The 57,671-nt window shown below is 48.5% G+C and carries 42 protein-coding genes and 1 other annotated feature (1 of these 43 running past the window's edge); of the genes, 32 read left to right on the forward strand and 10 right to left on the reverse strand.

From position 1 onward, the window contains the following. Positions 1 to 67: 67 nt before the first annotated feature. The 6 genes from F4X88_11105 (at position 68) to F4X88_11130 (ending at position 5,387) form a co-directional block, all read left to right on the forward strand. Positions 68 to 952, forward strand: coding sequence for a DUF1553 domain-containing protein (locus tag F4X88_11105; GenBank protein ID MYA56836.1), 885 nt, complete (start codon positions 68 to 70; stop codon positions 950 to 952). 86 nt (positions 953 to 1,038) lie between these two features. Beyond that, positions 1,039 to 1,779, forward strand: coding sequence for a hypothetical protein (locus tag F4X88_11110; GenBank protein MYA56837.1), 741 nt, complete (start codon positions 1,039 to 1,041; stop codon positions 1,777 to 1,779). Between the two features lie 129 nt (positions 1,780 to 1,908). Continuing rightward, a complete protein-coding gene (locus F4X88_11115) occupies positions 1,909 to 2,205 on the forward strand; it encodes a hypothetical protein (GenBank protein MYA56838.1) in 297 nt (98 codons plus the stop codon). Between the two features lie 92 nt (positions 2,206 to 2,297). Continuing rightward, positions 2,298 to 3,152, forward strand: a complete 855-nt coding sequence (locus tag F4X88_11120) for a restriction endonuclease (GenBank protein ID MYA56839.1) — start codon at positions 2,298 to 2,300, stop codon at positions 3,150 to 3,152. Between the two features lie 185 nt (positions 3,153 to 3,337). Continuing rightward, complete coding sequence (locus tag F4X88_11125; GenBank protein MYA56840.1) at positions 3,338 to 4,060, forward strand: hypothetical protein; 723 nt, start codon at positions 3,338 to 3,340, stop codon at positions 4,058 to 4,060. Positions 4,061 to 4,217: 157 nt separating this feature from the next. Next, on the forward strand, positions 4,218 to 5,387 hold the full coding sequence (locus F4X88_11130; GenBank protein MYA56841.1) for an iron-containing alcohol dehydrogenase: 1,170 nt from the start codon (positions 4,218 to 4,220) through the stop codon (positions 5,385 to 5,387). Here F4X88_11130 and F4X88_11135 read toward each other — a convergent pair. Next, positions 5,384 to 7,627, reverse strand: coding sequence for a PQQ-binding-like beta-propeller repeat protein (locus tag F4X88_11135; GenBank protein MYA56842.1), 2,244 nt, complete (start codon positions 7,625 to 7,627; stop codon positions 5,384 to 5,386). The genes F4X88_11130 and F4X88_11135 overlap by 4 nt on opposite strands. A 203-nt stretch (positions 7,628 to 7,830) precedes the next feature. On the opposite strand from F4X88_11135, the gene F4X88_11140 reads away from it, so the two are divergent. From F4X88_11140 to F4X88_11225, 18 genes are all read left to right on the forward strand, one after another. After that, complete coding sequence (locus F4X88_11140; GenBank protein MYA56843.1) at positions 7,831 to 9,093, forward strand: serine hydroxymethyltransferase; 1,263 nt, start codon at positions 7,831 to 7,833, stop codon at positions 9,091 to 9,093. A 20-nt stretch (positions 9,094 to 9,113) separates the two neighbouring features. Beyond that, complete coding sequence (locus F4X88_11145) at positions 9,114 to 10,517, forward strand: bifunctional folylpolyglutamate synthase/dihydrofolate synthase (GenBank protein MYA56844.1); 1,404 nt, start codon at positions 9,114 to 9,116, stop codon at positions 10,515 to 10,517. 124 nt (positions 10,518 to 10,641) lie between these two features. Then, complete coding sequence (locus tag F4X88_11150) at positions 10,642 to 12,999, forward strand: sodium-translocating pyrophosphatase (GenBank protein ID MYA56845.1); 2,358 nt, start codon at positions 10,642 to 10,644, stop codon at positions 12,997 to 12,999. A 176-nt stretch (positions 13,000 to 13,175) separates the two neighbouring features. After that, positions 13,176 to 14,855, forward strand: coding sequence for a dihydroxy-acid dehydratase (gene ilvD, locus F4X88_11155; protein ID MYA56846.1), 1,680 nt, complete (start codon positions 13,176 to 13,178; stop codon positions 14,853 to 14,855). A gap of 132 nt (positions 14,856 to 14,987) precedes the next feature. After that, positions 14,988 to 15,386 (forward strand): cupin domain-containing protein, encoded by a 399-nt coding sequence (locus F4X88_11160; GenBank protein ID MYA56847.1) that lies wholly within the window; start codon positions 14,988 to 14,990, stop codon positions 15,384 to 15,386. A 64-nt stretch (positions 15,387 to 15,450) separates the two neighbouring features. Beyond that, positions 15,451 to 16,425 carry an enoyl-CoA hydratase/isomerase family protein gene (locus F4X88_11165; GenBank protein MYA56848.1) on the forward strand — a complete coding sequence of 325 codons (975 nt, stop codon included), beginning with the start codon at positions 15,451 to 15,453 and terminating at the stop codon, positions 16,423 to 16,425. Continuing rightward, on the forward strand, positions 16,425 to 17,621 hold the full coding sequence (locus F4X88_11170) for a thiolase family protein (GenBank protein MYA56849.1): 1,197 nt from the start codon (positions 16,425 to 16,427) through the stop codon (positions 17,619 to 17,621). The genes F4X88_11165 and F4X88_11170 overlap by 1 nt, the downstream gene beginning before the upstream one ends. A gap of 287 nt (positions 17,622 to 17,908) precedes the next feature. After that, entirely contained in the window at positions 17,909 to 18,922 is a 1,014-nt protein-coding gene (locus tag F4X88_11175) for a lactonase family protein (GenBank protein MYA56850.1), read from the forward strand. A gap of 10 nt (positions 18,923 to 18,932) precedes the next feature. Next, positions 18,933 to 19,547 (forward strand): dTMP kinase, encoded by a 615-nt coding sequence (locus F4X88_11180; GenBank protein ID MYA56851.1) that lies wholly within the window; start codon positions 18,933 to 18,935, stop codon positions 19,545 to 19,547. Between the two features lie 77 nt (positions 19,548 to 19,624). Next, positions 19,625 to 20,614, forward strand: coding sequence for a DNA polymerase III subunit delta' (gene holB / locus F4X88_11185; GenBank protein ID MYA56852.1), 990 nt, complete (start codon positions 19,625 to 19,627; stop codon positions 20,612 to 20,614). 83 nt (positions 20,615 to 20,697) lie between these two features. After that, entirely contained in the window at positions 20,698 to 22,668 is a 1,971-nt protein-coding gene (gene metG, locus F4X88_11190; GenBank protein MYA56853.1) for a methionine--tRNA ligase, read from the forward strand. A gap of 60 nt (positions 22,669 to 22,728) precedes the next feature. Then, positions 22,729 to 25,782, forward strand: a complete 3,054-nt coding sequence (locus F4X88_11195; GenBank protein ID MYA56854.1) for a hypothetical protein — start codon at positions 22,729 to 22,731, stop codon at positions 25,780 to 25,782. A gap of 308 nt (positions 25,783 to 26,090) precedes the next feature. Next, positions 26,091 to 26,696 carry a superoxide dismutase gene (locus F4X88_11200; GenBank protein MYA56855.1) on the forward strand — a complete coding sequence of 202 codons (606 nt, stop codon included), beginning with the start codon at positions 26,091 to 26,093 and terminating at the stop codon, positions 26,694 to 26,696. A gap of 369 nt (positions 26,697 to 27,065) precedes the next feature. Next, positions 27,066 to 27,361: a binding site (T-box leader), on the forward strand. Positions 27,362 to 27,530: 169 nt separating this feature from the next. Next, entirely contained in the window at positions 27,531 to 29,207 is a 1,677-nt protein-coding gene (gene ilvB, locus F4X88_11205; GenBank protein MYA56856.1) for a biosynthetic-type acetolactate synthase large subunit, read from the forward strand. Between the two features lie 45 nt (positions 29,208 to 29,252). Next, complete coding sequence (ilvN, locus tag F4X88_11210) at positions 29,253 to 29,753, forward strand: acetolactate synthase small subunit (GenBank protein ID MYA56857.1); 501 nt, start codon at positions 29,253 to 29,255, stop codon at positions 29,751 to 29,753. 211 nt (positions 29,754 to 29,964) lie between these two features. Beyond that, positions 29,965 to 30,957 (forward strand): ketol-acid reductoisomerase, encoded by a 993-nt coding sequence (gene ilvC / locus F4X88_11215; GenBank protein MYA56858.1) that lies wholly within the window; start codon positions 29,965 to 29,967, stop codon positions 30,955 to 30,957. Positions 30,958 to 30,968: 11 nt separating this feature from the next. Further along, positions 30,969 to 31,505: a GNAT family N-acetyltransferase gene (locus F4X88_11220; protein ID MYA56859.1), complete on the forward strand. Its 537-nt coding sequence runs from the start codon at positions 30,969 to 30,971 to the stop codon at positions 31,503 to 31,505. Positions 31,506 to 31,549: 44 nt separating this feature from the next. Next, a complete protein-coding gene (locus tag F4X88_11225) occupies positions 31,550 to 32,668 on the forward strand; it encodes a VCBS repeat-containing protein (GenBank protein MYA56860.1) in 1,119 nt (372 codons plus the stop codon). A 72-nt stretch (positions 32,669 to 32,740) separates the two neighbouring features. Here F4X88_11225 and F4X88_11230 read toward each other — a convergent pair whose 3' ends face one another. The 4 genes from F4X88_11230 to F4X88_11245 form a co-directional block, all read right to left on the reverse strand. Further along, positions 32,741 to 33,874: a hypothetical protein gene (locus tag F4X88_11230; protein MYA56861.1), complete on the reverse strand. Its 1,134-nt coding sequence runs from the start codon at positions 33,872 to 33,874 to the stop codon at positions 32,741 to 32,743. A gap of 263 nt (positions 33,875 to 34,137) precedes the next feature. Then, on the reverse strand, positions 34,138 to 34,944 hold the full coding sequence (locus F4X88_11235) for a phytanoyl-CoA dioxygenase family protein (GenBank protein ID MYA56862.1): 807 nt from the start codon (positions 34,942 to 34,944) through the stop codon (positions 34,138 to 34,140). A gap of 154 nt (positions 34,945 to 35,098) precedes the next feature. Then, a complete protein-coding gene (locus F4X88_11240; protein MYA56863.1) occupies positions 35,099 to 36,124 on the reverse strand; it encodes a dehydrogenase in 1,026 nt (341 codons plus the stop codon). 2 nt (positions 36,125 to 36,126) lie between these two features. Continuing rightward, positions 36,127 to 37,719, reverse strand: coding sequence for an ABC transporter substrate-binding protein (locus F4X88_11245; protein MYA56864.1), 1,593 nt, complete (start codon positions 37,717 to 37,719; stop codon positions 36,127 to 36,129). 234 nt (positions 37,720 to 37,953) lie between these two features. Between F4X88_11245 and F4X88_11250 the strand changes: the two genes are divergently transcribed. Next, positions 37,954 to 39,987, forward strand: a complete 2,034-nt coding sequence (locus F4X88_11250) for a tetratricopeptide repeat protein (GenBank protein ID MYA56865.1) — start codon at positions 37,954 to 37,956, stop codon at positions 39,985 to 39,987. Positions 39,988 to 40,023: 36 nt separating this feature from the next. Here F4X88_11250 and F4X88_11255 read toward each other — a convergent pair whose 3' ends face one another. After that, positions 40,024 to 43,701: a S8 family serine peptidase gene (locus F4X88_11255; GenBank protein MYA56866.1), complete on the reverse strand. Its 3,678-nt coding sequence runs from the start codon at positions 43,699 to 43,701 to the stop codon at positions 40,024 to 40,026. Between the two features lie 156 nt (positions 43,702 to 43,857). Between F4X88_11255 and F4X88_11260 the strand changes: the two genes are divergently transcribed. Together F4X88_11260 and mtnA are read left to right on the forward strand one after the other, a co-directional pair. After that, positions 43,858 to 45,495, forward strand: coding sequence for an acetolactate synthase large subunit (locus tag F4X88_11260; protein MYA56867.1), 1,638 nt, complete (start codon positions 43,858 to 43,860; stop codon positions 45,493 to 45,495). A 357-nt stretch (positions 45,496 to 45,852) separates the two neighbouring features. Beyond that, positions 45,853 to 46,893, forward strand: coding sequence for an S-methyl-5-thioribose-1-phosphate isomerase (gene mtnA, locus F4X88_11265; protein MYA56868.1), 1,041 nt, complete (start codon positions 45,853 to 45,855; stop codon positions 46,891 to 46,893). Positions 46,894 to 46,902: 9 nt separating this feature from the next. Here mtnA and F4X88_11270 read toward each other — a convergent pair whose 3' ends face one another. Continuing rightward, positions 46,903 to 48,192, reverse strand: coding sequence for an amidohydrolase family protein (locus tag F4X88_11270; GenBank protein ID MYA56869.1), 1,290 nt, complete (start codon positions 48,190 to 48,192; stop codon positions 46,903 to 46,905). Between the two features lie 284 nt (positions 48,193 to 48,476). Here F4X88_11270 and F4X88_11275 point away from each other — a divergent pair, with 284 nt between their 5' ends. Beyond that, positions 48,477 to 49,436: a hypothetical protein gene (locus tag F4X88_11275; protein MYA56870.1), complete on the forward strand. Its 960-nt coding sequence runs from the start codon at positions 48,477 to 48,479 to the stop codon at positions 49,434 to 49,436. Positions 49,437 to 49,443: 7 nt separating this feature from the next. Next, positions 49,444 to 50,013: a hypothetical protein gene (locus F4X88_11280; protein MYA56871.1), complete on the forward strand. Its 570-nt coding sequence runs from the start codon at positions 49,444 to 49,446 to the stop codon at positions 50,011 to 50,013. Between the two features lie 70 nt (positions 50,014 to 50,083). Here the strand turns inward: F4X88_11280 and F4X88_11285 are convergent, their stop codons facing one another. Then, positions 50,084 to 50,401 (reverse strand): DUF971 domain-containing protein, encoded by a 318-nt coding sequence (locus F4X88_11285; GenBank protein MYA56872.1) that lies wholly within the window; start codon positions 50,399 to 50,401, stop codon positions 50,084 to 50,086. A 126-nt stretch (positions 50,402 to 50,527) separates the two neighbouring features. After that, positions 50,528 to 50,785, reverse strand: coding sequence for a 4Fe-4S dicluster domain-containing protein (locus tag F4X88_11290; GenBank protein ID MYA56873.1), 258 nt, complete (start codon positions 50,783 to 50,785; stop codon positions 50,528 to 50,530). A 357-nt stretch (positions 50,786 to 51,142) separates the two neighbouring features. Here F4X88_11290 and recJ point away from each other — a divergent pair, with 357 nt between their 5' ends. Continuing rightward, entirely contained in the window at positions 51,143 to 53,767 is a 2,625-nt protein-coding gene (recJ, locus tag F4X88_11295; protein ID MYA56874.1) for a single-stranded-DNA-specific exonuclease RecJ, read from the forward strand. Beyond that, positions 53,727 to 55,934: a bifunctional (p)ppGpp synthetase/guanosine-3',5'-bis(diphosphate) 3'-pyrophosphohydrolase gene (locus F4X88_11300; GenBank protein MYA56875.1), complete on the forward strand. Its 2,208-nt coding sequence runs from the start codon at positions 53,727 to 53,729 to the stop codon at positions 55,932 to 55,934. The genes recJ and F4X88_11300 overlap by 41 nt, the downstream gene beginning before the upstream one ends. A 13-nt stretch (positions 55,935 to 55,947) precedes the next feature. Here the strand turns inward: F4X88_11300 and rpmB are convergent, their stop codons facing one another. Next, a complete protein-coding gene (rpmB, locus tag F4X88_11305; protein ID MYA56876.1) occupies positions 55,948 to 56,160 on the reverse strand; it encodes a 50S ribosomal protein L28 in 213 nt (70 codons plus the stop codon). 258 nt (positions 56,161 to 56,418) lie between these two features. Here rpmB and F4X88_11310 point away from each other — a divergent pair, with 258 nt between their 5' ends. After that, positions 56,419 to 57,671, forward strand: partial view of a glycosyltransferase family 4 protein gene (locus tag F4X88_11310; protein ID MYA56877.1) — the 5' portion only. It continues 37 nt past the right edge of the window; 1,253 of the gene's 1,290 nt are visible here — the first part of the coding sequence; its start codon is at positions 56,419 to 56,421; its stop codon lies off the right edge, out of view.

The following is a 57,671-nucleotide window of genomic DNA, read 5'->3' on the forward strand; positions in this document are numbered from 1 at the left end:
CAACGATTTACCCGTGCTTTTCTAAAGACTAAACTTTTATCAAACTCACGTTAAAGCAGAAAATACAATTTGGGTGGAACGCTTGGAAACACACGTCCGTCCGCACTTCTTAGATGGCACAGCATACAAAGGTTCACTCCTTAAAAAACGAGAAGCCCTCGCGCAGTGGATGACAGATAAATCAAACCCGTATTTCAGTCAAACAATCGTGAATCGCATCTGGAAGCACTTTATGGGTCGAGCGTTTGTCGAACCGGTCGATGGATTCGGAGAAGAAAATCCACCGACTCATCCTGAACTCTTGAAGTGGCTCGCAAAGGATTTCGTCATTCATGGTCACGACTTACAACATTTGATGCGGACCCTCCTGAATTCAGAGACGTATCAACGCACATCGCAAACCAATGAGAGTAACAAAGACGATCAACACTACTACTCCCATGCCTACGTGAAACCCTTAAGTGCTGAACAGTTTTTCTATTCTCTGCTGCAAGCCACCGGTTTCGAAAGGCTTCAACAGATCAGGATGGAAGGTATTAAAAAGGAAGGTGGCGAAGGTAGAAAGGGGATGCTGCGTAGACTTGAAGAGCGGAAACGTGAGCATCTCAAAAAATTCCTTTTTCTCCTCGATAATGGAGAGATGGAGGAAATTGAGGCGTTCAATGGGACGATCCCACAAGCACTTATGATGATTAATGGGGATCTGGTGAATGACAGTGCGAATCATGAAGAATACGGGAGTTTTGTGAATTATGTATTAGGAAAATGGCGCGAACCGATGGAACGGATGGAATATATTTATCTTAATGTCTTATCTCGGTTCCCAACGTCTAAAGAGAAAACCTTTTTTAGACGTTATTTAGAGCGGAGTCTTTATCGAAACAAGGACTTGGCTTACGAGGATCTGTATTGGGTGTTACTCAACTCAGCCGAGTTTTCGCTGAATCATTAGTTTGCATAGCCTAACAGTCCATACTACAGAAGAGCACATACCAGACGCACAGGCTAACAGCCTATGCTACAAGGAATACGAGTTAGATGCGTCAAGATGAGCTTCAATCCTTTTACCGTCGTAATTTGCCTCATATACAGACCCCTGGGGCAACACTCTTTGTGACATTCCAGCTTGCAGGATCCATACCACAACATGTATTAGCACAATGGAAAACGGAAAAATTACAATTTGATAGAGAAAAATCAAGACTTCTCAGGTTGCAAAATGATTCTAGGTCCGCGTCAACGCAACATAGACTTGTTGAAGAAAAGAATAAACGCTTGGAATGGAGGCGACAATGGTTCCGAAAATTTGAAAAAACTTTGGACGGAGCGGAAAGTGGACCTGTATGGCTCAAAGATGATCGGATCGCTAAAGAAATAGCGGAAAGTCTGCATTACCGAGATGGAAAGGTGTATTGCCTGGATGCCTATTGCATTATGTCAAATCATGTCCATGTTGTATTTACACCGCTCGCGAGGCAACCTTCCAGAACAGACATCGTTAATTCGGAAGAAAATACAGCACAAACGAGAAATCTGTGCTACAATACACTTTCCGTTATTATGCAGTCCCTTAAAGGGTATACGGCTCGCAAAGCTAATCAGCTATTAGGACGAAGTGGTGCATTCTGGCAGCCGGAAAGTTACGATCACATTGTGCGGGATGCAAGCGAATGGCAACGGATTATTACCTATGTTCTCAATAATCCCGTAAAGGCGGGTTTAGTGGATACATGGAAAAAATGGCGGTGGAGTTATTGCCGATGTAGCATAGGCTGTTAGCCTGTGTCATTGTCGCATAATCTGTTGTAGCATAGGCTGTTAGCCTGTACCTGTCTGCCTCCGTGTCGTATAACCTGTTCAGGTGTGCAACTTATAGTAGAAACTGTTTTTTTAGGGCGGAGAATTGAAATGGAAATCAAATTAGGGAAAATAAAGGTTGCCCCCCAAGATATCGCGTTATGCGACCCTGAGGAGCCCTTTGAGTGTGCGATTGCATGTGCATTGCATCGCTATGGTTATGTTGATCCAATCGTTAGCTTTAGATTTATAGAAATCCACGAGAACGAAACAGAATATTTTTGTAGCCAAGCTATAGCCGATTGGCAATTGGACCTCATGGAAGGCGACCCTGTCGATCCAATTACGCTGATATTTGATGAGGAGAATGAAAGCGTCTATCTTGAAAGCGAATGCCAACAGCAGTGAAGGGTAGACGGGTTTGATAAAGGACATTGTAGCATAGGCTGTTAGTCTGTGCATCTGAATCGTCCAAACTTTGGTAGGGAAGAAGGAATCGTATGAAAAGGGAAAAAAGAATGGCAGTAGATCCAACTACAGGAGAAAAATATGAAATAGAACTACCAAATTCTGAAGCAGTCAAACAGGAAATTCTTAAACTGGATTATCCAACTCACGGAATCACTAAAAAAGAAGCGACAGAAAAACTAGCAGAGAAATTTGGATTGTCCGATGAGCAAAAAGCAGCAAAGACGAAGAGAGGTGAGCGATATCTCGGATTTTTTCATTATGAGGTAGTTGGTCGCGAATTTGAAAGACTGTTAAGAGAGGAAAAATTGAAACAACCAGAAGGAAGAGGGAAAGCTTATGTTCTCTCTGGCGATATACCTCCACCACCCCCTTCTGATGGAGATATTGAAGAGATTTACCAAAAGATTAGAGAAAAAGTAGCTGAAGACTTACTTCAGCAAATTAAAGCAAATTCACCTGCTTTTTTTGAAAACCTCGTTATTGATCTTCTTGTTAAAATGGGCTATGGAGGTTCAAGAGAAGATGCCGAAACCGTCGGACGTAGTGGTGATGGTGGTATAGACGGTATTATTAATCAAGATAGACTTGGGCTTGATGTAGTCTATGTTCAGGCAAAACGATGGGAAAGCAATGTAGGTTCACCTCAAATTGCCAGTTTTGCAGGGGCATTGGCAGGAAAAGGAGCAAACAAGGGGATTTTCATCACAACATCAGATTTTACCAAGGATGCCAAAGCGTATGACGCTGCGGGTTTCAAAATTATTCTTATTGATGGTAAACGACTTGCCCAACTGATGATTGATCACAACGTAGGGGTTTCTACAATGAAAACTTATGAAATCAAGCGAGTCGATTCCGATTATTTTATTGAGGACGTTGGGTAATATTATATATGCACAGCCTAACAGGCTATGCTACAAAAGAAGACACCACGGAAGCACAAGCTGACAGTTTTCTATATTACAATTGCACAGCCTAACAGGCTATGCTACAGAAGAAGGTACAAGAAACGCATAGGCTAACGGTTTCCTATGCTATAGGGAAATACAACCAAAAGGAGAATTTTATTATGAACAGCCATAACCTGTTCATCACTATTTGTATATTTACGTTTGGCATTGCTACGCTTGCGATGTCACAGACCTATTTTGAAGATAATTTCGATGACCCGAAAGAATCTGAAAATAAATGGGTCGCCCTTTTCGGGGAATGGGAGCTCAAGGACGATGAATACCATCAGCTCCAAAATTCCCCTAACTGTATGAGTGTCGTCGCTGATGAATTTTGGGAGGACGACTGGAACGAGTACACCTTTGAGGTCCGAGGGAGCAAAACCAGCGGTGCCGAAGGCTTCCTGATTATGTTTCGGTGCCAAGGATTGATGCAAGCACGCGGACAGGCACTTGAGGATCATCCACCACGTATGGAGAAACTCAAGCCCTCGTTGGAGTACTGGTGGAACCTCGGTGGCTGGGGAAACACACGCTCACAGGTGGAATCGTGGGGAGGTAAAGGTGGTGCTAATAGCAATCATACTATCGATGACAAAGATTGGTATAACATCAAGATTGTCAACACACCCGATAGTTACACGCTCTTCCTCAACGATGAAGAGGTCGCAGAGGTGGCAGATGATACGGAAGGCGGTGTCGGACGCATCGGTTTAGCAACGTGGAGCACGGTTGCAAAGTATGACGATGTCGTGGTTTACGGACCTGATGGTCCCTCGTTACCCGTTGATGCCAAAAGCAAACTCGCGACGACGTGGGCACATCTTAAATCCGTTTTTTAATTAATTGCTCCTGGACTGCGCTCCACTACGTTACGCGCAGGTTTCTGGTGGAATCCACACGGATCGGGTTCACTGAAACCCTCTCGGAGTTAACCAGAGTCCGGCGTAATGAAATGGAGCAGTGTCCAGAGGACCTCAAGTAAAAAAACAACAATAAATGCTAAACTATTTTCTACCCCCGCACATCGAATTTGGTGACGGGGCAATCCAGAATTTAGGCGAACATGTCAAGGCGTTTGATGGGAAAAAACCGTTCTTAGTGAGCGATGCTGGTGTTATCAATGCGGGTATCCTTGCGAAAGCGACAGATGCTTTGGAAGCAAGCGGTTTGTCTTACGCTACGTATTCGGAGATCGAACCGAACCCGACGGACATTAGCGTTACACAAGGTGTAGATGTTTACAAAGCTGAGACGTGTGACGTCGTCATCGCTGTCGGCGGCGGAAGTGTAATGGATGCTGCCAAAGCCATTCGTCTCTTGACGACCCACACACCCCCTTTGGAACCCTATTACGCAGATGTGGGTGGGATCGAGCAAATCCGAGGCGATATGCCACCGCTAATATGCGTACCGACAACTGCTGGCACAGGCAGTGAGGTGTCCCAAGGCTCCATCATTACGGATACGTCCCTACAGACAACCGATCGATGGCGGAAGCGTGCAATCGTTACGCCTTTCAACATGTCAAACATCGCACTCCTTGATCCGGGAATAACCCTCGGCATGCCACCTGCGCTTACTGCCGCGACGGGTATGGATGCCATCACACACGGTATTGAGGCGTATGTAGCCACGAAATACCACCCTATTGCTGAGGGTGTTGCATTACAGGCACTCAGAATGCTGAGCGCGAACATCCAACAGGTTTATCACAAGGGTGAAGATGTAACCGCACGTGGGGAAATGCTTCTCGGATCCTGCATGGCAGCATTCTCGTTCCAGAAGGGACTCGGTGCGGTCCATTCGCTGGCACACCAACTCTCTACAGATGCCCCCATACCTCATGGTGTCGCGAACGCCATTCTCCTTCCGCCTGTCATGGAATTCAACTTTTCGCATGCGAGCGAGAAATATGCGGAAATCGCGCGTGCCTTAGGTATAGACACAAGTAACATGGATATTGACGAAGCCGGACATGCTGCGATCGATAAAATTAGAGCCTACAACACGGTGTTGAATATGCCTACAGGACTCGGAGAAGCCGGTTTGGATCGGGGAAAAATTCCGAAACTCGGCGCGGATGCGATGCTTGATCACTGCCATAAATTCAATCCGAGGGTGTGTAGGGAGGAGGATATGGTGGATTTGTTTGAGGCGGCGTTCTAAGGAATATCAATAGGCACAATCCAGCCCTTCGTCAGTGCTGGTTTATAAGCGTTATCGCGCAAGTAATCCGACGTTTGCCATAAACAGAGATGCTTACCATCCGGCATCCAAACGACCGAGGTCAACTTCATCGGCGTGCGAGCAATGGGAAATTTCTTACCACTCTCAAGATCATAAACCCAGACCTTCCAACGTATGCCCGCACAGTCCTCACGTTCCATATACGCTAACTGCTTACCCGTTGGCGACCACGCAGGTGATGTGTGTTTCAAAATCTGGCTCTGTGTGAAAGTGGCCACCGTCTCCGATAAGTGTAGCTGCTTATCGATCAGTTGTCCGGGACGGTTACTACCGGATAAGACATAAGCCAAATGCGTGCTATCCGCCGACCAGTCCAGTTGATGGACCTGTTGATGCTGTGTCAGGATCTCTTTTATACGTTGCCCTTCTATGTCTTGGATGCGGATACCAACATATTTTGCGTTGTTTACGCCGAAAGCAACACGGGTGCCATCGGGTGCCCAAGAGGGTGCGGACAGATAGGTATAGGTCCGCTGTCGACGTTCAATCGGGACGCGGGCAATAGCACTCAAACCGCTACTATCGCTGTTGATTCGGTAAATGATGTCTAATCCCCCAGATTGAGAAAAGTCGCGTCTTCTGAATACCAAACGGTTAGAGGTCGGTGAGAACGCAGGTCCATCTCCACGGACCAACTGTTTGATCCGTCCGAATTTCCAATCGACGGTATAAATAAAGCGTTCACCGTTTTCGTCAACCTCAAATGCAACAAGCCTACTGTCAAGCGACCAAGAGAGATACGGGTTGTAAAAGTTTCCGGTGTAGAACTTCCGTGCCCGTTCTCCCTTCCGATCCATAATCCACAGTTCATTTGCACGCCAGTATCTGCCCCCCAAATCCTCTCTTTTTAAAAATGCGATGAACTCCCCATCCGGACTCCAGCGTGGAAACTCGGCACCTTCAATCAATTGCACCCTATACGGATCTGTAATTGCGTTATCTCCCGGACGACAGAAAGTCGTATTGAACAGGATACTGTCTATCTCTTTGAACTCACCAAAGGCGAACTTATTCATCCACCCTCGGACACCGTTCGGCAGTTCGACCTCATACCATCCAGCCGAAACTTGCAGAATCGGCAAACGCACGCTGTCGTTGAGTTGTAACAACACGGCTGTTCCTTCTTTCGCTGTATAAACCGGTGCCGCGTCGTGTGTTACAACACCTTGCCGTCGAGTCTCCTGTTCATGGACGTTCTCTGTTGCGTTTGTAAAGGCGTAGACACTGCCATCACCAGATGCAGCGTAGAGAATACCATCAGAAATTGCGGGGGCAGCGTCCACAAAACTACCGAGTTGATACGTCCACGTTTCAGACTTGGATACCGCATCAAACGCGTGGAGTTTTCCATTACGAGCACCGATATAGACGACACCATTCGCTGTCACAGGATAACTCTCACTACCATTTGTCTGACCTCGCCACAAATCCGCGTTGTGTTCTGGAAAGATAGGACGGAACACCCCCTTCGCACATCCGTATTCGATACCCTGGATGCGAACTGTGCGTTCACGCATTGCTTCGAGCGTACCGGCCCTGGCGTTGAGGAGATAGATTTTAGAAGGAAACGCACCCACATAAACCTTGTTGTCCGAAACGATCGGCGGCGCGTCCATCCAACTTTTCGATTTGAACTCCCACAGCTTTTCACCCGTTTTTGCGTCCAAGGCGTAAACTTTGTTGTTCCTCGCGCTAAAGTAGACCCGATTCCCCAATACTGTCGCGGAATAGCGGATGGCATCCCCGGCATCAAAGACCCACCGGATACCCCACTGCTTCGCGTCCAATGCGTACAATTTACCGTCAGTCGATCCGATATATAAAATGCCGTTTGCAATTACGGGTGACGCGTGGAGTGGTCCACCGGTTTTGAATTTCCACAGCAGTTCCAGCGGCGGCGTAATGCTTTTGTCGGGACTCACCCCAGAAAAACCTACATCGTGCATGAAGGTATGCCAATCTTCAGCACGAGGCGGCGCGAGCGGTTCTGTTGCTTCAGGAGCGGCTGACTGTTGGACCGTCGGCTGCTGGGGCTGCTCTTTCTGTTGCGAATCACATCCCCACACAAGCAGTAACACGAGCACAATCCAGTATTTCTGCTGCCACAATCGCTTCATAATATACACAAACAAATGCCTTTCTACAAAATTCTGATGCATATCAGTTTAGCACGAACCTGAATACAATGCAACTGAAATGTTAGCAATCTTTTTCTTGATAAACGCCGTAAAAGGTATTAATTGGAAAACGAAATCCCCTTAAAAAATCACGAAAAATTTGAATTTGTGGCAAATCTGTGTTAAAATTTAACTTCTACAGGTAAGATACCATCTCATACTTTAATTGCAATCGGTAAACTTTGATGAATACATTAGAATCTAAATTAGGTGAAGTCGATCCACAGATCGTTGAAATCGCCGCTAAAGACTTAACACGCCAGCAAGACGCTCTCATGCTGATCCCGTCCGAGAATTATGCAAGCCGCGCCGTCATGGAAGCACAGAGCAGCATCCTCGCAAATAAATACGCTGAGGGTTACCCCGGTGAGCGTTACTATAACGGATGCCAATTTATGGACGATGTTGAATCACTCGCCATTGAACGCGCGAAAGCACTCTTCGGTGCCGAGCACATCAACGTCCAGCCGCACGCCGGTTCCCAAGCGAACATGGCAGTCTATCATGCTTTGCTGGAACCAGGCGACACGATTCTGGGTATGTCTCTCAGTCAAGGTGGACATCTCACGCATGGTGCCGGCGTCAATTTCTCGGGCACCCTTTACAATATCGTTGCTTATGGTGTTGACGCCGATACCGAGCGGATCGACATGGCAGAAATCGCACGTCTTGCCAAAGCGCACCGTCCGAAACTTATTGTCGTCGGTGCAACGGCTTATCCTCGGCACTTCGACTTTGCGGCGTGGCGGCAGGTCGCTGATTCCGTAGGTGCCTACCTGCTGGCAGATATAGCCCATATCGCCGGACTTATTGCGGGTGGTGTCCATCCGGATCCTGTTCCCTACAGTGATGTGATTACGACAACAACTCATAAGACCTTAAGGGGACCTCGCGGTGCGATGATTATGTGTAAAGCCGAATATGCAGACAAGATTGACCGGGCTGTGTTTCCGGGCTTACAAGGGGGTCCCTTCCTGCATACAATCGCTGCCAGAGCTGTTGCCTTCAAAGAAGCAAGCGAACCTGCCTTTAAGACATATCAGGCACAGATCGTTAAAAATGCTAAGGCACTCGCGGCACGGTTAATTGAAAACGGGTTCCGATTGGTGAGCGGTGGCACCGACAATCATCTGATGCTGATAGACCTTACTTCCAAATATGAGAAGCTTAGTGGACGGCAAGCCGCCGATCATTTGGAAGATGCCGGAATTATTGTGAATAAAAACACGATTCCTTACGACAAAAGGAAACCGAGAACCACGAGCGGTCTCCGTCTCGGGACACCGATGCTTACAACACGCGGTATGAAAGAGGATGAGATGGTTCTCGTCGCCGATTTCATCGCAGAAACGCTCGAAAATAGGCAGAAAGCCTCTATCAAACGGCAAATCCGAGGGAAAGTCAAGGCACTCTGCGCGCAATTCCCAATTTACGAATACCTAAAATAGTTGCCAGTTATCAGTAAACTATGAACTACAAAGCGGCACTCGCCTATATTGAAGGGTTTATTGACTATGAAAGGAGTCCTGATTTTTCACGGCAGGCACGGCTTTACAATTTAGACAGGATTTCCCTATTGCTGGCGCTGCTCGGCAATCCACACGATAGACTGCGGGTTGTCCATATCGCAGGGAGCAAAGGGAAAGGTTCCACTGCCGCACTCATAGCCTCAGTGCTTACGCATGCAGGCTACAAAACGGGTTTGTTTACATCTCCACATCTCATTACACCGCGGGAACGGTGTCGTATTGATGGGGTCCTCATCTCAGAAGCAGACGTTGCTTTCTATATTGAGAAACTCAAGCCTGCAATTGAGACTGTTTCTGCCTCTGCGTTCGGACGTGTCTCATTTTTTGAAATATATACTGCGCTTGCTTTTTCCTATTTCGCTGATAGCGGAACAGACTTTGCTGTTATCGAAGTCGGTTTAGGTGGTAGACTCGATGCAACGAACGTTGTTACGCCAGTCGCGACCGTTATTACACCGATCGGTTTAGAGCACACTGCAATATTGGGAGAAAGTTATGCTGAGATAGCAAGAGAGAAAGCCGAAATCATTAAACAGGAATGCCCGTTGGCACTTGCCCTGCAACACCCAGAAGCGCGAGCGGTATTTGAGGAAGTGGCAAACAAGCGTAAGGCACGGATTGTTGAACCCGAAGTCCTTGATGCGGTGTGTAAGCCGCGCCTTCAAAAAGCAGAACAAGATTCGTGCGTATCAGTCTCGCGTCTCATTCAAAATGCCGAGGGTTTACCGATAGCACAGGAATTTGACGTGGAAACGGATTTGGAGCGTTATCCGCAGCTTCGTATCCCGCTCCTTGGACACCATCAGTTTATAAATGCAACAACTGCTGTCGCAGCGATTGAGTGCCTAAAACAGGAAGGATACAAAGTTCCGAAAGTTAGTGTGTATGCCGGATTTAAGGACGTGGCGTGGCCAGGCCGGATTCAACGAATCAGGTCTTCGCCAATTGTTGTCGTTGATGGTGCGCATTCTCCCGCCTCAATGGAGGCACTTTGCCGCACGCTCCGTCAGAGTTTTCGTTACAATCGGGTGACCTTTATCGTTAGTTTGATGAAAGACAAAAATCTTATAGCAATTGGCACTGTTGTCTCACAGATGGCAGACGTCGTGATTGCCACACAAATTTCCGACAATCCGCGCGTGATGTCTGCTGAAGCGTTACAGAATTCTTGGGAGAATGTGTGCGAAAATATTACGGCGTGTCCAACGCTGGAAGCAGCAATCACAAAGGCTGTATCCGACACATCACCGACAGATTTAATCTGCGTTACAGGTTCGCTCTATCTCGTCGGTCAGGCACTTGAAATATTCGGACCTATTTCATCGAACCACAAGGAAAATTAAAAAAATTGGAATTCCGCTTTCTTAGCGAAAGATCGTAAGCCCGTAATGAAATGGAGGGCGACTCTACGGAAAGGAACTTCAATGCTCAAACCCATTTCATCGAATCGCAAGGAAAATTAAAAAAATGCGTGATATCGCTTACCAGCGACGGTGGCTAAATTGGAAGACATTTCTGACATCCCTGCCCATTCTAAATTTAGCCACCGTGGCTTTTGCCCAAACAGATGCCGCACCGAGTGTACCGCCGGTGTGGTGGATTGCCCCAATTGGTGCACTCATCGCCTTAGGTTTTGCCTACCACTTCTACCGCGCTGTGATGAAACAGGACGAGGGGAACGAAAGGATGCGCGACATCGCACAATCCGTGCGTGAAGGCGCCATGGCGTATCTCAGGCAACAATACAAAGTGGTGGGCATCGTTTTTGCTATACTCTGTCTCATCTTTATATTCATGGCTTTTGTCCTTAATGCCCAAAATAAAGTCGTACCCTTTGCCTTTCTCACGGGTGGCTTTTTCTCAGGCCTCTGCGGTTTCCTCGGCATGAAGACCGCAACTAACGCTTCTGCCCGCACGACAAGTGCCGCCATGGAGGGACTCAATGCAGGATTAAAGGTCTCATTCCGTGCGGGTGCAGTCATGGGATTAATAGTTGTTGGATTTGCCCTTCTTGATATCACTGGATGGTTCCTTATCCTCTATTACCTATTCCCCAAGATATTGCCCGGATTCTTAGAAGTAAACCCACTCCCACAGATTACTGTGATTATGCTGAGTTTCGGCATGGGTGCCTCAACGCAGGCACTCTTCGCCCGTGTTGGGGGTGGTATCTATACCAAAGCAGCGGATGTTGGCGCGGATCTGGTCGGAAAAGTTGAAACAGGACTTGCAGAAGACGACCCGCGGAACCCTGCGGCCATCGCAGATAACGTCGGTGATAACGTCGGCGATGTCGCAGGCATGGGGGCAGACCTTTACGAATCCTATGCAGGTTCCATCTTAGCGACAGCCGCCCTTGGGGTCGCTGCTGTTGCTGCCAAAGATCACAGTGACATTGCCCTCCAGCTGAAATATCTCTCAGCCCCCATGATTATTGCGGGCATCGGCGTAATTCTTTCCATTTTAGGTATCTACATGGTGCGGACGAAAGAAGGCGCGACGATGAAACAGTTGATGGGTTCTCTGAACTTGGGCATCAACGGAAGTGCCGTCGGCATCGCGGTTGTTTCACTTCCCGTCCTCATCTATTTGGGGCTTCCGAACATGTGGCAGATTTGGGGTGCAATTATCGCTGGGCTTGTAGCAGGTTTGATTATCGGGAAAGTCACCGAGATCTTTACCTCCCACGACTATTCACCGACCCGTGCCATTGCGAAACAGGCACAAACCGGACCTGCGACTGTAATTATTGAAGGTATTGCTGTCGGTATGGAATCAACAGCAATTCCGGTGGTAACCATTGTCGCCGCAGTCGCTGTTAGTTATTACCTCCCCGGTGGGGCAGCCGAACCGCTGATGGGGTTATACGGGGTCGGCATTGCCGCTGTTGGTATGCTGGCGACGCTCGGAATCACGCTCGCCACAGACGCTTATGGACCCATCGCAGACAACGCTGGCGGAAACGCCGAAATGGCTGAACTTGATAAAAGTGTCCGAGAACGCACCGATCAATTAGATGCCCTCGGCAACACAACAGCTGCAACCGGCAAAGGATTTGCCATCGGATCCGCAGCACTGACAGCACTCGCACTCTTGGCTGCCTACTTGGAAGAAATTCGATACGGATTAATCCACTTAGCACATAAGGACACACTCGTCATACCCGGTGAGGGCAGTGTTGATACACTCAAGGTTTCGGTCAGTCAATTTATGGATTACTACGATGTTACCCTGATGAACCCGCAAGTCCTCATCGGATTGTTCATCGGTGCGGTGATGGCGTTCTATTTCTGTGCCTTGACGATGAAAGCGGTTGGACGTGCCGCCGGCGCTATGGTAGAAGAGGTCCGCCGTCAATTTCGTGAGAAACCGGGTATCATGAAAGGCGAAGAAAAACCGGATTACGCGCGATGTGTCGAAATCTCGACGGTGGGTGCGCAACGAGAGATGATCTTTCCATCACTCATCGCTATTGTTGTCCCTGTCGCAGTCGGTTTGGTTTTTGATGTTGCGGGTGTATTAGGGTTGCTGGCAGGAGGCTTAGCGACCGGTTTTGTTCTCGCAATTATGATGGCAAACGCTGGCGGCGCGTGGGATAACGCCAAGAAGTTTATCGAAGAAGGCAAACACAAAGACGAATACGGTGAAAAAGGCTCAGAACCGCACAAAGCCACTGTTGTTGGTGATACCGTTGGGGATCCGTTCAAAGATACCTCTGGTCCCTCGCTTAACATTTTGATTAAGCTGATGTCTATGGTATCTGTCGTGTTCGCTGGTCTCATCGCGAAATATGGTGGCGTATTTAGCAGTTGGTTGGGTATATAGGGAAATAGTCAAAGTGCGAGGGCGTTCTGAGCATCGCTCCACGATAGTATCCAGCAAGGTCAGAAAATCTTTCAGTACCTAAAGCGGGTTGGAATTAACCAAAACCACTGCGTAATGAAATGGAGCAGTGCCCAGATTCAATAAATTAAAATCCTTTTGTAGGAGAACAGAGAAAAATGTCCAATACGTTGAAACCCCGAAGTTATGCGATTACTGACGGACCTGATCGCGCCGCCGCACGCACGATGCTCATGTTCGGCGATGGTGGATTATCCCCAGAAGATCTTGATAAACCGATTATCGGGGTTGCTAATACTTGGATCGAAATAGGTCCTTGTAACTTTCATCTGAGACGGCTCGCAGCCAAAGTCAAAGAAGGGATCCGCGAGGCGGGTGGAACACCCCTTGAATTCAATACTGTCAGTATCTCCGACGGTATTACTATGGGCACCGAGGGCATGAAAACCTCGCTTATCAGTCGGGAAATCATCGCCGACTCGATTGAGTTAGTGTCCATCGGTAACATGTTTGATGCTGTTGTTGCACTCTGTGGATGCGATAAGACCGTCCCCGGCACTGTCATGGCACTCGCACGGTTAGATATTCCGTCGCTCACACTTTACGGCGGATCGATCATGCCGGGCAAATTTCAGGGCCGTGATGTCACCATCCAAGATGTGTTCGAAGCCGTCGGGCAGCATGCTGAGGGTACAATAACCGTCGAAGAACTGGACGATCTGATTAGTAAAGGGTGTCCAGGTCCCGGTGCATGCGGAGGTCAATTTACCGCCAACACTATGGCAACAGCCGTTGAAATGTTAGGCATTGCTCCGCTGGGAAGCGGAAGTGTCCCTGCCGTCGCGGCGGACAAGGATCAAGAGGCATACAGAACCGGACAACTCGTTATGGACATGCTTGCCGCTGACCGGAGACCGAGTCAAATTATCACCCGCAAGTCGCTTGAGAATGCGATTACGTCTGTCGCCGCGACCGGTGGTTCCACCAACGGTGTCCTTCACCTGCTTGCTATCGCGCACGAGGCACAGATTCCGTTGACGCTTGAGGATTTTCACGCCATTAGTCAAAAGACGCCTGTATTGGCGGATCTGAAGCCGGGTGGACAATTCGTCGCGACCGATCTCTATGAGGCAGGTGGCATTCCGTTCTTGGCGAAGCGTTTGGCAGAGGCAGGCTTGCTCCACACCGATGAACTCACCGTCACAGGCAAATCCATCGGAGAAGAGGCAACTGCGGCGACCGAAACCGAGGGACAGCAGGTGGTCAGACCTGTCAATGCCCCCCTCAAACCGACGGGTGGGTTTGCCATTTTGAGGGGTAACCTCGCGCCAGATGGGTGTGTTATCAAGTTAGCCGGTCAGGATAAAACGCTCCATCGGGGTCCCGCCCGTATTTTTGATCGTGAAGAAGATACTTTTGCCGCTATCAAAGGTGGACAGATTCAGCCCGGGGATGTAGTGGTTATCCGTTACGAAGGACCCACAGGTGGTCCCGGTATGCGTGAGATGTTAGGTGTAACGGCAGCCATTGTCGGGGCAGGCTTGAGTGAAGATGTCGCTCTTTTAACCGACGGCAGGTTCTCTGGTGCGACACACGGGTTCATGATCTGTCATGTCGCCCCTGAAGCCGCAAGAGGTGGTCCCATCGCTATCCTCCAAGAGGGAGACGAAATCGTGATTGATGCTAAGGAACGACGACTCGATGTTAATCTCTCCGACACTGAAATCCAAGAGCGTTTTGAGCAGTGGACACCGCCTGAGCCGCGCTATGCTCGCGGGGTGATGGCGAAGTATGCCAATTCGGTTTCTTCTGCTTCCGAAGGTGCTGTGACGGGATAGAAACAGATTTATTTTATCTCTGCAAGGGCAGGTCTCTACACCTGCTCTTTTCTCTTTTATAGGACTCGATCCCCTGTCCGTTTCGCCTGAAAAAATGTTGTAAAATCTCCCCATATCTGTTAGAATATTTCCATGAATAAACAAAAACCCATTATCCTCAACCAAGCGGAACTTGACTGGGAAACTTGGGACGACCCAGACCTCGCTGCCAAGAGTCCAGTCCGTTGGAAAATTCTTATATCGGGTGAACGCGGACCCAGTAGCCAACTCTCTACCGGAATAGCAGAAATGACACCGGGTACCCTTCTCCCACTTCATCACCATGCCCCAGCGGAGACATACTACGTCATCAGCGGTCAGGGGTATGTAACAGTAGGCGATCAAGAGGCATCACTCAGTCCCGGTGCATCTGTCTTCATACCCGCTAATGCGAAGCATTCGCTCCGCTGCACGGGCACCGAGAACTTGGTTTTCCTATTCACCTTCGCAGCAGATCGGTTCGACGAAATTGTCTACCATTTCGATGCGTAACCTCCAGTTGGCAGGCAGTTTCGGAACTCCACTAAGGTAAATTATTGAGAGGTTAACGTTAAAAATGACAGATCCTAAACTTATCATCTCTAATGCAGATGCCAGTCTGATGGACATCGGTAATGGCATCGCCCGGCTTGAACTGCATAGCAAGTTGAACATCATAGGGGACGGAATGCTGGAGATGTTTGATGCTGCGTTGGATGAGGTAGAAACCAATTGGACAGGTATGATTGTCGCCACAGAAGCGAAGAATTTTTCGGTGGGACTCAACCTTATTCTCCTGTTGGAGCGCGCCAAGAGCAAAAATTGGGACGCTATTTCGGCAACACTCCGAAAACTACAAGCCGTCTGCACACGGCTTCGGACGGCATCAAAGCCGGTGGTGGCAGCGACAGCTGGTATGGCACTCGGTGGGGGATGCGAACTCGCATTCGGTGCTGATGCGGTGCAAGCCTTCACTGGGAGTCACCTCGGTCTCGTTGAACTCCGCGTGGGCCTAATTCCGGGTGGTGGTGGCACGAAAGAGATGGCATTTCGATGTCTGGCAGGGCAGTCTCCGACCACACCGATTCAGAATTTAGTTCCTCATGTGAATAGGACTTTTGATACGCTTCGTGAATCAAAGGTTTCACAGAACGCTGCGGATGCGGTGGAACTCGGCTACCTTCGTGGTACTGATGCCGTTTCATTAGATCAAGAGGCGCATTTTGAGGATGCCAAGCAACTTGTGATCTCATTGCACAAGGCAGATTATCGTCCACCTGATCCTCCGCAGATACTTGTACTTGGCGAAGAGGGAATCGCTCGCCTCAATCTACAAACACATCTCCTTCGGCAAGCGGGTACTATCGACGACTATACACAGTATCTTGCCAATAAATTGGCTTATGTCCTCTGTGGCGGCAACCTTTCAGTTCCACAATTCGTCACCGAACAATACCTGCTCGACTTGGAGCATGAAGTATTTCTCAGTCTTTGTGGACAGGAGGAAACCCATTCAAGAATAGAAGCGACGCTCCAGAGAGGTAAAAAGTAATGGCAACGACACCAGACGTGGTTATCGTATCTGCAGCACGAACAGCCGTAGGCAGAGCGGGGAGAGGGACACTCAAAAACACACGTCCAGATGAACTCGCTGCGGCTGCCCTTCGCGGTGTGATCGAGAGACTTCCACAGTTTGATCCCAATGCCGTAGACGATGTCATCATCGGATGTGCCACACATGAGGGACCGCAGGGGTACAACGTTGCCCGTATCGCCAGTTTACGCGCTGGCTTTCCGGTTTCCGTTCCGGCACTGACAATCAACCGATTCTGTGCATCGGGTTTAGAAACAATAGCGATGGGAGCGGAGCAGATTCTATCCGGGCGTGCCGAAGTCGTCGTTGCTGGGGGTGTGGAGAGTATGAGCCAAGTGCCCTTTGGGGTCAATCTTTCGCCGAACCCTGCACTCATAGAACACGCCCCTGATGCCTACCTCAGCATGGGATTGACTGCCGAAAACTTGGCGCGAAAGTATGATATATCTCGCGGCGCACAAGACGCTTATGCATACCAGAGCCATCACAAGGCGATCGCAGCGATTGATGCAGGTAAATTCAAAGAAGAGATTGTGCCACTGACAATAGAAGAGACGCACTTCGACTCGAAAAATACGTCCGACACTATCTGTTCTCTGTTTGATACGGATGAAGGCCCGCGCCGAGATACGTCTCCAGAAGCATTGACATCTCTGAAACCTGTTTTTCATGTAGATGGAACTGTGACAGCTGGTAATGCCTCTCAGATGAGCGATGGTGGTGCTGCTGTTGTTTTGATGTCCGAAGCGCGAGCAGAAACTGAAGGTTACACCCCCTTAGCCCATTTCGTCAGTTACGCGACAGCAGGTGTCTCTCCTGAAATCATGGGGATCGGACCGGTTCCTGCAATCCCAAAAGCCCTCGCGACTGCCGGATTAACTTTAGCCGATATAGATGTCATAGAGTTAAATGAAGCGTTTGCGGTGCAAGCCCTCGCTGTGATCCAAGAGGCGGAATTAACACCCGAAAAGGTGAACGTCAATGGTGGCGCAGTTGCCCTGGGACATCCCCTCGGTTGCACAGGTACCAAACTCACCGTCAGTTTGATTAACGAAATGCGGCGGCAAAATCACCGATATGGCATGGTAACGATGTGTGTCGGTGGAGGTATGGGTGCTGCTGGCATTTTTAGTCTTGCCTCGAGTAAGGAATAGTTATACCATTTCTAAGAGATTATATCGCATTGACAGATCGCCTCAAAGACTGCACAGGAGACTAACGGTTTCCTATGCTACAAAGATCTCGTTTATTGAAGCATTTTCAATCAGAAATGGTATTAGTTGTCGGTATCAGGATCGTTAGTTTTCAGTTACAAGAGATGTTTGAATTATCAGAACCCTCTTTCACTGACAATTGAACGGATCCCCGATTCCAGTCGCGAATTGACCAGAAATCTGCCTGAAACGAAGTGGAAGGCAGCCCAGGAGTAATTAATTAAAAAATGCAAACGCATGTCTATCTCTCCATAGCAGGAGAAAACAGAATCGCCATTTACACACTGGAGGTCTCCAGCGGCGACATTGAATTTCAGGAAAATATCGCTGTTAGCGGTTCTCCTGGTCCGTTAGCACGCTCACGCTGCGGTAACTATCTCTATGCTGGGCTGCGATCCAGCCGAGAAATCGCAAGTTTCCGTATCGATGAAAAGACCAAACATCTCACCCACCTACGAACAGTCCAACTGGATGCGGATACGTGTTATATTGCGACAGACAAAACTGGGAATTTCCTGCTTTCCGCCTATTACGGTGCTGGCAAGGTTACTGTGCATACCATCGGCAACGATAAGACCGTCCAAGGTGACCCCCTTCAAACCATCGAGACGGATATACACGCCCACTGCATCGAAACAGATGCCTCAAATCGGTTTGCGTTTGTGCCGCATACCGTGCCTCGAAATGCGATCTATCAGTTTCAATTCGATGAGAAAGCAGGCACCCTCACAGAAAATCCGGTGGGAAACCTCAATCCGGGTGCCCCAATCGGGCCACGGCACTTCTGCTTTCACCCGAACAAACCGATCCTTTATTTTTCAAACGAACAAGGGTCGAGCGTCTCCGCATACACCCTTGAAGAAGGAGAACACCCAGGAATCTTGATGGATTTACAGGAAGATTTGTCTACACTCCCCGCGGATTTTGATGGAGATAATACCTGTGCTCAGATACACATCGATCCACAGGGAACATTTCTCTATGTTTCCAATCGAGGGCATGACAGTATCGCAGAATTCGCAATCGACGAAGAGAGCGGGAAACTCAGTGTTGTCGGACATCGGTTAACCGAACCGACGCCGCGTGTTTTCAACATTGACGCAACCGGCACCCTTCTCTTTGTTGGTGGCCAAGGATCAGGTAAACTCGCTACCTACCGCATCCATCGAGAGAGTGGAGCGTTGGCACCACTTGGCAATTATACAGTCGGGGAAAGCCCGATGTGGGTGCTTTTTGTATAGAGAGAGGAAAATGGCACGACGCGGAATTTTTATTACATTTGAAGGTATAGAAGGGGCGGGTAAGACGACACAATCACAACGCTTGGCAACCGCGCTGGGACCGGATGTCGTACTCACCCGTGAACCCGGTGGCACCCACATTTCGGAACGGATACGCGACATCTTTCTAACCTCAGACGATATAACACCCATGACAGAACTGCTTCTCATTGCCGCCGCACGCACACAACACATAGATGAACGGATACGCCCAGCGTTAGACGCAAACCGCACTGTCATCTGTGATAGGTTTATTGATGCCACTGTGGCGTATCAAGGTTATCGCGGCGGCATTGACCTTTCGTTCATTCACCAATTAAATCACATCGCCACGGGTGGGTTGACACCTGATATCACCTTTATCCTCGACCTGTCCCCAGAAATCGGACTCTCGCGCCAACAGCACAGTGGAGCACATCGCGACCGTCTGGACAAAGAATCGTTGGAATCTCACCGAAAGGTTCGTGAGGGATACCTATCCGTCGCGAACGCGAACCCCCATCGCATCAAACTGATAGACGCTACACAGTCGCCAGATGCTATTCACGCCGAAGTCTTAGCCGAATATCAAGACTACGCATGGTAGGTGAGGTCTACGAACCGCACCTGTTCATATCGCAGAAATTAAAGGAGTCTGCCTGTCAGTATAGGAGCGATCTCTAAATCACGCCAGCTTTTCTTGTCTTGGAGGAAAAAGTGCAGAATCCGATTATTGGACACCAACAAATTATTGATCAACTTCAGCACACTGTAGCATCGGGACGAATTGCGGGTGCCTATCTTTTCGTGGGTCCAGCGGGAGTCGGTAAGGAGACGGTCGCTCACTATTTCGCGCAATTAATCTTTTGTCAACAAGAAACACAGCCTCCGACGGTGTGCGGCACATGCCTCGCCTGTCGAAAGGTAGATTCGGGGAATCATCCTGACCTACAATTCATTCGACCTGAGGGCAGCCTGTTGAAAATAGGACAGATTCGAGAGTTGCAAAGGCAGGTTATCTACGAGCCCCTCGAAGCAAGTCGGAAAATCTACATTTTGACAGACGTGGATCGGATGAACCCAGAAGCTGAAAACTGCTTACTCAAGACACTGGAAGAACCTCCCGCGGCATCCGTTTTAATTTTACTGACGTCAAACGTCCAAGCATTGCTGCCGACGACACGTTCCCGATGCCAAATTCTCCAGTTTCGTCCGATGCCCACACAAGAATTAGCAGAAATCTTAGTGGATAAGTTTTCAGTAGTGCCAAAGCAAGCAACAGCACTCGCAATTGCAGCGGGTGGATCCGTTGGCAAAGCACTCACGCAGCTTGAAAACGGTGATCCACTCACCGAAAAAGTACCGGAAATCCTCAGAGAGACGGATCGATTAGCCGCCTTCAGACTTGCCGAAGACTTTAAAAATAACCCTGAAACTTTAGGTGAGTTAGTCACCTGGTATAGAGATCTACTCTTCCTACAACAAGGCGCGCCCAGGGAATTCATAACGCACATTTATTCTGTTGAGGAACTCCGAACCATTGTTCCCTATTATTCCCGCCTACGTATACAACAAGCCATCCAAACCATTTTTGACACCAAATCCCTTCTTGAAAATACAAACACAAACGCGACTTTGGCTTTAGAGGTAATGTGTTTAAAACTACTCAAATGACGTTTTAGCGTAAAAGGTTTGTATCAGTTCACAGCGCGAACTTTTAGTTTGTGTGGCATGCCATCACATCCCCTATTTGAACAATGCCCTTGACAACCCGGCTGGCTTATGGTATACTTTTCGACAAAAAACAGGAGTCCCAAAAAGGAAATACAATGAGCGCATTTTACATCACCACACCTATCTACTACGTCAATGACGAACCGCATGCTGGACACGGTTATAGTACCATTGTCGCAGATACTTTGGCGCGCTACCATCGCCTCAAAGGTAATGAGGTGTTCTTTTTGACCGGTGTTGATGAACACGGCGCAAAGATACATAAAGCCGCTGAAAAGGCAGGACTTACCCCACAAGATTATTGCGATAAAATAGCACCTACATTTATCAAATTTTGGAAACGGCTGAATATCTCGCACGACATCTTCATGCGGACAACAAGCGATATGCACAAGCGCGGGGCGCAGAAATTCCTCACCGCTCTCTACGCCAATGGGGATGTCTACAAAGGGACTTATAAAGGATACTACTGCCTTCACTGCGAGCGGTTTATTCCAGAAAAAGAATTGACAGCCGAAAAGATCTGCCCGATTCATAAATTGCCCCTGGAGTGGCTTGAGGAAGATAACTATTTCTTTAGACTCTCCAAGTATCAAGATCGCTTACTTGCCCATTTCCGCGAGAATCCAGACTTTGTCTACCCCGCAGCTCGGCGTAATGAACTCCTGAGCGTCCTCGATTCCGGATTGGAAGATATAAGTATATCTCGTTCCTCCGTCTCGTGGGGCATTTCTTTACCGTTCGATCCTGAGCATATCGTCTATGTCTGGATTGAAGCGTTGATGAATTATATGACGGCACTCGGTTATGAAACCGATAGTGAGCAGTATCGCACTTTTTGGCCCGCTGACATCCACATGATGGGGAAGGACATCACCCGCTTCCATGCGCTGATCTGGCCCGCAATGTTGATGGCTGTTGATTTACCACTGCCCAAGCAGATCATCGCACACGGTTTTTTGACAAAAGATGGCGAAGCGTTGAGTAAAACGCGAGGTATTTTCGTTGATCTGGATGCAGACATAGCAAAATACGGATTGGATGCGTTCCGTTATTACCTCCTACGCGAATTCAGTTTCGGAAACGATGGCGATTACCGTCCTGCTCGTTTGCACGCCCGCTACACTGCAGATCTCGCGAATGATCTGGGTAACCTCCTCAATCGTGTTCTCGGTTTAGTGAACAAAAACTTTGAAGGAATTCCCGCACCGACAACACCCGGTGAATTTGATGATGAAATCACAGCGATGGCGCAGACAACAGTGAATACATTAGAGGAACACATAAAAGCGTTTGCGTTTGACGCGGCATTGGAAACCATCTGGGAATTTGTCCGGCGTATCAATCGGTATGTTCAACAAACGCAGGTCTGGACACTTGCGAGGTCCGCTGAGACGAAACCGAGAATGGGCACGATCCTCTACAATAGTTTAGAGGCACTGCGATTCATCTCTGTCCTGATCTCACCTTTTGTTCCAGACACGGCTGAGAAGATTCAGAAACAGATCGGTTTATCGGAATTTGATACCGTCGCAGTGTGGGGACGCTTACCTGTAGGGCTGACAGTCAGTAGAGGGGAACCCATTTTCCCGCGTGTCGATGTGAAAAAACAGAAACAGCCCCAGCGAAAAGAAACGGCACCCCCCAAACAGAAGAAGACGAAGGAAACCCCAAGTCTCATTTCCTTCGCTGATTTCCAAAAATTGGATCTACGGGTGGCGCGTATCCTCAGTGCCGAACCGATTGAGGGGGCTGACCGACTTCTCAAACTGCAGGTAGACCTCGGCACTGAAAAACGACAACTGGTCGCTGGAATTGCCGAGCACTATAAACCTGAAGCCCTGGTAGGTAAACAGGTGATCGTCGTCGCGAATTTAGAACCCGCGACAATTCGCGGTGTTGAATCACACGGCATGATTCTCGCGGGGAGCGGTGACGCTGTCGTTTTGGCAACCCTTGACACAGAAATGCCCCTCGGCACACAAGTCAGGTAGTCGTTACAGTGGAGGGGATTTCTGGAAAATATCCAAGCAAAACACCCCGATGCGAAACAGATGCAAGATATAGAAAACATTCTTAAAACCCACATTCAGAACAATAAGGCAAACACCTTCGTTATCATTGTCCCGACCGATTCCGCGCGTCTGAAGCGTCAGCGCGAATTGGTCGGTTATCATCCGAACCGAGCAGTTTCTAATTTGCCCGTGTATACCAGCAAGGATTTCATTCAAAGGTTATACAGTCAGACACAATCACCAAAACAACATATCCTATCAGGGATCCAACACCTTTGGCTTCACGAAATAGTAGATCCCGCCCCTGACAATATTGATACCTACCAATACAACACCTTTCGCCCAATCCAAAATACTACCATCCCCGATAGCACACTCTCCCTTATCTTTAATACAATAAATCACCTTAGAGATCAAGGAGAGACTGAACTAAACTTCGTAGAAGACGATCCCACCCAAGTAGAGCTTGCTCGTATTTATAACGATTATGAGGCGAGACTTGCAAATCAATGGATAGATGAAAAAGGAAAACACTATTACCTAGCAAACAATTTCAAAGAAGAGTGCATCAAACGCACATTTCCTAACGTTAAACTTGTTGTTGTTGAAGGTTTTACTTTAATTTCAAAAGCCGATATTAAACTATTGAAACACATTGCTGAAATATCTGATGTAGAGATGTGGTTTCGCACTGACTGTATTGAAGACAATAAAGCCCTTTATAAAAATATTATTAACCTCGTGTCACAATTTAAAGACACAGGTGCTAACATTGACACCGAGTATGAACGCAACCCCGATCGACATCAATATTTTGCTGAGAATCTGTTCAGAACGAATGTCGCCCTGGATCACAAAACGAATCTAACAGATAAGATTAAGGTTTTAGAACCAACAGATAGATCCGAAGAGGTAGAACAGATCGCTCATCTAATTCAGAAACGTGTCTTAAGGGCTGACTGTAAATTGAGTGAAATCTGTGTTGTGTTCTACAATATAGGTAATTACAAAAAACGAATTGCAGAAGTTTTCCCCACTTATGGTATTCCATATTCACTCGTCGAAAGTCTTCCATTGATGCAGTCAGAAGTTGTCAAAGAAATCTTTTCTTGTCTTTCGCCACGACAAATTCCTTTCGGCAACACTTATTTTTCCGATGTTAAGCCCAAACTATTTTTAGGGGATTTTCATCCTGACGCATTTAAGAAGAGCATTGATACCTTTCTCAAATCTGCGGAAGTTATTTCCAAAATTTTAAACCCAATGCTACTGAAAAATAGAAAAATTGTTGAAGGTGAGGTCAATGCCCTTCAGCAGTTCAAAAAAATAGTTAACGGACTTTGTGACATGTTAAAATCTGAAGAAAATAGGTCATATAAGTCCGAAGATTATATCAATAAACTCAAATATATCGCAAAGCATACGCACTATCAAAACAGTACACAGACAAATGAAGAAACCGTTAAGATCTTCCCACTTAGTGAACTCACAAATTTAGCATATAACAACGAACTCAGAAGTTTGGAGTTTGACACCGTCTTTTTGGGAGATTTTGTAGAAGGCAGTTTTCCAGAAAATTATCGTCCAGATCCGCTGCTCCCAGACCATCCTTATCGCAACGAAGACGAGGCGTTACATGACAGTCGATTCACGTTCTATCGAGTCCTCAAATCCTTTCGGAAACGCCTCTATCTGCTTACCCCAAAACGTGAAGGAGAAGCGAATCTAATCCCCTCCCCTTTTCTCGGTCAATTAAAGGCGATCGCCACTGTTGAGAAGATGGATGTTTCGAGTCCCTCTCGGGGGAGTGTAACCGGTTTTCTCAGTAGGTATGGCGATCATGTATGGACATCTCCCGAACCCTCCACTAAAGAATTCCCTGCTGAAATCGCAGAAATGCGTCCCTTAATAAACCACGTCGTTAAGGTTGAAAAAAGCCGCGAAAAGACTCATGATCATCTGGCTTACGAAGGGATTTTAACGGCTGACACACTTTTTCCTGCAAGCCAAAAGCGTTTGGAAAATCGGAGGAATCTGACCTATTCCGTCACGGAATTGGAAACCTATGCCAAATGTCCATTTCAGTATTTTGTCGATAAGGTTTTGAAATTCAGGAGTGAAGAGGACGAAATAGAGGACGAGTTATCTGGCCTTGAAAAGGGATCATTACTTCATGATGTTCTCTTTGAATTCTACAACAACCGCAGCCTCGAAAAAAGCCCACCTATCCAACAATGTGACGAGGACACCTTTAAAGACGCAAAAACACACCTAAATGAACTGATTGAGCACAAAGCCAACGAAAAGCGCAATGATCGGAAGGAGAAACTTATTGGTGAGAACAATCTCTTGTGGAGGATCGACATAGAGAAACTTCGCGTCGCCCTCCACAAATGGCTCGAAGCCGAACGAACCCACGATTTACCTGTCGTACCACGCTATTTTGAGGTTAGTTTTGGACAGAAACGCGAACCGAGAGATCCAGAACTTAGCTCCACTGAATCAGTTACTATCGGCGACGTGCGTATGACTGGTAAAATTGACCGCATTGATATAGGTAATGGCTCCTTTAATATTATTGACTATAAAACTGGGAGTACCACCGTTAGAATGCCGGAGATCCTTAGCGGGCGGAGTCTCCAACTCCCGATCTACCTTCAAATTGCCGCAGAATTACTGAATGGGCAGACAGGAACAGGATTAGGCCCCGCAGCAGGTCTTTATCATAAAATTAGATTGGATCAATGTAAAATTGAACTCGGTATCGGAACGGAATCCGAGAATGGAGTCGCCTACAGCAATTACAATGGTAAGGACTGGAAACCGGTTGGCTCGAGAAGTGGTCAACTGTTAGCGGATGAAACCTTCGATGATCGGCTTGCGCGCGTGCGTGGCTACGTTCAACACTACGTTGATAGTATTTCTAAAGGCACTTTTCCGATCATCACGCGCGTTGAGACATTCGTAGATTCCGAAGAAGAAGGCGACACACCAATTACGCCAAAAAATAAGACAGAACCTTGTAATTACTGCCGTTACAAGCGTGTGTGTCGTGTCGGTGCAATCTCTGAAACACCGCAATCGGATGACTGACACGCCTCTTTCCATCTTTCACCCTTCAAACGGAAACAGTAAACCTGTAACGGAGTGGAGGGGTTTTTGCTTGGTGTTTTTGCTTGGGTATTTCTGCGTATTTCTTCAATTCTACGGAAAGGCACATGAAAACTCCTAATCCATCTCACCGACCCGCAAGGAATAATTAAAAAACCTTTCAGAAAAAACTTGCACACTTCTGACAAATCTGTTATACTTTCTTAGATTTTTAGCACTTTGCTTGCATGCCCTCAGCACGCAGACTTGCAAGCGCGAGAAAAAAATAAAATAGGAGGCTATTTTTAAAAATGGCACATACATTACCAGCACTTCCTTACGCGCATGATGCTTTGGAACCTCATATTGATAAAGAAACGATGGAAATCCATCACGGCAAACACCATCAAGCCTATATCAACAATCTCAACACCGCCTTAGAGGGACTCGGTGATCTCGCTGATATGGATATTCACGACTTGCTTAGCAACCTCGATCAGGTGCCGGAAGACAAACGCCAAGCCGTCATCAACAACGGTGGTGGACACGCGAATCATTCACTCTTCTGGTCTACCATGAGTCCTAACGGGGGTGAACCCGGTGGAGAAATCGCAGCTGCGATCACCTCTACTTTCGGATCACTGGAGGCAGCAAAAGAACAATTTGTTACTGCCGCAACTACACGCTTCGGTTCTGGTTGGGCATGGCTCGTCCTCGGCGACAGCGGGTTGGAAATCTACTCCACCGCGAATCAGGACAGTCCGATCATGCAGGGACACACCCCGCTTCTCGGGCTCGATGTCTGGGAACACGCCTATTATCTGAAATACCAGAACTTGCGTCCGGCTTACGTTGAGGCGTGGGGAAACGTCATCAACTGGACTCGGGTCAATGAACTCTACATAGCGAACGCCTAACTTCCCGTAACACGTTTTATAGTAAAACCCATAATTAATGGGACATTTGACAGCGGGCGAGGGGACCTCGCCCCTACGAGGTGAGGCAAGCATGTCGGAGCGTTAAAATGTCTTTTTAATTCTAAACTTTACTATAAATGTCGGTAGGGGTAGGAGCGAAGCACTTTTCAAACCTACCCTCTACTTCTTAAAGTAACAGATTCACTTCGCCGTGCTGTCTGCTCAAAAGGACACAGTTCAATTAAATTTCTTGACATTTCCGTTCAAATATGTTATACTTAATAGAGCTTAAAGATATATCTTTTCCGCATGCTCGTGAAACTTAGTAAAATGGCGTGCGTAATTAACAATTAAATAAATAGATTACCCAAAAAAGCGTTGAAGGGGAGGAGTAAGTCGTCCGGACTTGCAAGAGAAGGAGACTCATTGGCTGAAAAGTCTCCACAAGTTCCCACGATTGAAGGTCGCCCCGGAGCTGCTAATCTGAACGGTCTGTAGGACTCAGTAGGATTGGTCGGTGTGATGCCCGTTAACGCATCCCAAAGAGTGCTCTTTCTCAGTGTAGGCGGGCAACCTTGTAAGCCTGATACCTTGAATGAAAGTGAGAAAGAGAATTGGAGTGGTACCACGGTAAGGTCAGTGTGAATGCCCTTCTCGTCTCCATGTTCGGAACGAGGAGGCTTTTTCTTTTGTAGAGCAAGTTTTCGGTTGGCAAGCTGCACCGACTTCTGTAGAGCAAGTTTTCGGTTGGCAAGCTGCACCGAAAATTTAACGACTCCGCGTAGGGAACAGGGAACTACATCCCGCACCCTGCAGCTTATGAGGAAAATTGGCATGGAACTTTCAGGAGCGCAAATCCTTGTTGACAGTCTCAAACGAGAAGGTGTCGAATATATCTTTGGTGTGAACGGTGGCGCGGCGATGCCGATTTTCGATGCCCTGTACGGTGAGACTGAAATCAAATTGATTCCGATGCGGCACGAACAAGGAGCATCTCACGCCGCTGACGGTTACGCACGCGCCACGGGAGATGTCGGGGTCGTACTCGCAACCTCGGGTCCCGGAGCAACGAATCTCGTCACCGGTATCGCAACCGCTTACATGGATTCGATTCCGATGGTCGCGATCACCGGACAGGTCTTCACCCACTATATCGGCAGCGATGCCTTTCAAGAGTGTGATGTTATCGGTGTAACGCGCCCGATCTGTAAGCATAGTTACTTAATCAAAGATTCCGACGAGATAGCAGATGTCGTCGCTGAAGCGTTTCACCTCGCGAAGACGGGGAAACCTGGTCCTGTCGTTATTGACATTGCTAAAGATGCCCAGATACATGAAGCCCTGTTTCAATATCCAGAAACGGTTGACATTCGCAGTTACAAACCGCAAGTGCACGGGGATCCAGTGCAAATTGCGAAAGCAGCGGCACTGATTAAGGAAGCGAAATGCCCCATGCTGTATGCCGGTGGTGGCGTCGTCCTCGCCAATGCCAGTGAAGAACTGCGACAATTTACGCTCAAAACCCAGATTCCGATTACGGTTACGTTGATGGGGCTCGGGGCATTTCCCGAAACACATCCCTTGGCGATGGAGATGCCCGGAATGCACGGCTCTTGTTGCGCAAATTACGCTTTCACCGACTCAGATCTTGTTATTGCTATCGGGGCAAGGTTCGATGACCGCGTTACGGGTGATCTCAATAAATTCGCACCGAACGCTAAAAAAGTACACATCGATATTGACGCGTCCTGTATCGGAAAAAATGTCCCGGTAGATGTTCCGATCGTTGGTGATGCGAAGAAGGTCCTCACTGAACTCAACAAACAGGTTGGTATAGCGGACATAGATCCGTGGCGCAACCAGATTCAGGAATGGAAGCAGAAGTACCCATTTGAATACGAGCAAAAAGCCGATAAGGTGATGCCGCAATACGTCATTGAACAGATTTATGAACATTACAGCGATGCGATTGTCGTCGCGGATGTCGGACAACACCAGATGTGGGCGGCGCAATACTTCAAATTCACCGACCCCCGACAGTGGCTCAACTCCGGGGGTCTCGGCACGATGGGCTTCAGCCTCCCTGCCGCAATCGGAGCGCAACTTGGATGTCCTGACAAAACCGTCGTTAATATCAACGGCGATGGCTCCTACATCATGACGATCCAAGAATTGGTGCCAGCGGTTACCATGAAACTGCCGCTTAAGATTTTCATCATCAACAATATGTACTTGGGAATGGTCCGCCAATGGCAGGAATTGTTCCACGGTAAACGTTATTCTGCTGTTGATTACCACGATAATCCAGATTTCGCCTTACTCGCACAAGCATTCGGCGCGACAGGTTTACGGGTTGAACATACCGAAGATGTTGTACCCGCACTTCAGAAGGCACAAGGGATTACCGACGGCCCGGTCGTCATTGACTTCATTGTTGATGAAGAAGAGAATGTGTTCCCGATGGTGCCCGCGGGGGCTGGACTCGGAGATGTTATCCGCGGCTTATCTTAACGATTTTAAGGGTTGCGTAGCAACCCGCACTGAAAACTATAAAAAATGAACCCAGAAGAACGACACATTTTCTCTGTTTTGGTCGAAAACCGATTTGGCGTCCTTGCACGTGTTGCAGGACTTTTCAGCGGACGCGGCTTTAATATCGACAGCCTCAACGTCGCGGAAACGCATGACAATAGCATTTCGCAGATAACCCTTGTCACACATGGGGATGCCCAAATTATTGAGCAGATCTATCACCATCTCAATAGACTTATTGACGTTATTGAGGTAACAGATCTTTCCACTGCTGGGACGCATGTTGAGCGGGAACTTGTTCTTATCAAGGTTGCTACCGAGGATCCGCAAAAGCGCACCGAGGTTTTACAAGTCGCGGAAGTCTTCCGTGGACGGGTTATTGACATGAAGCCTGCCTCACTTGTTCTTGAAATTACCGGGGATGAGGGTAAATTGAAAGCGGCAATTGATATTTTCAATACGTACGGTATCCTTGAGTTAGCACGCACCGGCAAAATAGCGATGCTCCGCGGCTCCGAATTTTAATTTATCGACCTCTGGGCTGCGCTCCCATTCCATTAACCCTAAATTGTAGCCTGCAATAATACGCAGAAATACGCAGAAATACCCAAGCAAAGACCCCCGCTGAATGCCAGACGCGCATTCAGCATTGATTCGCAAAAACACGCAGGCGGATATACGGAAGGGGCATTCATACGCAAACCTTTCGAAACGAACCGCAAGGAACATTAGAAAAATGGCAACGATTTATTACGATAGTGATGCTAATTTTGATTTACTGAAAGAGCGCACCGTCGCCGTTGTGGGTTACGGTGCACAGGGACGTGCCCAGTCGCTCAACCTCAAAGACAGTGGAGCGAACGTTGTCGTCGGATTATATGAAGGCAGTCGCTCAAAAGCACGTGCGGAAGCCGAAGGCTTGACCGTCAAAACCGTTGAAGAAGCCACCGTAATGGCAGATATCGTCCAGATTCTCATCCCTGACGAACGGCATGCCGCCGTTTATCGAGATCAGATTGCCCCGAACATGGAATCGGGAAATATGCTCCTCGTCTCACACGGGTTCAGCGTCCATTTCGGACAGATTGTGCCTGCCAGTGATATCGACGTTGCAATGATTGCACCGAAGGGACCCGGATCCCTTGTTCGCGAGGTATTTGAAGGCGGTGGTGGCGTGCCTTGCCTTGTTGCTATCCATCAAGATACCACAGGACTTGCGCGCGATGTCGCGCTCGCTTATGCGAGAGGCATCGGTGGCACGCGCTCAGGTGTCATTGAAACAACCTTCCGTGAGGAAACCGAAACGGATCTCTTTGGCGAACAAGCCGTCCTGTGTGGCGGGACCGCGGCACTCATCAAAGCCGCTTTTGACACACTTGTTGAAGCGGGTTACCAACCTGAGATGGCTTACTTTGAATGTCTCCACGAACTCAAGTTGATTGTCGATTTAATTTACGCCGGCGGATTGAGCAAAATGCGAAATGACATTAGTAATACTGCTGAATTCGGGGACCTCACGCGGGGTCCACGGATCATTGACGACAGCATTCGAGACAAAATGCGCCAAATTTTGAAGGACGTGCAGGAAGGTGTCTTCGCACGAGAATGGGTCTTGGAAAATGAAGCGAATCAACCCGTACTCGGTGCGCTCCGTCGACAGGAAGAGGAATTGGAAATCGAAAAAGTCGGCAAAAACCTGCGGAGTATGATGAGTTGGCTTGACGAGTAAATTTTCTTCTTTTGGAAGTGGACCTTAAGTTTTCCGCGCTGGCGAGGTTTCTAACCTCGCCTTTCGTGTATGCCGATCTGCTTGGTGACATCTTTCGTTCCTGCTCTGAAGATATGAATGTATCGGACAAAACGGACATTTTCTTAATTCGAGAGTGCCTTCCAGAAGAAGCAGAAGCACTTCTCACATTGTGGCAGGCTGCTGGAACATCCCCGAGCATCACAGACACTATCGCAGATGTCCACAGAGCAATAGAAAGCCTGGGGTCGGTGTTAGTTGCCGAAGCACATCAACGTATCGTCGGCTCCTTAATCGCTACTTTCGATGGCTGGCGCGGGAACATGTATCGACTCGCAGTTCATCCTGACTACCGACGGCGTGGCATCGGACGCGCCTTAGTCGCGGAAGGTGAAAGATGTTTAGCAAAACAGGGCGTTAAACGCATCACAGCACTCGTAGAAGAGCAGTATCCGTGGGCGATCGCATTCTGGTCGAGTGTTGGGTATGAGATAGAACCTGGGATACTCAGATTTTTCCGCAATCCTTAAACAAAGCACACGCCGTGTGCCATCGGACGAGGAGGTTGGTTACCGTGAAATTCAGAGGCTATCAACTGGACAACACCTTCAAAAGCGTTTATGGACTCGCAGTCGCTGACATAAACGGTGACGGACAGATCGACATCATTGCTGGCTCTACAGGCGAACCCATTATCGCTTGGTACGAGGCACCCCATTGGAAGAGACACCTCGTAACCGATCAGGGCAGTGGACACATCACCATAGTGCCTTACGATCTCACGGGCAACGGCACGCCTGATCTCATTGTCGGGAGTGGTTTCAATCGCGGGGTCAATGCCGCAGGTGGATACCTCCAGTGGCTTGAGGCTCCATCACAGGACGGACAGAATTGGAAGCGCCACCGCATCGCCGATGTCCCCTTTATCCATCGTATAGGACTCGCGAATCTCTCTCAGAACGCATCAACGTCGGTTCCTTTTCTCATTGTTGCATCCATTCGCGGCGAGGACGGTAAAGCCGGCGAATGGCATAGTCCCGGCTCCCTCTGGTGCTACGAATTGTCGGATACCCCGCGAGAAAGAGCCGCTTGGCAATCCCATCTCCTCGACGATTCCCTCCACATCAACCACGGCTTGAGTATCAATGACGTTGACCAAGATGAACGTGATGACATCCTCATCAGCTGCTCGGAAGGATTGATCTGGTATGAACCGCCTACATCACCGATGACAGACGACTGGGGGAAATGGATCATTAGCGACCGAGAATGTAGCGACACATTCGCCGCGGATATTGATGGCGACGGGATCAACGAAATTTTAGCGATTGAGCCGTGGCACGGGAACAACCTCGTCTGGTATAAAGCTACTGGCGATCTGCGAACCGAGCCGTGGCACCGCTACCTCATCGATGACACACTCAACAGAGGACACTCCCTCGCGGCTGTTGACGTTGACGATGACGGAGCACTTGAGATTATCTGTGGCTACAACGGTGAAGGGACGAGTTTGCATCTCTACCGTCCAGAGGATATCGCACAGAATCGGTGGCGCAAAGAAACAATTGACAATGGGGGTTTAGGGGTCGGTCAGATGCACGTCTTGGACATGAATGGGAACGGCAGATTGGACATCGTCGCCAGCGGTCTCAGCACCGGCAACGTGAAGTGGTATGAAAATCAACCCAGTTGAGAAATCTTCCTAAAGTAGTAGGCACGCTCCGCGTGCCGTCCTCATATTTCTCAAATCAAGACTCCAGTCAAACTAACCCCCTTCAATCGTTTCAACGTTAGCACGGGGCAGTAGGGTCTGCTCACCGTCTTCGAGTTCAACACGCAACACGCGCACCTGTGCCTCTGTCTCCAAGTTCTGAAGTTCTACAGGTAATTCCGTAACACGTCCCAATTTACCGAAATACGGTTCCCGAATGATGCGGACGGAACTGCCGACCTCCAAAATGCCTTCCACGCTTCCATCCTTCTCCGCTCGCGTTTCTCCCGCGTCCGATACCAATGGGATCACGATCTCCGGACGAACGACACCGGCACGAATCTGCGTCGCACCGTTGATAGAGGTTTTCATACCTTCCCGCGTTTTCAAGAGGTCAAACGTTTGCTCCGCCATTGCGACGCTTCCGAATCCTTCCGTGATAACCAATGTAATCCCAATCTCCTCGGAACCTGTAATTGCTACACCGAGTTCGTAACCGAGAAGCTCCCGCAGATCCGCATCATCGATCCCACCGGCAATGATACCTTTTACACCTTGTTGGATTGCTTTCTGAATTGCCTCAGTCGTGACCAGCGAACCGCCGACCAAAATGTGGTCTCGATGTTCGGGAAGGATCTGTTCCGCAGTCAATCCATCACTCGGAGAAGAGACAGCGACAATCAAGTTCCCGATTGTTTCACTGCCAACCCCGAAGATGCCTTGGATATAGGTCCCGTAAGTCTCTACTGTGACACCCTCATTTGGGGAGATCTCCGTTACTGTGCCATCTGTGTAAGCCTTAACTTCCACAGGAATCGGTGGTTCTCGGAGAATGACTTGTCCCGTGACATCGGACACAGCTTCGATTGTACCGTCAATCGGTGAACGTGCCTGCGATTTGAAAAGCCCAAAAAGCCCTTTTGTCGTGGCGATAATCTCATCTTTGGCAATCGTTTCGCCGACAAGTTTGAGCATGTATTCTGTAATTTCTTCTGCGGGGACACTGAGTAGGTTAGCAACGTTCAGGAGTTGGACGTTACCCGGCAGATCCGCTTTCGCGACGACATCCTCTGCCTGGACTGCTGCCCCGGCTTCAACGAGAACCTCACCTTGCAGTGGAAGTCGACGTTCTTTCTGAATTGTCATTCCCTCGGTAACCTTAAGCCCGGGGGTATATGCATGTGCCATTTTTTAATTATACCTTGCGGTTCGGTCAGAACGAGCTACGCGCTTCGTTGAATGGGTGTTTAAAAATCTTGCCAACAAAACGCGGCAAGATATTATACTATTTTCATAACCTCTGGTCAAAACAAAGAGATTTGTCACAATCAAGGAAAAATAGATGAGGAGTCCCATCAGGAATCTGAAACTCAAGATATTTGCTATGATTTCTCTTCTAACAATTGTCCAAAGCACCACGTTCCCCCAGTTCTGGAAGGTATAGATGGTTTTTACTGCTGCTCGTTTTCAGTATCCAAAAATCCCAACGCACGTAACCGATCAATCCAACGCTGCCGTTTTTCACTGCCCGCTGGGTTTGCGACCCAGTGTGGATCGTAGAGCGGTTCGCCCGGGCGGTTAAAATGTTCGGGACTCTTCGCATTGCTACGGGCGCGGTCGCGTGTGGCAGCATTTTCTACTGGCGTTTTTGGATTGTTATAGTAAACAATAGTGCACATTCGACGGTCATCGCTGCCACCCGAGCTGGCATGCCAGCACCGCATATCGAAAGCGACTACATCGCCGGGTTCCGATTTGCAAACATAACCTGGAACGTCACAAATCTCCAGTCCCAACTCGTTCAAATTCTCCCGCAGGTCGTCGTGTAGCGGATTTTTGTGAGAGCCGGGAATCAACCGTAACGCGCCGCTTTCCGCGTCAACGGGTTCAAGATAATATGCGAACTTCACCCCGTAGCAATCTTTGGTTGGATCGACGTTATGGTCGGGATGCCAACCTGTATTGCCCACATAACGGTTCGCGTCGGAAACAACGAAAAAGACATCGTCGCCGTAGAGTTGCTCTGCCACCCCGCAGAACCGTGCGTCTTCCGGCAGGTTCGCGAAGAACGGGGTTTCGGGTCCCATCATTGGCAGCCAATGTCGGTGCGTTCCATCAAAGGGGGAATGACGATATGCAGATGCCATCGCCGCTTCAAACTCCTCGTGTATTGTGTTCAGCTCGTCTTGGCTGAACACCTGCCGAAAAATGAGAAATCCCAAGGTGTTAAAGTGCTTAATCTGTTGTTCCGTGAGCATGATGTTCCTCCGCGTTCTATAGGGTTACAAATCAACAGTAACTGATGCGGTTTCCCAACTACTAATAAAATCTTCAACGCTGAAATCCACAGGCATATCGTTTGGATTATAATCCGATCTCCGTTGGAAACCGGGCTGATAGGTCTCCTGAGGTTCAACGCCCTAACTTCTGCTGTAGTTTCGGGTTATCTGTAACCTCCCGATTTACAATATATAACGGCATTTTTCCAGAAGCCACACTGATGATACTCTCACACGCACTCTTGGCGTTGCCTTCAAAGCATTCATCCGTCCAGCAGATGCTGTGTGGGGTTACGATAACGTTATCCAGACTTAAGAGCGGATCGTCGTCGTCAATTGGCTCCTGTTCAAAAACATCGAGGCCCGCGCCTTGAATGCGTCGATTCTGAAGAGCTTCTGTGAGTGCTTTCTGATCAACGATTGGACCGCGTGCGGTGTTAATCAGATAAGCCGTCGGCTTCATCAACCCGATACGTCTCGCGTTAATGAGTCCGCGCGTTTCCTCGTTTAATGGGCAGCAGACACACACAAAATCAGCCGTTTGCATCAAGGCATCCAGATCGACAGGCTCTACATCCACTTCTGCTGCGTCAGCAGGTGTGATGTAAGGGTCGTAGGTGATGTGGCGCATCCCGAAAGGTTTCGCCAGTTTAAACGCCTCTTTCCCGATATTACCCATACCGACAAGTCCCAACGTTCTGCCGACTAACCCCATGCCTCTATAGTTCTGTGTGTTTCTCCAACCCCCGGCACGGATGAGTCTATCCTTTATCAATAACTGGTGACCCAACGATAGGACAAAAGTCATGATGGAAGTGGCAACCGGACGACGAACACCATCTGGGGCAATCGTTAGCAATACACCGTTTTCGGTACAAGCCTCCACGTCCACCTTATCGTATCCGACCCCGAAACGCGCAATGACAGCCAACTTGTCAGCGTCTGTGAACGTTTCTGCCGTGATACCTGCCCCTAATACTAAGAGTGCGTCATAATCCTGCACTTGTTCGGCTTGTAATGCGGGTGTATTCTCCGCAATATATTCCCAGTGTAGACCTGCCTTGTCAAAAAGCGGACCGGCAATGTCATCTAAATCGCAGGTGCCATCGGGTCCTAAGAAGTCGCGCGTGACACCTACGCGAAATACGGATTTGCTCATAGCTATTCCTCGATCCAAATTTGGCGGAAGTATTTCCAATTCAAGGGTTGAAGTTTAAGGTTTTTGACCTTTTTGTTAATGACTAAAATCTGTTTCGCATGCGCCAATGGCACCCACGGCACATCTTTGTGGAAGATTCGCTGTGCTTCTTGATAAAGCGAGATTCGCTTTTCTCGATCTGAGGTCGCTCTCGCCTGCTCTAAAACGGCTTGCATTTCATCGCTACGATAAAATGCAATATTTCCAGCGGGCTTCTCTGCTGACGATTTACTTAGAAGGAAGTAGAGGAAGTTATCGGGATCCCCAAGATCGGCACTCCATCCCAACATCGCGATGTCGTGCTCCCCATTTTTCGTTTTTTCAAGATAGGTACCCCAGTCAAAGGTCACGATCTTTGTCTCGATTCCAACATTTCGGAGTTCGGATTGAAGAACTTCTGCAAGGGCGCGTCCATCAGGAATATAGGGACGCGGAACGGGTAATGCCCAGAGGGTTGTCTCAAAACCGTTGGGGTATCCCGCTTCAGCGAGCAGTTTTTTCGCCAGTTCCGGGTCGTAGGCGTAATCTTCAATCGAATCATCATACCCCCAGAGTGTTGGTGGAATCGGGTTCTTCGCTGGAATCCCCAAACCTTGATACAGGTATTCAATAATTGCTGATTTGTTGATAGCGTGGTTAATTGCGAGCCGAACGTTGAGAGTGTCGAAAGGAGATTTATCCATGTTCATCGCCAAGTAACCGATGCTCATGCCGGGTTGCGATAACAATTCGAGCGTGTCGTCATCTCGGATCTGTTGAAAATCGTCCGGATTTGGGAACTCCATGGCGTGGATACTGCCTTGCTGAAGTTCAATAAGCCGCACGGAGTTATCAGGAATAGAGCGAAGGATCACTCTATCTAACAGAGGCCGTCCGTCCCAATACGTGTCGTTTGCTTCAAGCACGATTTTATCTCCTCTATCCCACTGCACGAACTTAAAGGGACCCGTGCCGACCGGGTTATTGGAAAACGCATCGCCCCATTTCTGCACCGCTGTTGGGCTAACAATAGAGAAAGGGGTTATTGCAATCGTATAGATAAAAGGAGCATAAGCCGTTTTAAGGTGAATTTGAACGGTATAGTCATCAACAGCGATAATTTTGTCAACAATCTCTGCCAAGCCCGTTGCTATCCAGTAAATATAACTACCGCCAACTTTATGGAAGGGATGTGTATCATCGTGCTGTCGGTTAAGCGAAAAGAGAACGGCTTCGGCGTTGAAAGGGGTTCCATCATGAAACGTTACGCCTTTGCGAAGGTGAAATGTCCATATCAAACCATCTGTTGAGCTTTCCCAATTTGTTGCGAGACCGGGTTCAAGTTCAGTGCTTTCATCTTTGTATTGGACGAGTGTATCGTAGATATTATCGCAAACCTTGAAGGATTCTCCATCTTCCTCAAGCGCCGGATCTAATCCCACAGAGTCACCGCCGCGCCCGAATATTAGGGTGCCACCACGCTTTAGGTGTGAGTCGGCAAATATTGGGGAAAATCCCGCAAGTAGCGATATTAGAAGCGTCAATAAGAGAATCCGTGTAAAACATCTGTGTTTCATAAATTTCTCCGATATCCATAAAAAGATATACACTTTATGATACGGAGTTTTTCGCAAAATGTCAAATGGTTTTCAGTTATCAGGAACACGCGAAAATTGTTGTTAAACGAGGACCGACAACTGATAGATGATAATTAATATAAGGTTTGAAACCTTTTTCCCACAAAAATCGTTTTGTTAATTGGGAGAGTGTCTTAAAAATAGTCGCGTAACTTCAGATCCATCTGCGGAATTATGTTATCTGTTGAACAACTTATCCAGAATTTAATGAACACAACGCAACCGAGCGTTGTCCGTTGCAGTGCTATTGTGAATCTTGTTTCGCAGGGCAGCTCACAGGGAATAGAAGCCCTAATTGAGGTGCTCGCCGATTCAGATTCCATGGTCCGACGCGAAGCCGCGATGGCACTTCAGCAAATGGACGCGACTCGGGCTACGCAACCGTTACTTGAAGCGTTGCAGGTAGAGTCAAACGATTTAACGCTTTGGGCACTGCTTGAAGCGATTGGTGAATTGGCAACACCTGATGCGCTGCCTATGCTCGAATCGCTCCGCACTACCGGCTCTATGCTTACGCGGATCGAAGCGAAGAAAAGCATGGCTCGGATTGAGGGGCGTTATGCCAACGGAGGCACTTCACTCTCCCCGGAGGCATCTGAATCCGTCCTGCATGCTGAGCAGATAGATCCAAATGAACCGTCACCGACAGCGGATTTTATAGATTCACAAACCACACCAGAAGAAGACATAGTAGAATCGGAGTCGAATGTTTCTCCGCATAACATGGCGGGTTCTCAAGCGACTCCGCCCGACGATCTGTTCATAGAAGCGGTGGAAGATACAGAGACGGTTGAATCTGGTGAGAAACAGCCAACAGAATTTGAAAAAATATTCATAAGTCGTTCTGTTGATTCAGACGAGATAACTGATATATCGGATTATACAGCGTCCACGGATGAACGCGTCGATGTTCCGAAGGAAACAGAATCCGCAGATGACGTAACTGATACGCCGGAAAAATCCGTAGAAAATACCCAATCAAAAACACCGACAGATACTTTAACGACCGATACGGAATCAACACAACGAGAGAAAGAAGATCAGGAGATAGATGATTTAGCAGAATCCATTGCCCGATCGTCTCGTCTTGCCGGTTCATCCGTCAATCTCCCGGTATTAGCCCCGAATGCGTCTACCGTCCCGTATGATCCGAAGGGCACTGCGCTTGAACCCGCACAGACGAACTTCTTTCTGACGCTCATACACCCCGGCAGGTATCTCTCCAAGCAATGGGTGCAGCGAACGCGAGTGTATCTAATATTGTGGGCTGTTTTGGTTATCGTTATAATCGGTTTCACCCAATATCAGAAACACACAAAAATGGAGTTAAGTCCACTCTCTCGTTTTGGACTTTCTATGAGTGAACTACCGGAATTAGTAAAACGCTCATTGGCGGAAGGGGATTTCTACATTCAGGAGGGATATTACAGAAAAGCCATTAATTCGTATGAATTGAGCAGGGGACTCGGCGCCCTTCCGGTTAGTTTCTATAGGAAACTCGGATTCGCGTATTTTAAGGAAGGTCAACACGCGCTTTCCGTTGAAGCGTATGAGTTGTTCTTAGAAACGAGAGCGCATGAAAACCCGGATGTATTTGCCGCCGAAGCTTCACTTGTCGGGGTTTATCCACTTACGTCGGTAGAAGTGGGAATAACCCGCGACTATGAAACCTACAATATTCTTGGGACGGCGTATATGAAACTCGGACGTGTGCTGGACGCAAAACGCACCTACGAAAAAGCGATACAGCTTGTACCGAAATATGGTGAGGCATACAATAACCTCGCACGCCTCTATGCGGACAATTATCCGAACCCTATTTGGATGAAAGATTGGAGGGTCGGAAGGTTAGAAGCGTGGACGGTAGAGGCTCCCCGCCAATCTTCCGATCTTCCACTCTTACAGACTTCTCTCCCCAGTCTACGGCTTGCTGAGGCGTTAGCCTATACAGCCGTAACGTTGAATCCGGATGTCGCTGCTTATCACGACACCCTCGGTTGGGTTTTATCGAAGCGGGGACAGGTGAACAAGGGGATGAAAACCTTGGAACGCGCCATCAATCTACAGAGCGATGCCGTTGAGCCTCATTATCACCTCGCGCAGGTCGCACTAAAAGCCAACGAACGGCAGAAGGCAATAGAAGCGATCCGAAACGTGTTCAAACTCAATCCGGCTTTTGTATCGCTCAATACAACGGAACAGCGATGAAAATAAGCGAACAAAGTGAGCGGGCTGACAACTCTTCTAACGAATGACAGAGAATTTGCCGATGCGTTGATCCTTTTCAGACGAAAGGACATAAATATAGACCCCACTACTGACCCCAAAAAGCTCCCAAACTCGCCTATCTCTCTCATATTCTGTCCGAGTCAGTGATGCAATACAATTTCCACTCACATCGTAGATATAAACGTCCGTTCCCGCCGGTAGTTTATCAAATGTAACCTGATTACAGGTTATCACCGGATTCGGATAGACAATCACCTCGGCAAGCATTGGGGCGGGCAGCATTATTGTCAACATTCTGGCATCCTCTGCGAGATCGGCACCGGATATATCCGAAAGTTGTAGTGCCTCAATCTGATAGTGATTGCCCGTGCGAAAGACTTCTGGAGAGAATGTAAGAACAACCCGCTTTCCTGCTTTGTCAAGAATAGCCGAGCGTGGCGTGTAACGTTGCGATCCGTTTTCTGAGTTTCCCTGCTTGTGCAGACGGTAGCGTCCAGCGTTCGTCGCAGAGATACCCATCGGTTTGTCAAACTCCAACAAGAGCTGATTCGGTGGCGAATGCACAGCGGTATGCAAGCGTGGGCGCTGTGTTGGGGCGACAGATACCGATGTGGACGGTGGGCTGGGTGTAACCGTTTCAGAAGTCTCAAAAACGGTCAAGGCATTATTACTATTAAACAGTAGTGCCTTTACTCCATCGCCATTCAGATCAACGACAATCGGATTGAAAGTGCTTGTTGAAGGGTGGTGCCAGATAGGTCGATAGTCTATTCCGTCATACTGCACGAGATAGAAGTTAGGCTGAACAGCGATGCAAAGTTCATTGCGGCCATCGTTATTGACGTCCGAAATCGTCATCCCATTTCCGCCATCCCGCACATCACGGATGCGTTGTGTCCACACGGCACGATAGATATCATCACCCTCTGATTTGAAGACAGTTAAAAGCCAGTGATGATAACGAATATCAAGTTGTGTAGTGCCGACTTGGGTACCCGTTTTGGCGCAGATAGCAAACTCGGCATTCCCATCGCCGTCCATATCCCCAGTGGCAAAGAGTTGTGGTATTCCTTCAGGAAGCGTGTGTATCCAAGTTTGTCTGTATTCGTCGTTTCCAGTCGCCTCATGTATGAATACTCTCCCACTGTTGTCCCCAGCTAAAATCTCTGTCCGTCCATCACCGTCAAAATCGCCCGTGGCGAAATTCGCACTAATCCCAGTGTTTCCCCACATCGGGTTTTCAAGGGTCGCTACAATTCGATAATCGTTATTTTCGACCGCCTCGTATACCGAAATGGTGTTCGTGACATCATCACGAGCGAATATCTCCGGTGTGCCATCTGCATCCGCATCTGCGATTGTCCGGCTCCACTGCCCGCGTGCTTCCCAGATGCGTTCCGTTGGAAGTTCACCTTGTGCGGGTTGCTCCAGCAAAAATGTCGCTCCCGAAGCGTTGCACAACACCTCTATAAGTCCATCGTTATCTGTATCCGCTGCCGCCCAGGGCCACAGTGATTCGGGAAATGAAAAAATTTGTTCGTCCGTTCCGTCATCAGCTATTTCAAGAACGTGTGCTGCGCCAGTCCCCATTTCAACGGCAAAGAGTTCCAACTTCCCGTTTCTGTTTATATCTACCGGGGAAGCGATAGCGTGCAATCCACTGTCAATGGATGCGACTTGCCGGAGATGCGATATATCAATCGAGGTATCGTCCACTCCAAGCTGATATAACCTGCCGTTGTTGTCATCAATGTGCAGTTCTCCGACGCTACTTTTCACTGCCAACCGGTACACATAAGTGCCGGGCGGCACGCCTAAATCCGACATATTGACGAAATGAAGTAAGTTCTCTGCGTCCGAATGACCGGTTCTATTGATATTTCCGTTCGCCTCAAGAATTTGGATTTTGCCTGTGGTTAATGCTTCCGTTTCCCACATCACCACCGAATTGAATCTGTTTCCTGCAAGCCATGGTTGTGCTTCATGCTTTATAACAAGAGGCACCTCGTGCGCCACGTCAACAACCGCCTTGACTCTCTTGATGTCTCCATTTTCAGATTTAACACTCAGGCGCAGCGTATACCCGCCTTCCACTAAAGTAGAAGTGTCCCATTTATATAGACACGCCCTAAATTTCGGTTCAGTTTGTACAGTTCCCAACGGATACCATAACTCCGGGACCTCGCCGATGCCATACTCCAACCAGTATTCAGAAAATTCAGTCCCACCCGCGCTGCCGATGATTTCAATCCTATCAAAGATAACCTCGCGCGCTATCTCCGCGCCAACAATTTCAACGCCACCGTGAGATTGTTCTCCACCGAAGGCGTGTTGCAATGTCCGTTGCGCATTAATTTCCGCAACAAGCGGTGTCGAGGTTTCCGTGAGTGCGGCATAAGCATCCAATGCCCCTGCGCCAACGAGTTCGGTAATGAAAAGCGGCTTTGCAGTCGCAATCAACTTCTCTTGAATCCGTATGTTGGTGGCGTTCGGATTTGCCGACAAGACGAGCGCAGCGACCCCAGAGACGTGCGCAGCCGCCATGGATGTCCCGTCTCTCTTTCCGTACTCCCCCTTAAGTGCCGTGCTGAGAATCTCTTCACCGGGCGCGGCGATGTTAATGGTAGCACCGAAATTAGAACCGTCATACAACTGCTTTTCCTGTCCAAGCCCTGCAACGGAGATAACGGATTTAAGAGCAGCCGGATAGTAAGAGCCGATTGTCGCCGAATTGCCGGCGGCACCCACCAAGACACACCCGCGATGATGGGCGTATTCTACGGCATCTTCTATGATAAAAGCACGCACCGTATCCCCCCAACTCATATTAATCACGCCTGCCCCATTGTCTGCGGCGTAAACAATAGCAGCGGCGAGATCGTCATTCTGGAGATACGCACCGCCTCCATACTTGAAACCCGCTCTGAGAGGCATCAAACGACAGTTCGACGCGATCCCCGCGATCCCACGTCCATTGTTCGCCTCCGCAGCGATGATACCGGAGACGTGTGTTCCGTGTCCAGTTTCATCTTCGGGATCGTTATCGCGGACTGTCCAATCGCCACTGCCCGGAAGCGTCGGCGCATCGCTGAAATCCCATCCGTTTTTGTCGTCAACGTAACCGTTTCCGTCATCGTCAATACCATTTCTTGGAATCTCACCGACATTCTCCCAAATCCGTGAACGCAATTCAGGGTGCTGGGTGGCAATCCCGCTATCAACGACTGCCACCGTTACGTGCGGTTTTCCTTGTTCTATATTCCATGCCTGCCTCATATTGAGGACATCCAGATTCCACTGCTCCACGTAGTTTGGATCGTTCGGGGGCGTTTCTGCACAGAATTGGTTGAGACGATTCATCTCAACCGCTTCAATCGCACCGTGTCGTTCATACCGTCGTCGTAAAGTGTCCAATTGCCAATCTTTTGGAAACCGAATCAGATAGATACGACGGAGCCGAGGGTGTCGTCCACCGGCTGTCGTGGAGGGAAAAACTGGGAAAACAGATACTGCCCCAAGTTGTCTGCTCAACCTTTCGAGATGCTCACCGGATGCATCGGGATGTAAACGGACGATCAATTCTCCCGGTGTTTCAGTGATGTAAGGAAAATCGCCCGAATTGCTTTGGGCAAAGATTAATTGCGAATGGACAAATAGAACAAGGATATAGAGGTAAAAAAATTTCTTTGTCATATATCTTCTGTAATATTGCAGGATAGCACACCGTGTGCCTACTATTTTCTCTTAAAAAATTGCAATTCTATATCTCTATATGATATATTAATGATACGTAATTCAGGGAGAAAAAACAAATTTTTCGCCCGTTGTAACATATAAGGAAATACAATCATGAAAGCCTCAGAATTGATCGTTAAATGTCTGGAAAACGAAAGCGTTGACTATATATTCGGCATACCGGGTGAAGAAAACCTGGATTTGATGGACGCGCTGTTAGAATCCAACATCCAATTTATTCAAACCCGCGATGAACGGGGTGCCGCCTTCATGGCAGATGTCTACGGGCGTCTCACTGGACGCGCGGGTGTATGTCTTGCCACCTTAGGTCCAGGCGCTATGAACCTTGTCACAGGCGTTGCCGATGCGAATATGGATAGAGCACCTCTCGTTGCGATCACCGGACAAGCGAGTTTAGACAGGATGCACAAAGAATCTCATCAATACATGGATGTCGTCTCCGTTTTCAAACCGATGACGAAATGGAATACGCTTCTTCACCTCCCCGAAATCATCCCGGAATCGATGAGTAAAGCTTTTAAAACAGCGACCGGAGAGAAACCCGGCGCTACACACATCGACTTTCCAGAAGATGTCGCTAAGATGAAAGTTAGCGCGGAACCGATGCCACATGACTTTCCCAGCGAAACAGAACCCATTGTATCCTGTTTGCTGCGCGCTGCGCAACTGATTAACGATGCCAAGCAACCGATTATTCTCGCAGGAAACGGGGTTGTCCGTCAAGGTGCTTCCCGGATTCTGACCCAATTCGCCGAGATGACGAACATTCCCGTTGCACACACCTTTATGGGCAAAGGTAGCATTCCGTGGACCCATCGACTCTCCCTCCTGAGTGTAGGTTTACAGGCAAACGATTTCGTCTCCTGTGGATTTGACAGGGCAGACCTCGTCATCGCAATCGGTTACGATATCGTCGAATACCATCCACGTCTCTGGAATCCTGATCGGAACAAGAAACTCATCCATATTGATACACAACCGAGCGAAAGTGATGCCGCTTACGTCACGGATGTCGAGATGGTAGGCAACATCCGTCAGAGTCTCAGACACCTGATGGCACAAGAAATCTATCCTAAAGATTCAGAGTATGCCTCGAACACCTTACGCAAAATTATACTCGACCAACTCGACGAACACCGCGAGGATATGGGATTCCCGATGAAGCCTCAAAAAATCTTGAGTGATGTCCGTTCTGTGCTTGCTGAAGATGACATCCTCATTTCCGATGTCGGCGCGCACAAAATGTGGATCGCCCGTATGTATCCGTGCTATCAACCGAATACGTGCATCATTTCCAACGGTTTCGCCTCCATGGGCATCGCGCAACCGGGTGCTTTTGTGGCGAAACTTATCTATCCAGAACGCAAATGTTTGGCAATTTGCGGTGATGGCGGTTTCTTGATGAACTCGCAGGAACTCGAAACAGCGACGCGAATCGGGGTGCCCTTCGTCACGCTTATCTTCAATGACGAGGCTTACGGGCTTATCGAGTGGAAGCAGATGAACGATTTTGGTAGACCCGCCCACATCGACTTTACAAATCCCGATTTCGTCAAATACGCCGAAGCCTTCGGTGCAAAGGGCTATAGAGTCGAAGGCAGTGACGAATTGGTGCCTATCCTCAAAGATGCGTTCCGTCAGAAAGTTCCGTCAGTTATTGATTGCCCGGTTGATTATGCCGAAAATCTACGCTTAACCAACGAACTTGGGCACCTGACATGCCCGATTTAATTCACATTATAGTAAAACCCGTAATTACCTTTACACTTTTTTGCATCGGCGAGGTTAGGAAACCTCGCCTACCGGGGGCAGAAGTGTAAACTTATTTTCAAAATCTACTATAAGGTGCGTCCGAATTTCGGTTTTCAGTGAATAACGTCTGCGCTATGATCTAACTGATTGAAGGATTACCCAAATTAGGGGGGAATCACATAAATCACGATAATCTCGGTTAAAAATTATAGTGGTAGATTTTGATTGTGCTGTGGCATAGAAAATGCTATTATCTTATTCTAACGTGTCGTAGTCTTTAGTTTATTTATTTCGAGATGTGCTTCGTTTTTTTAGAGGAGGGTTCTGTACCAAACAATGGCAGTTTCAACAATTGAATGGGTGGATGGCAGAATTCGGATGATTGACCAGACGCTGTTACCCAATGAATTCAAACAGATTTATTGCGATGATCTCCCATCGGTTTGGGAAGCCATCAAATCCTTGCGTGTGCGGGGTGCGCCCGCGATCGGTATTGCGGGTGCGCTGGGTGCAGTAATTGGTATATGGGATTCCACTGTAAACACATACGATGCTTTTACCGCTGAACTTAAATCCGCGACCGATTATTTGGCGACCTCGCGACCGACAGCCGTTAATCTCTTTTGGGCATTGGACAGAATTACCCAGACAGCACAAGAGAACTGTCACCTTCAGATCCCTGAACTCAAAGAGGTCCTACTTGCTGAGGCTTTGAAGATTATTGATGAGGACAAAGCGATGTGCCGCGCCATTGGGCAGCACGGTATGGCGTTGCTAAACGAAAGTGATACAATTCTGACGCATTGCAACGCCGGTGGGTTAGCGACATCCGACTACGGCACAGCGTTAGCGGTTATGTTCAGTGCGCACGAGGCGGGTAAGAAGATCCAAGTTTACGCTGACGAGACGCGTCCCCTTTTACAAGGCGCACGTCTTACGACATGGGAGCTCATGCAAGCCGGTATCGATGTGACGCTCATCTGCGATAACATGGCAGCACAGGTCATGAAAGAAGGCAAAATCCAATGTGTGATTGTCGGTGCCGACAGGATTGCCGCAAACGGCGACACCGCAAACAAGATCGGCACCTATAATGTCGCTATCCTTGCAGAAGCACACGGCATCCCTTTTTATGTCGCAGCACCGACTTCAACCTTAGACTTCGCGCTCGGCACCGGGGCAGAAATCCCTATTGAGCAACGTGCTGCGGAAGAGGTGACAGAAGGTTTTGGGAAACTTACGGCGCCTGAAGGCGTTAAAGTCTATAGTCCTGCGTTTGATGTCACGCCCGCGGCGTTAGTTACAGCGATCATTACGGAAAAGGGTGTGGCGCGCGCCCCTTATATAGAGAGCCTACAGGCTTTGAGAGACACGTAAAGTTTCAAGTTATGCGGCGTCCGCAATGTTCAAGCGAGTGCCACTTATATCGAAGCAGTCGTACTGGTTCGTGTGCATAATCCGGGTTGCAAACGCCATTGCCTGTTTTTCAGAGAGGTACCCGTCCGCAATCTCGGCTTCAAGGGCACGTTGAATTTCGTTTCGCGCTTGAATCGCATACGCCATCGCGCTGGTCGGCCATCCCGTATCACCGCCGAAAGCGAACAATTTATTTGACGGGACGGCATGGATGCACCGGCGGAGGAAATCACGCGAACTATACGGATCAATGCTCCATGCCCAGCAGAAATCGACCCAGATATTACGGTAATGTTTGGCGAGGGCGACGAGTTCATCGTTATAAGGGTAGGCGATGTGCATCAATACAAATTTCGCGTCGAGATACCGAGCGAATAAGGCGCACATATTGCCCGCAGGGATACGTCGCACTGGCATCCGATCGTTGCCGGCATAATAACCCGTATGAATCTTGAAAGGGAGGTTGTGTTCAATCGTGAGTTCAACGCCGCGCGCCCAGCACCAATCGCCCAGACAGAGGCGTGTCGCTTCGTCGATTTCTGGAGCCGGTTTCGTGAGTACAGCATTAAGCGCAGTAGCAGCCTCGGCATCGCTTCTTTCAATCCAGTCGAGCGTTCGATTGTAAGCGTGTTGTGATTTTACTGCGATAGCACACGGGGCGTGCTTGGCGAAAATCGCCGCCATAGCAGTCTTAAGGGAAGTTAGATCGTTGACTTCGACCCCTGTTTCTGCATGAATAGCACTTGGATCGACTTGTCCGTTACAGAATGTTGCCCACGAGAGATCGTAGAGGAAAAAATCGGGACCGGAGGTGTCCGGGTCACACTGCCAACTGAAATCGTCCGTTTGAATATGGTCAAGATTCGCGAGGTCGTGTAAAATGTGATAACGTTTACCGGGGGCGCGAAGTCCTTTTAGATTATTGGCACCCGCGAGCCCATCGCCTGTCAGTTCGTCGAGTCCATAGATGTGTTTAGCGATGAGGCTGACCGCCTCGCCATACCCCGTAAACTGCGTCGCTTCCCAGGCGTCCCGGATACCTTCAAACCGTGATGCGACATCTTGAGAGGCGTCCATCAGGTTGCGCATCGCTTCTGGAGACACCCCGGCTGTTACCAGGTCGGCAGGCACATAATTTCCGAATAGGTCTTGGAGGATATCGGGTCCGTTCTCAACCCATTCGATTTCGCGCTTCATGTGTTCGTGTGTGTCAACAAGACGAATAGATTGAATATGATGTGTCAGGTCGGTGGTTTCCATACAAGGTCTCCTTTAGAAACTGAGAGCAGACGACTCGCAGTCTCATACTTGATACTTGACAAACGTGTTGAATTATGATTTAATATATAAATACTTTGGTAATTTACCGTTCCTTTCACTGTTGTAGAAGGAAGTGGGTTTCCAAAAGATGAGATCTGCTCTATTTATTGTATAAAGGGTAGAGTTGTTATGTCAAGAAAAACCGTAAATAAGGAATGCTCGCGCAGGAACACGAATGGTTAACGTCCCGCGCCTGAAACGGGATAAGGCCACAGGAGCATAAAATGCCTACAGGACGGATTAAGTACTACAATTTCGATAAAGGTTTCGGATTTATCGCGCAAGACAGCAGTGATGCAGATGTTTTCCTACATAGTTCTGCTATTAAGCAGCCCGAATACGAGGAACTCCGGGTCGGACAGCGCGTAAAGTACAGCATTATTGAAGGTGAGAAGGGGCTTGTTGCCCAAAACGTCGAAGTATTGTTAACACCAACGGAACGCAGATGGTTACGCCAAGGGAAAGCAATTATTCCGCGCGGTTACGCAGGTTTCCCGGGGCAGGGACAGGGCCAATTTGTCAGTAATGAGCCAACGACTGCCGCCAATTATGAGACTGACGCATCAAAGCCGACTCGGAATCGTCGTACCCCTGAGGCATCTGTAGCACCTCTGGAACCGGCAGCAAAACCATCCCGCAATCAACGTGCCTCGACGAAAGATTCAAACGATCCGGCAGCACCGACACAAGAGACACCAGACGCATCTTCAAAGCAACTCAGTTTTGGGGATCTCTATATCCTTAAGCAGATTAATTTCGAAACATCCATGTTTTTTGCGTTGTATAATCACGTCCAACTGCCTGCGACTGTCCTTGAAATGACGCTCTCCAGTTTGACGCTCAACAGCAACGGGAAAGAGCAGCAGATCACCAAAACGGATGTTAAATACTGTTATAAAGACGTTGATGCAGAGAGGGTTCAGGCATCCGTTGATAGCGATGCTGCTGTGAAGGCACAGAAACTGACACAACTCACTGCTGATGCGCAGGTCCCTGAAATTGATACCAAAGCCGTTCGGCTCGCCCGAAAAAATGGAACTTCGATTGAGGTTACACTCCGTGAGGGAGAGATCTTTCGTGGCATTATAGACTGGGTCAGCCCTTATGAGATTAAGCTCATTTTAGAGAACGGTTCCAAGGTTGTTATCTTCAGGCACGCTGTGTATAATCTGACCATAGATTGACACTACCATGAAAGCCTATTACGAACTCCTTGATGAGATTCAGCGTGATGTCGAACGTTTGCGTCAAGAATCAGGGGGCACCCCGTGCCCATCTACCTGCTTTTCCTGTTGTCAAAACACCGCAACTATGGCGATCAGCGAGGTCGAGGCGCGCGACTTAAAGATCGGATTGGAAGCACTCCCTGCTGAAATCCGCTCCCATATTCGTCGGAAGGCTGAACAGAGCATCAGAAAATTGAAGGCGCACGGCTATGACGTTGAAAATATAATGCCGGATGCTGGCATGGAAGCCATTGGGGTCATAAAAGGCACGCCTGAAGGTGAATGTCCTATGCTTATCGGTGGGGTTTGCGCTGTTTACGAACACCGTCCGGTCATCTGCCGTGTCTGGGGGTATCCGATTCATAGCAGCAACACGTTAGCCTGCTGTCACAAAACTTTCATCGGAAAACGTCGTCGCTTCCATCCACTCAGTTACGATCGCTACTGGAAAGTGTGTCAGAATCTTAGCACGGCGTTGGGTGCTACCCGGAAGACCCCCAACTGCTATCTCGTCTCGCAATTGCTGTCAGAATAACGCACACACGATTCCTATACCTATCTCTTCGGTGAGGTTAAAACCTCACCTATTTTTGTTTGAACGCATCTTAAATTTCAGGTGGGTTTTCGCTCAATTCACGCAAAAATTGGAAGGTGTAAATTCCGGTCCGGTGTCCGTCGTTCCATATCAACCGCACAGCGTAGCGTCCGACTCGCTGAATGTCCAAAAGCCGTAGGTTTTGAAAAAAATCGCCAGAGGGTAGGATGTGGAAAGGATCTTTGCCGACTCGCGTAGCCTCACAACGGGCACACGGGCATTTTTCCCGGAGGAAGCGGTAGGACAATTCACTGTGATGTGAATCTTTCCATTGGATTTCTAAGCTTGTCCTGCCTCTTTCAATGCGGGTGGGTTGGAATTTCTGCATGATAATTCCTCAAAGAAAAGGTCTGCCCTTTACAAAAAAACGGTTACTGATCGTGGGACCGAAGACAGTCTCGCGAATCAGCAACCGTTCAACGCGTTGTGATCGAAGGATTATTCCTACTATCCGTTACTCAAAGTACTCCGCATTGATATCAATGAACTCTTCCCATTCTTCGGGAACATCTTCCTCCATGAAGATGGCTTCGACGGGACATTCGGGCTCGCATACACCACAATCGATGCACTCCTCGGGGTCGATGTAGAGCTGATTTGTTTCCTCAAATTCGTCAGCATCGGGTAGAGGGTGAATGCAGTCGACTGGGCATACATCAACGCATGCACTGTCCTTAACGTCGATACACGGTTCACAAATCACATACGTCATATCAGAAAACTCCTTTCGGCTTGATTTACAATAAGAGCCTCCATATCACACCGGGCTTAACTTCATTGAACGGACGAGGTTAGTCCCTATTTGATGAAGGCGTTACAAAAATATCGTCGTATGTGGCATTTTGTATATTGTCTGCTGAGTTGCGATCAGGACACTATAATAATACCATAAACAATTTATTTTGTCAAGTTATATTTACAACACCGCAGAAACCTTCAGTTTTCAGTATAGAAAAAATTGACAATTCTCAATTTTTGTGATACTATATTCATAATCGGAAAGGTGTCGCCTTGTAAGCCAGTGTATTGCAAAGCGTGGGTCTTCCATCTTAACAATAGAAGGGATGTCATGAGAAAACCCTCTCGCAAAAAGTGGCAATTTAAAAATTCGGATTTTGATAACAGTTTAATACTGGCATCCGAAGCAGGTGTCTCCCCGTTTGCTGCACAACTGCTCATCAATCGAGGAATCAAGACGGCTGCCGAAGCGCGATCCTACCTCTACCCAACGCTTGATGAATTGCACTCCCCTTTTAAATTAGCAGACATGGATAAAGCAGTAGAACGGATACACCAAGCGATGTCACGTGGCGAGAAAATCTGCGTCTATGGTGATTACGATGTTGATGGTACAACTGCGACTGCCCTCCTCCTCAATACATTCCGCCAGATGGATATCCCCGTTGACTACTATATCCCGAATCGGTTTGGAGAGGGTTACGGATTAAGCACAGATACCGTAGAAAAGATCCACCAGAAAAACAGAGCAAAATTACTCATTACTGTAGACTGTGGTATCACATCGGTGAAAGAGGTGGCGTTGGCAAATCAACTCGGTATAGATGTTATCGTCACGGATCATCACCAGCCAGAGGCGGAACAGCCGCCGGCGTATGCCCTGATTTCACCGAAGATTCCGGGGAGTGAATACCCTTACACCGAACTCGCAGGGGTCGGTTTAGCCTTCAAATTAGCACAAGCGTTAGCAGACGATACAGGGTTTCTGGAGTCTCAGCTGGATCTGGTAGCATTGGGGACGGTCGCAGATATCGCACCGCTGACTGGCGAAAATCGCATTTTGAGCCGCTTGGGGTTAGCAGAACTTGACAAACGCGAACGCCCTGGGGTTCACGCTTTGTGCGAAGTCGCTGGTCACAAAATTGACACACCGATCGACGGATACGCTATCTCTTTCAAGTTAGGACCCCGTATCAACGCCGCTGGCCGCATGGGTACTGCGGACAAAGTGGTTGAACTTTTCACAACCGACTCTGAGGATGTCGCAATTCGGGGGGCCTCTGAACTCAATCAGGCAAATCAACTGCGAAGGAAGTTCGGAGATCAGATTCAAGAGGAGGCATCGAGGATAATTGAAAACGAGATAGATGATGATACCGTGGGGATCGTTGTTGCCAGCGACAAGTGGAACGAAGCTGCCAGCGAGGCGTGGAACGAAAAAGAAAAAAAGGCAGTAGAAGGAAAAGAAAAGGGAGTTGTCGGTATCACTGCCGGCCGTTTGATGAATACATTCCACAGACCCGTCGTTATCCTCGCAATTGACGGTGATGAAGCCACCGGCTCCGGACGGTGTATCGAAGGAATGAACCTCGCCGATAGTTTCGTTGCCTGTACCGAATTGCTCCTGAAACACGGGGGACACGCAGCAGCAGCGGGGTTAACACTCAAAACGAAAAACATTCCCGAGTTCAAGCAGGCCTTTAACGCATACGCTGCCGAGCACTTGACAGCAGAAGATTTGCAACCGAAGCTCGAGCTTGAATTTGAAACGAGGCTTTCACTTTTGACGTTAGAAACGCTAAAGGAACTGGAGCAGTTTGAACCCTTTGGAAAGGACAATCCAAGCCCGCGTTTCGGGACCCGCCGCGTCAAAGTGGATGGCACCCCGATCGTCATGGGACAAGAGAAAAACCATCTGAAAATGTTTGTTAACGACGGCACCGTGAAACGATGCGCACTTGATTGGGGCGGCGCTGATAAACGCATCACCCTGAGCCGTCCGAATACGTCACTCAATATCGCCTTCTCACCCCAAATCAACGAGTGGCAAGGCAACCGCTCCGTCCAACTGATTCTCGAAGATTGGGAGGTCCACGCCGAAGGTAGAGACAGAAACTGGGATGTATTTCCTCAACTTACTGATGAGTCCTCTGTAAAACTTGTTGACAAACGGAACGTTAACAAAAAGAATTACCTTTTAAACTTGCTTGCGCGAGAGGAATCTTGTATAATTTATGTGCGAGACGAAGATATGTTGGATCTCCTGCTTACAAAACTTTTACCGGAGAGCATCGAAGGCATCGCGCGGCACACGGAGGCGACATTAAAGTCAGAGGAAACAGCGTTATTGAACCAATTGGAAGCCGGTGAACTGCGGACAATCGCATCGAGTAGTGCTTTTTCTTCGTTGGAAGCATTTCCTTTTGTTAAACACGTCGTTTTTTGTCATCTCGCACCGAGCCAAGACCTTTTTTTTAAACGGTGTGAAGCGGCTTTTGGGACCGATGAAACCTCCTATCTCCATCTCATCTATAACACTACAGATGAAGCGGAGATGCGCAATTGGATTTCTGAAAAATATCCTACGGGTGACGAACTGCGGCGATTTTACGGGCGCATACGAGCGCTTATACAATCCAATGGCACAGATGGCTATCCTGAGGTAGAGATACTGAAAGGTGGATTTGGAACTCCGTCAGCACTTCAAACCGGACTCACTATCTTTGAGGAATTACGGTTCATTGAACGGCAGGGGCACCCCGGCAGTAGACTTGTAAAACTCTTATCGGGTGAGAAAAGCGACTTGTCTCGTTCACCCACCTACTTAAGAGGGGAATGGACGAAGCAGACGAGTCCTGCTTTTATAGAGTTTCAATTAAAAGAAAACATCAAATCTATGTGGGAGCGCATAGGACATGAGTATCAAATCCTTAGTGAACCAAATTCAAGCATATAACCCGGATGCAGAGGTTGAACTTCTGGAGCGTTGTTACCGTTTTGCGCAAGAGGCACACGAGGGACAACAGCGAAAGTCCGGGGAACCCTATTTCACGCATTGCGTCAAAACGGCTGAGATACTCGCCGAACTCCGACTGGATACACACACGATTTGCGCCGGACTCATGCACGATGTCCTCGAAGATACAGGGATCACGCGCCAAGAGATGAAGATTCGATTTGGTGCTAACATTGCCAATCTCGTCGAGGGTGTCACAAAGATCGGTCAATACAAACTCGGTATCGCCTCCCAAACTACGGAGACTAAAAGCACAGTTGAACACCGTGTCCATCGGAAACGCCAAGCCGAAACCTACCGGAAACTCCTATTAGCGACAGCGGAAGACATGCGGGTCATCCTCATTAAACTCGCGGATCGACTTCATAACATGGAAACACTGGAGTTTCTCTCGAGCGAGAAGTGCCAGAGAATTGCCAAAGAAACATTGGAAATTTATGCCCCAATCGCCCACCGGTTGGGGATTTGGCGTATCATGGGGCGCCTTGAAGACCTTGCCTTCAAGCATCTCTACCCCATCGAATACCGAAAAATTGCCGACCTCCTCAATCAGAAGCTCACGGAGCGAGAGGCTTACTGCGAGAAGATGGTTAAGCAGATTCGCGAAGAACTCGAAAAACGGAATGTTTTCGCCGATGTCCACGGTAGGACGAAGCATATCCATAGCATCCACCAGAAGATACAACAGAAAGGGACCCCCTTCAGTGAAATTCGAGACCTCATCGGTCTCCGAATTCTTGTCAAAACCGAGGCTGATTGCTATATAGCGCTCGGTGCCCTTCATAGTAAATGGAATTACCATCCGGACAGACTTCGAGATTGGATTGGGCAGCCCAAGAAAAACGGGTATCAGTCTCTCCATACCACGATTCTTGATGATGGCAAACCCGTTGAGATCCAGATTCGTACATATCAGATGCATAAGATTGCGGAAGATGGGATTGCGGCACATTGGAGTTATAAGGAAGGGTTGCCGATGAGCCAACAAGGGCTTTCCATCTTCGCGAGTTATAAGCAGGTCCTTGAAGACATACAAGAAACACAAGACAGTCCACATCATTTCGTGGAATCCATGAAATTGGAGCTCTTCCAAGATGAAGTCTATGTATTCTCGCCGAAAGGCGATCTTTTTAAGCTACCCGCTGGCGCGACGGCGATCGATTTTGCCTATAAAATTCATACGGATGTTGGGCATACCTGTGTCGGCACCGAAGTCAACGGCAAGGTTGCCCCGATTCGACGTGTGCTTGAGAATGGGGACCAAGTCAATATTCGGACCCAGCCGAATGGGAGACCGAGTCGGAGCTGGTTGTCGTATGTGAAAACCGCCACGGCACGGACAAAAATCAACCAATGGTTTCGTGAAAAGGATAAGGCTGAGGCATTGGAGTTGGGCAAGAAATTGCTCGCAGCGGAGTTACGGGTTTCCTATCTTAATTCCCGGAATTACCTCAATTCCGAGAAACTGCACGACATTGCGAAGCAACTTAAACTCAAAAATCTTGACGAACTTTTCGTCCGGATTGGGAACGCGGACGAATCTGCGACGCAGGTCGTTAATTTATTGAAACCTGAGGTGCCGAAACCGGAGACCGAGTCTTCCGAAGATGTGAACGGTAGGCGAAAACCCGAATCACCGCCGGCTGTCAAACTTGAAAACGATATAGACTTAGGGATGATGCGAATTATGAAGTGCTGTAACCCGATCCCTGGTGACCAAGTCGTCGGGTATCTCACACGGGGACGCGGGGTTTCTGTCCATAGATCCGGCTGTATCCGCATTCTCGACGAACCCGAACGGCTCTTAACTGTCCAGTGGAACGAAAAGCCATCCTCCGAAAACGGAACCCCACCCCTGCCTGTCTATCCCGTCAAAATTCTCGTTGAGTGCAACGACCGCCCCGGTATGCTCGGGGAAATCACGACTGCCATCGCACAATACAAAGTGAATATCCGTTCTGGAAAGTTTGAACCCTCCGCTGTCCATCATGATGCCGAAGCCTCTGATAACCTGACCATAGACGTAACAGGGGCAGAGCAGCTCGAGGCAGTCCTGCAAGCGATTCGGGGCTTAAAAGGGGTCCAGCGTGTCACCCGTGAGTCGTAAACTCTATTATCTTCTATACCGGTGCTGGCATCCTGGAAATAACTTTATCGACTTTTCCGCTCCGTAGACATTTCGTGCAAATGCGTATCCGCCGCGGTCCTTCCGCAGTTTGGACCCGGACGCGTTGCAAATTTGGCAACCAACGTCGTTTTGTATGCCGCCGGGATTTACTAATCTGGTTGCCCGTTATCGGACGTTTGCTACAGATCGTACAGACTCGTGACATTGTGCTGTCTCCTTCCTTCCTTCTCTCTTAAAGTGTTGGTGAAACCTAAACATTAATGATACCACAATTGCAATGGAAATGCAAATTTCTTTATCGCAAGTCGCAGGTGTCTTCTTGCCATACGAGCGGTGATATGCTATAATTGGATCACAGTATTTGTAGACGCATCCCATTCAAGGAGATAGATATGTCATCCCTCGCAGCAGAAACCCTCTTTACACCAATCGTCCCTAAACGTTTAGTATTAAAACAGAAAACATGAAAGTTGCTTATATCACCGCAGGTGCCGCTGGCATGTACTGCGGAACCTGTATCCACGACAACATGGTCGCCACGGTCCTGAAAAAACAGGGACATAACGTTTCACTGATTCCAACGTATACCCCGACCCGAACAGATGAAGCAAACGTGAGCCTGAACCGCGTCTTTTTCGGTGGGATTAACGTCTACCTACAACAGAAACTCTCCTTTTTTAGACACACCCCGTGGACCTTAGACAAACTCCTCGACAATCCCACGCTATTGAATGGGTTGGCGCGATTCAGTAGTTCGACAGCCGCGCAAGACCTTGGACAACTTACAGTTTCCATGCTCAGCGCAGAGGAGGGGTATCAAAGCAAGGAACTGGAGAAGTTAGTCAAATGGCTCACCGAAGAAGATAAACCAGATATTGTTTACCTCACGAATTCCATGCTTGTCGGTTTCACGAGAGAAATTAAAAAAGCGTTAGATGTCCCGGTTATCTGCGCCCTTCAAGGCGAAGATATTTTTCTTCAAGATCTGATCGAGCCTTACAGATCAGAAGCATTAACCCTCCTGCGAGAACGTGCTATAGATCCCGATGGCTTCGTGGCACCTTGTGACTATTACGCCCGGTTTATGGCAGATGCTTACCTTGATGTCCCTATTGATAAGATTGATGTGGTCCCCCTCGGATTAAACATGGACGGCCACGGTTTGCCTGTCCAAAAACCGGAACCCCCGCCCTTTATTATTGGTTATTTAGCACGCATCTGCCCTGAAAAGGGGTTACACGTCTTAGTGGACGCTTTCCGTCTGGTAACAGGGGTCCTCGGGGCGGATAACGTTCAATTGCATGTTGCTGGATACCTCGGCAAGAAAGACGAACCCTATCTTGAAGAACTCGTGAACCAGATTCAGGCATGGGACTTGTCAGACAGTTTCGTGCATCACGGTGAGGTGACACGCACGCAAAAAATCGAGTTCCTCAACCGTCTCCATGTCTTTTCCGTTCCCACGGTTTACCGTGAATCCAAAGGACTGTCGATTATAGAGTCGCTCGCCAACGGCGTGCCGGTCATTCAACCGCGGCACGGCGCGTTTCCTGAGATGCTCGATGCGACTGACGGTGGCATCCTCGTTGAACCTAAATCTTCCGAAGCCGTCGCGGCAGGTATCCTCGAACTCCTTAAGGATACCGATCGGCGTGAACACCTCGGAGCAACCGGGAAAACCAATGTGCATCAGAAGTTTAACGATACAATCATCGC

This window comes from Candidatus Poribacteria bacterium, from assembly GCA_009839745.1.
Taxonomy (GTDB): domain Bacteria; phylum Poribacteria; class WGA-4E; order WGA-4E; family WGA-3G; genus WGA-3G.

Bases quoted from the DNA above. Each gene is read 5' to 3' on its own strand.
- F4X88_11110 (MYA56837.1), top strand. From the start codon at position 1,039: ATGCGTCAAGATGAGCTTCAATCCTTTTACCGTCGTAATTTGCCTCAT.
- F4X88_11115 (MYA56838.1), top strand. From the start codon at position 1,909: ATGGAAATCAAATTAGGGAAAATAAAGGTTGCCCCCCAAGATATCGCG.
- F4X88_11120 (MYA56839.1), top strand. From the start codon at position 2,298: ATGAAAAGGGAAAAAAGAATGGCAGTAGATCCAACTACAGGAGAAAAA.
- F4X88_11125 (MYA56840.1), top strand. From the start codon at position 3,338: ATGAACAGCCATAACCTGTTCATCACTATTTGTATATTTACGTTTGGC.
- F4X88_11130 (MYA56841.1), top strand. From the start codon at position 4,218: ATGCTAAACTATTTTCTACCCCCGCACATCGAATTTGGTGACGGGGCA.
- F4X88_11135 (MYA56842.1), bottom strand. From the start codon at position 7,627: ATGCATCAGAATTTTGTAGAAAGGCATTTGTTTGTGTATATTATGAAG.
- F4X88_11140 (MYA56843.1), top strand. From the start codon at position 7,831: ATGAATACATTAGAATCTAAATTAGGTGAAGTCGATCCACAGATCGTT.
- F4X88_11145 (MYA56844.1), top strand. From the start codon at position 9,114: ATGAACTACAAAGCGGCACTCGCCTATATTGAAGGGTTTATTGACTAT.
- F4X88_11150 (MYA56845.1), top strand. From the start codon at position 10,642: ATGCGTGATATCGCTTACCAGCGACGGTGGCTAAATTGGAAGACATTT.
- ilvD (MYA56846.1), top strand. From the start codon at position 13,176: ATGTCCAATACGTTGAAACCCCGAAGTTATGCGATTACTGACGGACCT.
- F4X88_11160 (MYA56847.1), top strand. From the start codon at position 14,988: ATGAATAAACAAAAACCCATTATCCTCAACCAAGCGGAACTTGACTGG.
- F4X88_11165 (MYA56848.1), top strand. From the start codon at position 15,451: ATGACAGATCCTAAACTTATCATCTCTAATGCAGATGCCAGTCTGATG.
- F4X88_11170 (MYA56849.1), top strand. From the start codon at position 16,425: ATGGCAACGACACCAGACGTGGTTATCGTATCTGCAGCACGAACAGCC.
- F4X88_11175 (MYA56850.1), top strand. From the start codon at position 17,909: ATGCAAACGCATGTCTATCTCTCCATAGCAGGAGAAAACAGAATCGCC.
- F4X88_11180 (MYA56851.1), top strand. From the start codon at position 18,933: ATGGCACGACGCGGAATTTTTATTACATTTGAAGGTATAGAAGGGGCG.
- metG (MYA56853.1), top strand. From the start codon at position 20,698: ATGCCCTTGACAACCCGGCTGGCTTATGGTATACTTTTCGACAAAAAA.
- F4X88_11195 (MYA56854.1), top strand. From the start codon at position 22,729: ATGCAAGATATAGAAAACATTCTTAAAACCCACATTCAGAACAATAAG.
- F4X88_11200 (MYA56855.1), top strand. From the start codon at position 26,091: ATGGCACATACATTACCAGCACTTCCTTACGCGCATGATGCTTTGGAA.
- ilvB (MYA56856.1), top strand. From the start codon at position 27,531: ATGGAACTTTCAGGAGCGCAAATCCTTGTTGACAGTCTCAAACGAGAA.
- ilvN (MYA56857.1), top strand. From the start codon at position 29,253: ATGAACCCAGAAGAACGACACATTTTCTCTGTTTTGGTCGAAAACCGA.
- ilvC (MYA56858.1), top strand. From the start codon at position 29,965: ATGGCAACGATTTATTACGATAGTGATGCTAATTTTGATTTACTGAAA.
- F4X88_11230 (MYA56861.1), bottom strand. From the start codon at position 33,874: ATGGCACATGCATATACCCCCGGGCTTAAGGTTACCGAGGGAATGACA.
- F4X88_11235 (MYA56862.1), bottom strand. From the start codon at position 34,944: ATGCTCACGGAACAACAGATTAAGCACTTTAACACCTTGGGATTTCTC.
- F4X88_11240 (MYA56863.1), bottom strand. From the start codon at position 36,124: ATGAGCAAATCCGTATTTCGCGTAGGTGTCACGCGCGACTTCTTAGGA.
- F4X88_11245 (MYA56864.1), bottom strand. From the start codon at position 37,719: ATGAAACACAGATGTTTTACACGGATTCTCTTATTGACGCTTCTAATA.
- F4X88_11250 (MYA56865.1), top strand. From the start codon at position 37,954: ATGTTATCTGTTGAACAACTTATCCAGAATTTAATGAACACAACGCAA.
- F4X88_11255 (MYA56866.1), bottom strand. From the start codon at position 43,701: ATGACAAAGAAATTTTTTTACCTCTATATCCTTGTTCTATTTGTCCAT.
- F4X88_11260 (MYA56867.1), top strand. From the start codon at position 43,858: ATGAAAGCCTCAGAATTGATCGTTAAATGTCTGGAAAACGAAAGCGTT.
- mtnA (MYA56868.1), top strand. From the start codon at position 45,853: ATGGCAGTTTCAACAATTGAATGGGTGGATGGCAGAATTCGGATGATT.
- F4X88_11270 (MYA56869.1), bottom strand. From the start codon at position 48,192: ATGGAAACCACCGACCTGACACATCATATTCAATCTATTCGTCTTGTT.
- F4X88_11275 (MYA56870.1), top strand. From the start codon at position 48,477: ATGCCTACAGGACGGATTAAGTACTACAATTTCGATAAAGGTTTCGGA.
- F4X88_11280 (MYA56871.1), top strand. From the start codon at position 49,444: ATGAAAGCCTATTACGAACTCCTTGATGAGATTCAGCGTGATGTCGAA.
- F4X88_11285 (MYA56872.1), bottom strand. From the start codon at position 50,401: ATGCAGAAATTCCAACCCACCCGCATTGAAAGAGGCAGGACAAGCTTA.
- F4X88_11290 (MYA56873.1), bottom strand. From the start codon at position 50,785: ATGACGTATGTGATTTGTGAACCGTGTATCGACGTTAAGGACAGTGCA.
- recJ (MYA56874.1), top strand. From the start codon at position 51,143: ATGAGAAAACCCTCTCGCAAAAAGTGGCAATTTAAAAATTCGGATTTT.
- F4X88_11300 (MYA56875.1), top strand. From the start codon at position 53,727: ATGAGTATCAAATCCTTAGTGAACCAAATTCAAGCATATAACCCGGAT.
- rpmB (MYA56876.1), bottom strand. From the start codon at position 56,160: ATGTCACGAGTCTGTACGATCTGTAGCAAACGTCCGATAACGGGCAAC.